Origin of the sequence: Alteromonas marina (assembly GCF_000808575.1) — a bacterium.
Taxonomy (GTDB): Bacteria; Pseudomonadota; Gammaproteobacteria; order Enterobacterales; family Alteromonadaceae; genus Alteromonas; species Alteromonas marina_A.
The window spans coordinates 173,015-230,685 of the sequence record NZ_JWLW01000023.1; the positions used below are offsets into that span (position 1 = coordinate 173,015).

The 57,671-nt window shown below is 45.7% G+C and carries 48 protein-coding genes (2 of these 48 running past the window's edge); 21 read left to right on the plus strand and 27 right to left on the minus strand.

Translation table 11 applies throughout. The annotated features are described in order from the left end of the window. Positions 1 to 8, minus strand: the start of a protein-coding gene (gene dusB / locus RJ41_RS13040) for a tRNA dihydrouridine synthase DusB (protein ID WP_015000007.1). The gene continues 991 nt to the left of window position 1, outside the view; 8 of the gene's 999 nt are visible here — the first part of the coding sequence; it begins with the start codon at positions 6 to 8; the stop codon falls past the left edge of the window. Between the two features lie 370 nt (positions 9 to 378). Next, positions 379 to 1,257, minus strand: coding sequence for a 50S ribosomal protein L11 methyltransferase (gene prmA / locus RJ41_RS13045; RefSeq protein ID WP_039221520.1), 879 nt, complete (start codon positions 1,255 to 1,257; stop codon positions 379 to 381). A 291-nt stretch (positions 1,258 to 1,548) separates the two neighbouring features. On the opposite strand from prmA, the gene RJ41_RS13050 reads away from it, so the two are divergent. Together RJ41_RS13050 and RJ41_RS13055 are read left to right on the plus strand one after the other, a co-directional pair. Continuing rightward, positions 1,549 to 2,310, plus strand: a complete 762-nt coding sequence (locus RJ41_RS13050) for a substrate-binding periplasmic protein (protein ID WP_039221521.1) — start codon at positions 1,549 to 1,551, stop codon at positions 2,308 to 2,310. 141 nt (positions 2,311 to 2,451) lie between these two features. Next, the gene (locus RJ41_RS13055; protein WP_039221523.1) at positions 2,452 to 4,071 is read left to right on the plus strand and encodes an amidase; all 1,620 of its coding nucleotides are present in this window, start codon (positions 2,452 to 2,454) and stop codon (positions 4,069 to 4,071) included. Positions 4,072 to 4,228: 157 nt separating this feature from the next. On the opposite strand, the gene RJ41_RS13060 is transcribed toward RJ41_RS13055, so the two are convergent. From RJ41_RS13060 to RJ41_RS13070, 3 genes are all read right to left on the minus strand, one after another. Beyond that, positions 4,229 to 4,522, minus strand: a complete 294-nt coding sequence (locus RJ41_RS13060) for a high-potential iron-sulfur protein (protein WP_014951285.1) — start codon at positions 4,520 to 4,522, stop codon at positions 4,229 to 4,231. A gap of 222 nt (positions 4,523 to 4,744) precedes the next feature. After that, positions 4,745 to 5,374 (minus strand): flavin reductase family protein, encoded by a 630-nt coding sequence (locus RJ41_RS13065; protein ID WP_039221525.1) that lies wholly within the window; start codon positions 5,372 to 5,374, stop codon positions 4,745 to 4,747. Further along, complete coding sequence (locus RJ41_RS13070) at positions 5,367 to 5,558, minus strand: zinc ribbon domain-containing protein (RefSeq protein WP_039221527.1); 192 nt, start codon at positions 5,556 to 5,558, stop codon at positions 5,367 to 5,369. Before RJ41_RS13070 ends, RJ41_RS13065 begins: the two co-directional genes overlap by 8 nt. Before the next feature lie 193 nt (positions 5,559 to 5,751). On the opposite strand from RJ41_RS13070, the gene RJ41_RS13075 reads away from it, so the two are divergent. From RJ41_RS13075 to RJ41_RS13085, 3 genes are all read left to right on the plus strand, one after another. After that, positions 5,752 to 6,039, plus strand: coding sequence for a hypothetical protein (locus RJ41_RS13075; protein WP_039221528.1), 288 nt, complete (start codon positions 5,752 to 5,754; stop codon positions 6,037 to 6,039). A 117-nt stretch (positions 6,040 to 6,156) separates the two neighbouring features. Then, on the plus strand, positions 6,157 to 8,301 hold the full coding sequence (locus tag RJ41_RS13080; protein WP_039221529.1) for an exonuclease domain-containing protein: 2,145 nt from the start codon (positions 6,157 to 6,159) through the stop codon (positions 8,299 to 8,301). 99 nt (positions 8,302 to 8,400) lie between these two features. Beyond that, the gene (locus RJ41_RS13085; protein WP_015000000.1) at positions 8,401 to 8,664 is read left to right on the plus strand and encodes a TIGR03643 family protein; all 264 of its coding nucleotides are present in this window, start codon (positions 8,401 to 8,403) and stop codon (positions 8,662 to 8,664) included. 55 nt (positions 8,665 to 8,719) lie between these two features. Here the strand turns inward: RJ41_RS13085 and RJ41_RS13090 are convergent, their stop codons facing one another. The 8 genes from RJ41_RS13090 to cutA form a co-directional block, all read right to left on the minus strand. Next, the gene (locus RJ41_RS13090; RefSeq protein ID WP_216600789.1) at positions 8,720 to 9,184 is read right to left on the minus strand and encodes a hypothetical protein; all 465 of its coding nucleotides are present in this window, start codon (positions 9,182 to 9,184) and stop codon (positions 8,720 to 8,722) included. 282 nt (positions 9,185 to 9,466) lie between these two features. After that, entirely contained in the window at positions 9,467 to 10,411 is a 945-nt protein-coding gene (locus RJ41_RS13095) for a hypothetical protein (protein ID WP_039221916.1), read from the minus strand. A gap of 667 nt (positions 10,412 to 11,078) precedes the next feature. Then, the gene (accC, locus tag RJ41_RS13100; RefSeq protein ID WP_039221532.1) at positions 11,079 to 12,422 is read right to left on the minus strand and encodes an acetyl-CoA carboxylase biotin carboxylase subunit; all 1,344 of its coding nucleotides are present in this window, start codon (positions 12,420 to 12,422) and stop codon (positions 11,079 to 11,081) included. Positions 12,423 to 12,436: 14 nt separating this feature from the next. Next, on the minus strand, positions 12,437 to 12,901 hold the full coding sequence (gene accB / locus RJ41_RS13105; protein ID WP_039221534.1) for an acetyl-CoA carboxylase biotin carboxyl carrier protein: 465 nt from the start codon (positions 12,899 to 12,901) through the stop codon (positions 12,437 to 12,439). Positions 12,902 to 12,915: 14 nt separating this feature from the next. After that, positions 12,916 to 13,356, minus strand: coding sequence for a type II 3-dehydroquinate dehydratase (aroQ, locus tag RJ41_RS13110; protein WP_039221539.1), 441 nt, complete (start codon positions 13,354 to 13,356; stop codon positions 12,916 to 12,918). Positions 13,357 to 13,588: 232 nt separating this feature from the next. Then, on the minus strand, positions 13,589 to 14,398 hold the full coding sequence (locus tag RJ41_RS13115; RefSeq protein ID WP_039221540.1) for a M23 family metallopeptidase: 810 nt from the start codon (positions 14,396 to 14,398) through the stop codon (positions 13,589 to 13,591). Between the two features lie 115 nt (positions 14,399 to 14,513). Further along, complete coding sequence (locus tag RJ41_RS13120; protein ID WP_052235478.1) at positions 14,514 to 16,406, minus strand: protein-disulfide reductase DsbD; 1,893 nt, start codon at positions 16,404 to 16,406, stop codon at positions 14,514 to 14,516. A 67-nt stretch (positions 16,407 to 16,473) separates the two neighbouring features. After that, positions 16,474 to 16,788 carry a divalent-cation tolerance protein CutA gene (gene cutA / locus RJ41_RS13125; protein ID WP_039221542.1) on the minus strand — a complete coding sequence of 105 codons (315 nt, stop codon included), beginning with the start codon at positions 16,786 to 16,788 and terminating at the stop codon, positions 16,474 to 16,476. A gap of 213 nt (positions 16,789 to 17,001) precedes the next feature. Between cutA and RJ41_RS13130 the strand changes: the two genes are divergently transcribed. The 3 genes from RJ41_RS13130 (at position 17,002) to groL (ending at position 19,773) form a co-directional block, all read left to right on the plus strand. Beyond that, positions 17,002 to 17,526: an FxsA family protein gene (locus tag RJ41_RS13130; protein ID WP_039221545.1), complete on the plus strand. Its 525-nt coding sequence runs from the start codon at positions 17,002 to 17,004 to the stop codon at positions 17,524 to 17,526. A 277-nt stretch (positions 17,527 to 17,803) separates the two neighbouring features. Further along, positions 17,804 to 18,094, plus strand: coding sequence for a co-chaperone GroES (locus tag RJ41_RS13135; RefSeq protein ID WP_012520088.1), 291 nt, complete (start codon positions 17,804 to 17,806; stop codon positions 18,092 to 18,094). A 41-nt stretch (positions 18,095 to 18,135) separates the two neighbouring features. Then, complete coding sequence (gene groL / locus RJ41_RS13140) at positions 18,136 to 19,773, plus strand: chaperonin GroEL (protein WP_039221547.1); 1,638 nt, start codon at positions 18,136 to 18,138, stop codon at positions 19,771 to 19,773. Positions 19,774 to 19,855: 82 nt separating this feature from the next. Here groL and RJ41_RS13145 read toward each other — a convergent pair whose 3' ends face one another. The 4 genes from RJ41_RS13145 to RJ41_RS13160 form a co-directional block, all read right to left on the minus strand. Then, entirely contained in the window at positions 19,856 to 25,993 is a 6,138-nt protein-coding gene (locus tag RJ41_RS13145) for a pectinesterase family protein (protein ID WP_039221550.1), read from the minus strand. Between the two features lie 98 nt (positions 25,994 to 26,091). Continuing rightward, on the minus strand, positions 26,092 to 29,028 hold the full coding sequence (locus RJ41_RS13150; RefSeq protein WP_039221553.1) for a TonB-dependent receptor: 2,937 nt from the start codon (positions 29,026 to 29,028) through the stop codon (positions 26,092 to 26,094). Between the two features lie 147 nt (positions 29,029 to 29,175). After that, on the minus strand, positions 29,176 to 30,498 hold the full coding sequence (locus RJ41_RS13155) for a pectate lyase family protein (protein ID WP_039221556.1): 1,323 nt from the start codon (positions 30,496 to 30,498) through the stop codon (positions 29,176 to 29,178). Further along, a complete protein-coding gene (locus RJ41_RS13160) occupies positions 30,498 to 31,241 on the minus strand; it encodes an IclR family transcriptional regulator (RefSeq protein WP_240485794.1) in 744 nt (247 codons plus the stop codon). Before RJ41_RS13160 ends, RJ41_RS13155 begins: the two co-directional genes overlap by 1 nt. A 509-nt stretch (positions 31,242 to 31,750) precedes the next feature. On the opposite strand from RJ41_RS13160, the gene RJ41_RS13165 reads away from it, so the two are divergent. The 6 genes from RJ41_RS13165 (at position 31,751) to cyoE (ending at position 37,320) form a co-directional block, all read left to right on the plus strand. Further along, positions 31,751 to 32,158 (plus strand): hypothetical protein, encoded by a 408-nt coding sequence (locus tag RJ41_RS13165; protein ID WP_039221563.1) that lies wholly within the window; start codon positions 31,751 to 31,753, stop codon positions 32,156 to 32,158. Positions 32,159 to 32,308: 150 nt separating this feature from the next. Next, positions 32,309 to 33,250, plus strand: coding sequence for a ubiquinol oxidase subunit II (cyoA, locus tag RJ41_RS13170; protein ID WP_014951264.1), 942 nt, complete (start codon positions 32,309 to 32,311; stop codon positions 33,248 to 33,250). Positions 33,251 to 33,252: 2 nt separating this feature from the next. Then, a complete protein-coding gene (gene cyoB / locus RJ41_RS13175) occupies positions 33,253 to 35,241 on the plus strand; it encodes a cytochrome o ubiquinol oxidase subunit I (RefSeq protein ID WP_014999972.1) in 1,989 nt (662 codons plus the stop codon). Beyond that, a complete protein-coding gene (cyoC, locus tag RJ41_RS13180; RefSeq protein ID WP_014977735.1) occupies positions 35,238 to 35,855 on the plus strand; it encodes a cytochrome o ubiquinol oxidase subunit III in 618 nt (205 codons plus the stop codon). Before cyoB ends, cyoC begins: the two co-directional genes overlap by 4 nt. Next, positions 35,855 to 36,226 (plus strand): cytochrome o ubiquinol oxidase subunit IV, encoded by a 372-nt coding sequence (gene cyoD, locus RJ41_RS13185; protein WP_039221569.1) that lies wholly within the window; start codon positions 35,855 to 35,857, stop codon positions 36,224 to 36,226. The genes cyoC and cyoD overlap by 1 nt, the downstream gene beginning before the upstream one ends. A 197-nt stretch (positions 36,227 to 36,423) precedes the next feature. Further along, positions 36,424 to 37,320 carry a heme o synthase gene (gene cyoE / locus RJ41_RS13190; RefSeq protein WP_039221571.1) on the plus strand — a complete coding sequence of 299 codons (897 nt, stop codon included), beginning with the start codon at positions 36,424 to 36,426 and terminating at the stop codon, positions 37,318 to 37,320. Between the two features lie 84 nt (positions 37,321 to 37,404). Here the strand turns inward: cyoE and RJ41_RS13195 are convergent, their stop codons facing one another. After that, complete coding sequence (locus RJ41_RS13195; protein WP_071960224.1) at positions 37,405 to 37,917, minus strand: YgjV family protein; 513 nt, start codon at positions 37,915 to 37,917, stop codon at positions 37,405 to 37,407. A gap of 186 nt (positions 37,918 to 38,103) precedes the next feature. Here RJ41_RS13195 and ppiC point away from each other — a divergent pair, with 186 nt between their 5' ends. Beyond that, entirely contained in the window at positions 38,104 to 38,385 is a 282-nt protein-coding gene (ppiC, locus tag RJ41_RS13200) for a peptidylprolyl isomerase PpiC (RefSeq protein ID WP_012520075.1), read from the plus strand. A gap of 82 nt (positions 38,386 to 38,467) precedes the next feature. On the opposite strand, the gene RJ41_RS13205 is transcribed toward ppiC, so the two are convergent. The 3 genes from RJ41_RS13205 to RJ41_RS13215 form a co-directional block, all read right to left on the minus strand. Then, the gene (locus RJ41_RS13205) at positions 38,468 to 39,214 is read right to left on the minus strand and encodes a hypothetical protein (RefSeq protein WP_039221577.1); all 747 of its coding nucleotides are present in this window, start codon (positions 39,212 to 39,214) and stop codon (positions 38,468 to 38,470) included. 176 nt (positions 39,215 to 39,390) lie between these two features. After that, a complete protein-coding gene (locus RJ41_RS13210) occupies positions 39,391 to 40,497 on the minus strand; it encodes a FecR family protein (protein WP_039221579.1) in 1,107 nt (368 codons plus the stop codon). Beyond that, a complete protein-coding gene (locus tag RJ41_RS13215; protein ID WP_014999965.1) occupies positions 40,490 to 41,080 on the minus strand; it encodes a sigma-70 family RNA polymerase sigma factor in 591 nt (196 codons plus the stop codon). Before RJ41_RS13215 ends, RJ41_RS13210 begins: the two co-directional genes overlap by 8 nt. Positions 41,081 to 41,289: 209 nt before the next feature. Here RJ41_RS13215 and RJ41_RS13220 point away from each other — a divergent pair, with 209 nt between their 5' ends. Continuing rightward, entirely contained in the window at positions 41,290 to 44,454 is a 3,165-nt protein-coding gene (locus RJ41_RS13220) for a TonB-dependent receptor (RefSeq protein ID WP_240485795.1), read from the plus strand. 29 nt (positions 44,455 to 44,483) lie between these two features. On the opposite strand, the gene RJ41_RS13225 is transcribed toward RJ41_RS13220, so the two are convergent. The 5 genes from RJ41_RS13225 to RJ41_RS13245 form a co-directional block, all read right to left on the minus strand. After that, complete coding sequence (locus tag RJ41_RS13225; protein ID WP_039221919.1) at positions 44,484 to 44,666, minus strand: DUF6435 family protein; 183 nt, start codon at positions 44,664 to 44,666, stop codon at positions 44,484 to 44,486. Between the two features lie 169 nt (positions 44,667 to 44,835). Further along, entirely contained in the window at positions 44,836 to 45,537 is a 702-nt protein-coding gene (locus tag RJ41_RS13230) for a DUF6445 family protein (RefSeq protein ID WP_039221582.1), read from the minus strand. Continuing rightward, positions 45,516 to 46,259, minus strand: coding sequence for a SapC family protein (locus RJ41_RS13235; protein WP_039221584.1), 744 nt, complete (start codon positions 46,257 to 46,259; stop codon positions 45,516 to 45,518). Before RJ41_RS13235 ends, RJ41_RS13230 begins: the two co-directional genes overlap by 22 nt. Positions 46,260 to 46,286: 27 nt before the next feature. Further along, positions 46,287 to 47,855 (minus strand): tryptophan halogenase family protein, encoded by a 1,569-nt coding sequence (locus RJ41_RS13240; protein WP_039221586.1) that lies wholly within the window; start codon positions 47,853 to 47,855, stop codon positions 46,287 to 46,289. 84 nt (positions 47,856 to 47,939) lie between these two features. Continuing rightward, on the minus strand, positions 47,940 to 50,846 hold the full coding sequence (locus tag RJ41_RS13245; protein ID WP_039221588.1) for a TonB-dependent receptor: 2,907 nt from the start codon (positions 50,844 to 50,846) through the stop codon (positions 47,940 to 47,942). A gap of 541 nt (positions 50,847 to 51,387) precedes the next feature. Here RJ41_RS13245 and RJ41_RS13250 point away from each other — a divergent pair. From RJ41_RS13250 to speA, 5 genes are all read left to right on the plus strand, one after another. Next, a complete protein-coding gene (locus RJ41_RS13250; RefSeq protein WP_039221594.1) occupies positions 51,388 to 52,545 on the plus strand; it encodes an NAD(P) transhydrogenase subunit alpha in 1,158 nt (385 codons plus the stop codon). A 2-nt stretch (positions 52,546 to 52,547) separates the two neighbouring features. After that, entirely contained in the window at positions 52,548 to 52,829 is a 282-nt protein-coding gene (locus tag RJ41_RS13255) for an NAD(P) transhydrogenase subunit alpha part 2 (protein ID WP_014951245.1), read from the plus strand. 11 nt (positions 52,830 to 52,840) lie between these two features. Then, on the plus strand, positions 52,841 to 54,229 hold the full coding sequence (locus RJ41_RS13260) for an NAD(P)(+) transhydrogenase (Re/Si-specific) subunit beta (protein ID WP_014951244.1): 1,389 nt from the start codon (positions 52,841 to 52,843) through the stop codon (positions 54,227 to 54,229). Between the two features lie 185 nt (positions 54,230 to 54,414). Continuing rightward, positions 54,415 to 54,837, plus strand: coding sequence for an arginine decarboxylase (locus RJ41_RS13265; protein ID WP_014980649.1), 423 nt, complete (start codon positions 54,415 to 54,417; stop codon positions 54,835 to 54,837). A gap of 158 nt (positions 54,838 to 54,995) precedes the next feature. Beyond that, positions 54,996 to 56,906 (plus strand): biosynthetic arginine decarboxylase, encoded by a 1,911-nt coding sequence (gene speA, locus RJ41_RS13270; protein WP_084081875.1) that lies wholly within the window; start codon positions 54,996 to 54,998, stop codon positions 56,904 to 56,906. Between the two features lie 63 nt (positions 56,907 to 56,969). Here the strand turns inward: speA and RJ41_RS13275 are convergent, their stop codons facing one another. Next, positions 56,970 to 57,671: the 3' portion of a serine hydrolase domain-containing protein gene (locus tag RJ41_RS13275; protein WP_039221605.1), read on the minus strand. Its footprint extends 447 nt past the window's final position; the window shows 702 of its 1,149 coding nt (coding positions 448-1,149); the start codon falls outside the window, past its right edge — the gene reads right to left on this strand; it ends in the stop codon at positions 56,970 to 56,972.

Below are 57,671 nucleotides of genomic sequence, written 5' to 3' on the forward strand. Positions count from 1 at the left end.
ATTCGCATTGTAAAATGTATAGCTCGCCATCTAAAACTGCACAGAAAATATACACCCGGCTAAAACGGGGCGCTAAGTGTACGTGTTTTCGCAAGGCTTGAAAAGGCTAAAAATCGCACAAAATTTCACTTCGTGGTCTTGACAGTGAAAAAAATCTGTCACATTAGTAAGCTAACGTCGTTTTTTAGTTTAAATATTGTACGAAAGTCTTACAGCCCCCGATTTGAAAGGGCTGTAATGTGAAAAAAATTAACAATTAATTAGATATTGACGATTTATATCGTACGAATTTTCGTCGCAATATTGAGGTGGTTTGCCGTAAAGACGCTGATTTGACTAGACGTAAAATTAACCGTCTAGTCAGTTTTTCGATAACGCTCAGTGTTTTTTGCCCGACACGCGCGCCCATTCACCATCTATAGCACTGGGTTCAAGAGTAATATCGTTTGCATAAGCTTCTTCAATTCGCGTGACTTGTTCAGCCAATATGCCGGAAAGGACTAACAAACCGCCTGATTTGCAGTAGTTTGTAATAACGCTTTGAAGTTCTAGTAATGGACCTGACAAGATATTCGCCATCACCACATCGGCTTCAAGCTCAGGTTGGTCTTCAGGAAGGTATACATCCAAACGGTCTTCAACACCGTTGCGGCGCGCATTTTCTTTCGTCGCTTGAAGGGCTTGTGGGTCGATATCAATACCGATAACGCGCTTCGCACCCAATTTCAACGCAGCAAGCGCTAATATACCTGAGCCACAGCCAAAATCGACAACGGTTTTATCTGTCATATCTATGCCGTCTAGCCAGCGTAAGCAAAGCGCAGTGGTAGGATGCGTACCTGTGCCAAAAGCAAGGCCTGGGTCCAACATAACATTAACGGCATCAGGGTCTGGAACGTCACGCCAGCTTGGGCAAATCCACAAGCGCTCGCCAAACTGCATAGGATGGAAGTTATCCATCCACTCTCGTTCCCAGTCTTTGTCTTCAAGTGGTTCTAGCTTGTACTTAAAGTCTGGACCTAAGACTTTGGCTTTACCCAAACGCTGAAGGATGCCTTTCATATCGGCATCTGCTTCGAACAGCCCGACTACTTGAGTGTCTGGCCACAATAACACTTCACCCGGCTTGGGCTCGTACATTGGGGTGTCTTTCGCGTCTACATAGGTAACCGCCTGCGAGCCATTTGCAGTTAGCATGTCTCCTATTGATTCTGCATATTCAGAAGAGGTATTAATTCGAAGTTGTAGCCAAGCCATAGTTGTCGTTCGTTGGGACCTTTGTTGGTCATTGTACCTTTGCTTGGCGTTAAACAAAATGCAGGCAGGCGAAAAGCTTTAAGTAAATCAGAACGCGATGCTTACAGAGGCATGATCAAATCTAACCACTTTGGTTCTCAACAGGCTCTCAAGTACCCAATAAAACTTGGCTGCTCAATTGATTACGTAAGCCTCGAGAAAAACTAACCTTTTGTCGACTGGTGAAATTCTAATATAAGTTTATATTATGAGAAGGGTATCGCTTAATTTATAGTTTGGTTCATCTGTTGTATGCGCGCACTTTTATCTGCTGTTTGTTTACTGTGTTTTATCATACCGCTTAGCGCGAAAGAGCTAGATGTGGTTGTGGGCTGGAACAAGCCTCCATACGTTATTTCACAAGAACACACCGGCTTTGAAGTTGACTTGGTGCGGGCGATCCTTGCTGAAATGGGATATGGATTGTCGCCTATTTATGTTCCTTTCGGGCGTACGGCAAGGCTATTAAAAGATGACGCCGTTGACATTGGACTTACCCTTAATCCTGCACACACAGTCGATCAAAGCATTTTATCTGAGCCATATATTATCTATCAGAACGTCGTGGTAACACGGGCAGACAGAGAACTGACGATAGACAGTATCGACGATTTGAAAGGTAAAAGCGTCATTGCTTTTCAAACCGCTCAATCGGTATTAGGTGAGGGCTTTGGGCGAACTCTCGCATCGCAAACTACCTATATAGAAATGGCACGACAAGATCGTCAAGTGGACATGCTGATGCGTGGTAGCATTGATGTAGCTATCCTAGATAGAAACATTTTTAATTATTTCAAATCTAAAAATGGCACTTACTCTCAAGATAAGACCGTCTTTCATGAGTTGTTTCCCATCTCAGCGTACAGTGCGGCGATCCCTGACCCAGAGCTACGAGCTAAATTTAACGCTACGCTTCGTCTTTTTATTGAAGACGGGCGGTATCAATTACTACTTGATGAGTACAAGCTCGACAATCTCCTTCACAAGCTTCCCAATGCAAATGTTGCTAACTAGATATTAACTTTATTGTCTAGACAGTGAACTATTTCTGATTCAACGTATAAGAAACTAACACTACATTGGTGCGAGTTTGTTCTGTAGCAAAGTTAATCTTCGCTAAAACAAGCACTAGAACTATGCGTTAAGGAAGAACCTATGCTCAAACGGTGGTATTTACTGGCTATTGTTGTGTTATGCACTGCATGCGCGTCACAAGCAAATCTTAATAATGACATCGAACAATGGCTGGATAAGCCTGCCCACATTCAAGCGCAAGCTATTGCAAGTGGTGATACTACCTCTGCTGAAATCGTCAGCGGTTATATTGCCCGCATTAAACAGCTAGATACAAAGGTTAATAGTATCTTAGCGCTTAACCCAAACGCGCTGACCGAAGCGAAAGTCATCGACAAAAAAATAGCGAGCGGTGAAACACTTGGCCCTCTGGCTGGCATCCCAGTTCTGTTAAAAGATAATATCGAAAGTACAGAAATGCCCACCACTGCAGGCTCAATGGCGCTGCTCAATAACGATACCGGTCGCAATGCGTTTATTGTGGAAAAACTGAAAGCAGCTGGGGCAATTATATTGGGTAAAACCAACTTGTCTGAGTGGGCTAACTTTCGTTCAGAGTCTTCGGTGAGTGGCTGGAGCGCTGTGGGTGGGCTTACTCGAAACCCACATATACTATCAAGAAGTGCGTGTGGCTCGTCATCAGGCTCAGGGGCGGCAATGTCGCTTCGTTTGGCGTCTCTTGCTGTGGGCACTGAAACCAATGGTTCTATTATATGTCCCGCGTCTATAAACGGTGTAGTAGGCTTTAAACCAACAGTGGGTTTACTTTCAAGAACTCACATAGTGCCTATATCTTTCAGTCAAGACACCGCGGGACCAATGACATCTAACGTTCAAGATGCCTGGCTGATGACGTCAATTATGGCAGGCACAGATGCAAGCGATAACGCTACGCTAGATGCAGACTCTCATCGTCCAGCTATGCCCGCATCGTCCATGCTTGCTACCGATTTAAAAGGTAAGCGAATTGGTGTGGTTAGGTACCGCCAAGGCGATAATCCTCATGTACTCGCCGTATATGAAAAGGCGTTGAATCAGCTAAAAGCATCGGGCGCTGCGTTGGTGGACATCAGTGACTTCTCTCAGCCAGATTCTTTTTGGGCCGACTCTTATAATGTTTTGCTTAGCGAGTTTCATCATAGCATCAACGAATACTTGTCGACGTCGCCAGCAGAGCTTCCTGTTAGGAACTTATCAGAGCTCATCGCGTTTAATAATAAAACAGAACGCGAGTTAGCGTTATTCGACCAAGATATATTCGAGAAGTCGCTCGCGTCGACAGCCATTAACAGTGAAAAGTATCAAAATGCGCTGCGCCTTATTCAAGACACTGCAGGCAAGAACGGTATCGATACATTATTAGCAAAACACAACGTTGATATATTGGTTGCGCCCTCGAACAGTCCATCATTTCTTATCGACGGAGTATACGGCGACCATTCGCCAGCCGGCTTTATTGGTATAGGGTATTTGGCTGCCATCGCTGGTTATCCGCACCTTACAGTACCTGCCGGACAAGTAAAAGATCTTCCTGTGGGAATTAGTTTTATTGGTGGTAAGTGGCAAGACGAAAGTGTTTTGAAAATAGGTCGAGTCTTTGAAGCAAAACACGGCTTCTTCATTAAGCCTGGCCTTCTGCCTACACGTTTTGACAACCCAGCGTTGAAAGGTATTGAAGATGGTCTTGGTGATGACCGCTAGTGGCAATTTTAAGCCCCAACTGAAACAAAAAAGCCCTTGATTGAACTCAAGGGCTTTAAATGTTGTTCACTTCTTTTCATGCGTAGACTGCAACTTAGATTACTTACATTGCTTACATCACTTTGCACTATGCAAAAGAAGATATACCTCTGCAGGGTTAGCCGGGCTTTTTCACCCAAGCGCTACACCAGCCATCAGCGTTAACAAGCTTATTAGGGAAAATGTTACAAGGGCGGTGTTGTTCGCCATCGGCGCCCTGCACGTACATGCAGTTTGCGCATTTTGCACCTTCAACAGTTGACGACGGTGTGTAGTTCAGTGCTTTTGCAGTAGGGTCATCAGCACTCAATTGTTCTTGAGCCTGAGCACGTAACGCTACACCACCTAATGTAAGACCGATAACTGTAGAGCCCGACAGTTTTAAAAAGTCACGGCGATTTACAGATTTCATAACATTCTCCTTAAGAGATAGAAACGATAATGATTCTTTTTTATTCAGTACCTTAAACGCAAAAACCTGCCCAAAGAGGCAGGTTTTATGTATTGTTTAAATACTATCTCTTTTTGAAAAAAGATCGAATGAAATTTCGTATTTTCACTTGATCCAGATTAAATAAAATTCAGAGTGATGCCTCCAGATTACAATCATCAGACCGTTTTTTCTGCTTCAAGTTCACTTTTTAGCTAGGGGAACTCCAGGTTTGGCGTAGGCAAATTGTGCAATACGCGCTGTGCTGTGATAGCTATCTAATCCAGAAATACAGGCGGTGTTTGCTTTTTCTATATCTGCATACCCGTCTTTGTCAATAATGTTCTCTGGCATATGAAGCTCTCGGATTTCTCCAATGACCATTTCGGTCTCGTTGAGCAATGTGAAGTGTTGCGCCACCTTTAAGCCCATCTTGATTTGGCTTTCTTTAACAAACGGAGCACTAAATGACTCGCTAAACTGTGGTGTTAAGCCCACTGCTTCAAATTCACTTTCATCAGGGGCGTAGCGAGCAGATGTTTGGTGTGCCTTGTCTACCCAATCAGTTGACACGTGATTGAGCGTGTAAAAGCCCTGCTGCTTTATATTGCTAAGGGTGTCTCTTACTACAGTGTGTGGGCGCATTATCATGCCTAAAAGTGGTGGATTAGCGCCCACATGAACAACCGAACTTACAATAGCTAAATTGTTGGTGTTACCGTTTGTAGTACCCACCAATGTGGCCGATTTGAACCCAGACAAACTGTTAATTAGGTTGGCACGGTAACGCTGAGTTAGTTCATCAATATCGCTGCGAGTAAATTGTTTAGTCATTCTCTCGTTCAGCCTCTATTTGAATGTCTTCACCGTGCTGGTAAGCGGTAAGCTCTATAGGCTGGCAACACACCTGGCAGTCGAGTACCTGTACTTGGCCAACATCGTTAATTTCATCTATCTCTACATCATTGGGGGCCATACAATAGGGACATGAAAAGTCCATGGAACGGGTTAAGCTCATATTTAATCGCCTTATTAATCACTAAACAGTTTTATTACGTAATGTTAAGACGAGTGGATTTTCTTTGAAAAGAGCATAGTTGTTTGCGTGGTTGTAGCGCGCAGGCAGCGGCGGTGTCGTTCAATCACCGTTGAATATTAAATTTAAACCGTTGACTTCAATAGCGACCAGCTAGGCAAATAAAGGTGAAAATGTGGCAAATAAGGTGGGAAAATGCTCGTGTTGTAACAGAGAGACGCGCCTTACTTATCACCACCTTATTCCCAAAAAAATGCACCGACGCACCTATTTCAAAAAGCACTTTAGCAAAGCCGAACTGCAGGGCGGTATTTATATTTGCAGGCAATGCCATAGCGGAATACATCGCTTTTATGATGAGATGACATTGGCTAAGCACTACTCCAATTTGCAACTTTTATTAGATGACGAGCAGCTTTCAGCGTTCTTTCAGTGGGTGTCTAAACAGCGAGTACGTGTTTAAAAAGACACATTTTGTACTTTTAGTAGCGGATGTGTAATTCAATCGCGATGGATTTAATTTGATTAATATGTCTGTATAAATATACACTATTGGTGTTTTCATAGCCAAAGATACTTCATGCGAAAAGATTTACCGCCACGTTATTACCTCACACACTTTCACGAGTTCCTTAAATTCTTTGAAGGTGCGAACAGCACGCTTTTAAGTGATGAGGCAGCTGATTTTATTGAGCGCTTTAACGCATTGGACGATGACAAAAAATGTATTGTGGTGCGCGCTGCAAATCGCAAGTATGCGGTTATTGACAGAACCCAGTTTAACTACGACGAGATAGTCGAACCACAAGCTCAAATAGATTGGCTTATTGATAGCGGGTGGTTTGGCGACCTTTCGAACGCATCGCTTAATGATATCGCCGGCGTTCTAACCAAAGACGCGTTATTGGCGCTTCTCGCTGAATACGGCAGTACGCAGGGGCTAGCGTCTCTTACTAAGCCTAAACTCGTGACGTTGCTTAATGAACATATCGGTGCTAGAGGCTGGCCAGAGCGCTTCTCGCTTAATAACTACTTGGTGTGCCTATTCGACGATGCGCTTCGCTATTTGCTGTTCATCTATTTTGGTAACACCAAAAGCCGTTTAAATCAGTTTTCTATGCGCGATTTAGGCGTAATGAGAACCCGTTCTGATTCGGTAACAGATACCGCGCGTTTCGACACCAAAAGCGACGCAGAAGCCTCTTGGTTTTACGCAAATCATTACAGTCAGTTAGCTTTTTATAACAATGATATGTTACTTGCCTTAGCGGAAGATGATTTCCCAGCTACAGAAGGTGTGTCAGCCAGTTTCTATCGCGACCAGCTGCTTTACGCGCTTGGGCTTAAAGTGTTGGCGTGCGATAGGGCCAAAGGGTTAGACATTTTAAAACTAGCGCAAAGCGATAAAGCAAAAGAAAAGTGGCTAAGAGAGAGCTATAAAGATGGGAAGGAAGGTGACGTCAAACAAGCACTAGAAGATATTATCGATAACCCTCAATCGGACACGCTTTTAGCATTTGCAGAAGATTTTTATGCCCGTAAATACCATAAAAAACGCACCAGCACAGTTACCGACATGCTTCGCAATGCCAGCCGAACTTTGGATATTGATGTAAGCCAAAATCAGCAAGTGGAGCGTGGAGTGTTAGCGCACTATGCTCGACATGGAATAGAGGGCTGGCGTACAGAAAATCGATTATGGCGCAGCCTATTCGGCCTTACTTTTTGGAAGCAACTTTACGAAGAAGATACGTTGGTTACAGAGTTTGATCGCAGGCCACTATCGCTTAAGCAGAATAACTTTTACGCCAAGTTTGAGCACAGCATTGAAGCACTGTTACAGGCGCTCGATAGCAAAGAAAAGCTCCGTTTTCACATCCACAAGATGGCCACAATGCACTATGGCAAAGTGAACAGCCTATTTATGTGGTCAAGCCATTTGCTTACGCCTATAGAAGCGCTAATTGAGCATGGTTCGCTAGGCTCTATTTATGCTTTACTTCGCATGATGTGCAAAGACTTTGAGAGCCTTCGAGATGGCTTCCCAGATATTATGGTGTTTGACGGTGCGCTTCGCTTTGAAGAGATAAAAGCGCCTGGCGATCAGCTTCGCCGAAATCAGTTGGTTTCAATTCAGCGTTTGCAACAAGCCGGTTTTGATGTTGCTGTGACGACAGTGAACTGGGTGCGCGACCCAGCCCAACCCTATGTGGTAGTGGATATTGAGACTACCGGTGGAAACAATAGTTATAACCGCATTACCGAAATAGGCATGGTTAAACTAGTTGGCGGTGAAGAGGTAGACAGATTTCAAACCTTATTGAACCCGCAGCGTAGAATCCCTAGTAATATAACCCGCCTTACCGGTATCTCAGACGAGATGGTAGCAGACGCGCCGCTGTTTGCCGAAGTCGCTGAGCAGGTGGCACGATTTACCGAAGATACCGTATTTGTTGCGCATAACGTGAACTTTGACTATGGCTTCATTAAACAAGAGTTTGCGCGACTAGAGCAGAACTTCAGACGCCCTAAAATGTGCACCGTTCGCGAAATGCGACGCACCTATCCAGGGTTGCCTTCGTACTCTTTGGCTAATTTAACTAAACACTTCCGTATAGAAATGGAGCAGCATCACCGAGCGCTCAGCGATGCCAAGGCTGCCGCCGAACTGTTAAAGCTGGCGTTTGAGAAAGATGATGAACTTGCGGCGTTGTCGTCGAATTAATAAGGTTGTTATTGAAATTTTTAGCATGCGGACACTGAACAAAATGCGCGTAAATGCTGTATTGAGTTGAGTTATAACGTGCATATTGAGATGTAAGAAATGGCATTAACTGAAGAACAAGAATCACGAATTATTGAAATGGCGTGGGAAGATCGCACGCCGTTTGAAGCCATTGAGCGTTTGTACGGGCTTCCAGAGAAAGACGTAATAAAGCTCATGCGTAAAAATCTTAAACAAAAAACTTTTAAAAATTGGCGAGAACGGGTGTCAGGCAGAAAGACCAAACACGCCAGCTTGCGCCCTGAAGGTGTGGATAGAGGCTATTGTCCCTCGCAATACAAATACAAAAGTGCCAACAAGTAATGCTCAATAAGTATTTGTTTGACGTTACCGGATTGACAACGTGAACTAGCCTACATTACTTCTTTGGCGGAGTAATGGTGGTTATGGGTAAAAGAAACGCGGTTAACTGCTGACGTAACGGCGTTGGAAAGATAACCGTATTTTCTGATTGCAAAATACTTTTAGCGTGATGAACTTGGCGTAACAGATTGTGGTAGGTGTCATTGTTCTGCTGTATTGCCTCTACCTTACTCATCATTAATTCAATAAATTCGGCGGGGGATAGGTTGTCGTGTTGCCTTATCTCAAAAGCTAGCGCCTTAAGTACATAGGCTTCCCACTCTTTTCTGTAACTCTCCTGTAATCGCTCAGGATAAAGTGCAAGGTCTGCTATATCTTGCGCTAGGTCTACAATATCAAGGGGATCATCAAAAAGAACGCGAAATGCGAGAAGCACATCGTCAGAGAGGCGAGAAATGGGAAGTTTTTCTTTGAACTGAGCATAGCGGCTTGGCACAAGAACACCTTTTCTATCGGACAACACACATCGCCTTGCGCAGCGCGATTGAATTTAGCTGGCTAACAAGACGCGTTAAATTGTAATAAAAGCGCGAGTACGAAGAAAGTTGTTCAGGTTAAAAATACGTAATCTAGAATAATTGAACGTATTTATAGACCAACCCGTAACCTATTATGCACTGTTAAAGTGTGTACGCGTTCTTGCTGTTTGGCCCATCATCTGATGGGCCTTTTTTATGTTGCTCAATGGCGCTCATTTTCTCGGTAGTAATAAAGAACGCACACTTTAACGAGTATCAGTCATTCAACTTTCAAAAGAAAGTTTTACACCGGCCAATAATCGACTGACGCTATCTACCACATCAGCTCTTATAAACCATTCAACATCATGCTTCTCAGATAGCACGCCACTAAATTCCAGAGAGCCGCCGTGACCTGTTCCTAGAAAGTCTTCAATTAATTCAGCGCGCTCACCAAAACTACTGTCTATATAGGAATAGTAAGCAAAATATTCGATAGGATATGATGTGTTAAAAGCGCTTGCAGCGAATTCACCGCTGGTGCCCACTACAACTTTCGCAGCACTTTCATCAGTACGCTGCACTAATTCAATGAACGCGGTATCTTGTTCATTAATACGTAATCGATATTCTGCCCGGGCAAACGTACCGTTCAACATTCTTTCAAAACTGGCTTCGTAGCTATGTCGTTGTCCCATCTTGGCCGAATATTCAATTTCGAAATACTCATCCTCTTCGCCAATATTAAAGGCTTCAGATGCTTCAGCATTTACAAGTTGACCAAAGACTATTTCAATGGCGGTGTCGTTTTGCAATTGCTTCACGTGACGTACCCCCGTTATCCAACCATCTTTCGACAAGCCGGTGGAGGAAACACGCCCTTTGTAAGTTGGAATAATGCCTAACTCTGTTTTCCCTGACTCAGATTCATGCCTTAAGTATAGTCGCCTTGCGTAGAGATAATCAGTGTTGTCGCTACCGAATGTATTGTGGCTTGATGAAAAGTCATCACCAGTTACCACAAAGCTGCTTACTGACCACGCTGAAGTGATGGCAAGAGAGGGATAGTAACGCAGTCGATATTGTTCGCGGCTTGGGCGGTTGGAACGATTATCGTAACGAACTTGAATATCTAGCTTCTGTGAGAAGGTGGGCGCTATTTGTTCTGCATGCGCGTTAGTTCCCGCAATGGCTATCAGCGGTAAAATAAACAAAAAAGGATTTCGCACCTGTTTAACCCTAAACAACATGATTAAGTAGTTTATACATTAAATCTTTTTATACCAATCCGCATAGATAATTGCCCACTCAGAAGGCGCTGGCAAGTTTCCTAGCGAAGCGTGGGAATGCAGGAATGGCTGTTCCCTTTTAAATTCCCAGAATGAAGCTAGGAAGCTTGCCAGACCTTCCCGAAGGGCGAGTTTAAAATGTCCGTACTCTTTGTTGTGTCACCTTGATGTAGAACCACTATATCTGCAGTAACACGCCGCGATTACGAACATTTTAAATCTCGCTGAGTGGGTAATGATCTATGCAGACTGGTATTACTTAGCGCAACGAATAACGTAATTAGCGCTACGAATAACGGCTTAAGAAAAAAATCAAAAAAAAGCCGGCAGGGATGCCGGCAATAAGTGGAGTGGGACTCCAATGAGGGTAAAACACACAAAAGCATTAAAACTCAGGGAGAAGTCTTAAAACTTGTATGCAGTATAGAACCCGTTTTTAAATAGGAAAATCGTTAAAAATTGATTGTAGTAATCGGAAAATTAGAATGTGCTGAATAGCGAATAGCGAATAGCGAATAGCGAATAGCGAATAGCGAATAGCGAATAGTGAATAGCGAAGAAAGAAAATTGGGCTACACAAAAAACAGCGTGTAGCCCAAAGGGGGGATTAGGCTAAGCCTAGCTTCTTCTCTAGGTAGTGGATGTTGGTTCCACCCGCAAAGAAGTTTTCATCGGCCATAATGGCGCGCTGAAGAGGTATATTCGTTTTAATACCTTCAACTACAATCTCTTCAAGGGCGTGGCGCATACGAGCAATCGCTTCGTCGCGGCTTTCACCATAGGTGATAAGCTTACCAATCATTGAGTCGTAGTAAGGAGGCACGTGGTAGCCCGCGTAAATATGCGACTCCCAGCGAATACCTAAACCACCTGGCGCATGGAACATATTGATAGGACCAGGGCTAGGAATAAAGGTTTTAGGGTCTTCTGCGTTAATTCGACATTCAATAGCGTGGCCACGAATTTGAATTTGCGACTGATCAATTGATAGTGGCTGTCCGGCTGCAATGCGCAGCTGCTCTTTAATAAGGTCAACGCCTGTGATCATTTCAGATACAGGGTGCTCTACCTGAATACGGGTATTCATTTCAATGAAATAGAATTCACCGTTTTCATATAGGAACTCGAAAGTACCTGCTCCGCGGTAGCCAATTTCAATACAGGCTTTGCGGCAGCGATCGCCAATCTTGGTGCGCATTTGCTCAGAAATACCCGGTGCAGGTGCTTCTTCAACCACTTTTTGGTGGCGACGCTGCATTGAACAGTCACGTTCACCTAAGTGAATAGCGTTGCCTTGGCCATCGGCTAATACCTGAATTTCGACGTGACGTGGGTTTTCAAGGAATTTTTCCATGTAAACCGTTGAGTTGCCAAATGCAGCGCCAGCTTCCGCTTGCGTGGTTTCAATGGCTTTAATCAACTCAGCTTCGCTGCGTACTACGCGCATACCACGACCACCGCCGCCGCCCGCAGCTTTAACGATGATTGGGTAACCAATGCGCTTAGCAATGGCTTTGTTGCGCTCTACGTCGTCAGTTAGCGGGCCGTCAGAACCGGGTACACACGGTACGCCTGCTTTTTTCATGGCGTTGATAGCAGACACTTTGTCACCCATAAGGTTGATAGTTTCAGCTTTAGGGCCAATGAAAATAAAGCCACTTTTTTCTACCGCTTCAGCAAAGTCAGCGTTTTCCGCTAGGAAACCGTAACCTGGGTGAATAGCAATAGAGTTAGTGACTTCTGCAGCAGCAATAATGCGAGGAATGTTCAGGTAGCTTTCGGTTGCCGATGCTTTACCAATACAAATTGATTCGTCAGCCAGCAACACGTGCTTCAAGTTTTTATCCGCAGTAGAGTGCACTGCTACGGTTTTGATGCCTAGTTCTTTACAGGCTCTCAAAATACGCAGGGCAATCTCACCACGGTTAGCAATAAGTACTTTATCTAGCATAGTTAAGCACTCGCTTATTCAATGATAAACATTGGCTGGTCGAACTCTACAGGGTCTTGGTTTTCAACCAGGATTGCCTTAACCACGCCTGCTTTATCTGCTTCAATTTGGTTCATCATCTTCATCGCTTCAACGATACAAAGCGTGTCGCCAACTTTTACTTGCTGACCCACTTCTGCAAACGGTTTTGCAGTTGGTGAAGAAGCACGGTAGAAAGTACCGACCATTGGAGACTTAACAACGTGACCCTCTGGCTGTGCTGGCTCAGCTGGCGCTTCAGACGCAGTGGTAGCTGCCGCTGCAGGAGCTGGTGCCATTTGCGGTGCTGCTGGTGCTGCAAAGCTGTAGTTCATTGGCGCTTGAACACCCGTTGGACCACGGTGGATGCGTACAGACTCTTCGCCTTCAGTGATCTCTAGCTCGGCAATGCCAGATTCTTCCACTAGTTCGATGAGTTTTTTAATCTTTCTAATATCCATGTTCTGTCTCTGCTTTATTTTTGCGATTTCGGTAAATTGATTGCTGCAGTAAGCGCGAGCGAGTAGCCCATGGCACCAAGGCCAACAATGACGCCAGCTGCAACATCAGAAAAATAAGAATGATGACGAAAAGGTTCACGAGCGTGAACGTTCGACAAATGCACTTCAATAAACGGGATATTGACACTTAATAACGCATCGCGAAGGGCGACACTGGTGTGCGTGAAGGCAGCAGGATTAATAATAATGGCATCAACAGTTCCCATAGCAGCGTGTACGCGGTCGATCAGTTCATACTCAGCGTTTGACTGAAAATGCGTTAAGGTCACGTTGCTTGACGCGGCCTGCGCCTGCAAATCATCAACGATGTCTTGCAAGGTTTGCGTGCCGTATTTGTCGGGTTCTCTTTGGCCTAACATATTTAAGTTAGGGCCATTCAATAACAAAATATTCATCTAGTTTGCTGCTATCTTCGGGAAAAAGTCACTGTTATTGCCATTTCAACAAAATTTTGTGACAGTTGCACGAAAAAAAGCCAATTAATTTTCTCGTTTACTGTGTTAACTGCTGATTATAGTGATAGATAAAGATTTCGCAGCAAAATACTGGTCTAATCAGGTGTTTTCGACGCAAAGTTTGAGGTGTGTTTTTACGTAAAACCGCCATATGCTGCGTTCTTTAGAGGTATCAGTGTGTGTTGCCAGCAGACGTCTTGGCGAGAGAAAAAGGTACACTTACATATTTACCATGGAACTTAGCCACATAAATACCAAAGTGAAGGTGGGGCAAAGAAGAAAACCCCGTATTGCCGGTATAACCGATAAGCTGCCCGCGCTTTACAGTTTGCCCTCTTGTTACTACAACACCTTTATATTTCAGGTGGTAGTATTCGCCGGTGGTTCCGTCGCTATGAAGAATAACAACGTAGTTAGCGTATTTTGCAAACTTCGGCGTCGGCCCGCCTTTCGTGCCGTCATCTTTCGTGTCGATCACTACGCCTTCCCGGGCGGCTAAAATAGGTGTACCTACAGGCGCGGCAAAATCGAGAGAATACCTTGACGCCCCCGAATGACTATAATTGCCGTTAAAGCCTTGCACAATGCGGTATTTGCTAGCTGGTTGTAGCGGTGGCAGATACGTATAGGCGTTGTCGTGTATCGCGTCTACGCGCCCCACCGTCCATTTAACGCGCATAGACGCCCAGAATGCGTCGGCATTTTTTACTACGCCAAGGGGCACTTGGTCATTGGTATCTAAAAATGCGTTAATGTGGGCTTTCGATTTAAGCTCCCCATTGCCTGTGGGAATGTCTTGCATCACATTGGAATACAGAGTTAGCGCTACGGGCAATTCTACTTTTCTCTGTACTGAGACTAAATAAAGAGAAGAAGACGAAGGCGTAAGCTCAAAACAGAAGCGTTTGTTATCAAAGCACCCCGTGGTTTTCGCCGTTATTGATAGGGAAAAAGTGAGCGAAATAAAAAAGAAGGCCAGCATTGAAGCCACCCTTCTTTTCTGAAACCCGCCCCTACCCAAGATTAAGAGAGCAGCGCTTCGCACCGCTCGCCATACTCGCCATATGAGAAGAGGAAAGGCCTCGAATCGAAGCGCCTTAGTCCAAGCGACCACTTTGACCGTCATTAGTGTTAGACCCATTGTTAAGCCACTCGTTTACGTGACCGGCAAAGGCGTCTGCTTTCATAAACCCGGTAACACGAGCTTTGGTTAGCTCGTCGCCGTTTTCGTCAAAGAACAAAATGGTAGGCAGGCCTAGCACTGTAAAGGTGTCAAAAATCTCCTGACGCTCTGGTGTGTTATCGGTAAGGTCCATTTGCATCCATACCGTATTGCTAAGCGCAGATACCACTTTCTCGTCAGGGAACGTGTACTTCTCGAACTCCTTACAGGCTACGCACCAGTCGGCGTACAAATCGACCATCACGGTTTTACCTTTTGTGTTAGCCGCCGCTATTTTATTACGTAAGTCTGCCAAGTCTCGCGCAACAACAAAGTCTGGATGCCCTGCGTGGACACCATCAGAGTCCTCGCCCCAAAGCCCTGTGTTTAGCCCTGCTTGATAAGTAAGGCCAGCACTTCCCATAATGCCTATCGCAACTAAAACAGCACGCACAAGCTTCATGAGCGAGTTTTTGCTGGCGCGATTGAGTACCCAGTAATAACCGAATAAACCAAAGCCAAGCAATGCCCATAAGAAGCCAGTAGCAGGGCTGTTGTATAGACGCTCAATAAACACAATGGCCACGGCAAGCATCATAAATCCGAAGGTGACTTTAACCACATTCATCCAGTTACCTGCTTTAGGTAGCAGTTTTCCGCCTGTCATGCCGAACAGGATAAGTGGAACGCCCATACCAATACTTAACAGGTAAAGAGAGATAAAGCCCAGAGTCATGTCGCCAGTTTGGGCAATAAATAGCAATATGCCGGTGAGCGGGGCAGTAGTACAGGGCGAAGCGATAAGGCCAGACAGTACACCCATAACAAACACACCTGCGAAACTGCCGGGCGTTTGGTTGTTACTCATGTGAGTGAGCTTTTCTTGATACTTTGCTGGCAGCTGAATTTCAAAGCCACCAAACAGGGCAACGGCAAGTGCTACAAATAGCACAATGAATACGCCCAGCACCACAGGGTGTTGCAGCGCAGCCTGAAACTGCGCTCCGGCTACCGCAACCACTAGTCCAAGCAGCGAGTAAGTAATCGCCATGCCTTGTACATAAACAAAGGTTAGCCAGAATGAATGCGATGCGGTTTTAGATTTGCCCTGACCAATCACAATGCCCGACACAATGGGGTACATAGGAAACACGCAAGGCGTAAAGGCGAGGCCTACGCCTAGGGCAAAAAATAGAGCTAGAGTAAGAGCAAGGTTATCTTTATCGATCAGCCTTTGCGCTAAATCGAACTGCTCGCTTTGTGAAGACGACGAGGTAGACGCGCCATTTGATTCTGCTGTCGCATCTGCGTTTACTGCACTATTGCTTCCGACTTCATTTAAATACACCACTTTTACTGTGGGCGGGTAGCAAAGGCCGGCATCAGCGCACCCTTGATAGCGAATTTTAACTACGCCGTCACTGAGTGCTGACTCAATGGGTAGGGTAATAGATACGCCGTTGTAAAATACTTCAGACTCACCAAAGAACTCATCTTCAATCATTACCCCGCTTGGGTAAACAGGCTCGCCAATTTCGGCTTGTTTAGCCACAAACTTAAACTGTTTAAGGTATAAGTAGTAGCCGTCAGCAATGTCGAAATTTAAAGTAAGAACGTTATCTTTTTGACTAAAGTCAAAAGCAAACGCTTGGTCAACATCGAGAAATTGGGGCTCATTTGTAAATGGGTCGCCAAAAGCACTTGGCACTTGTGCGAACGCAAACGTAACTAACAGCGACATCAAACAAAGCACTGACAATACGGACGCAATAAAGCGACGAAACAGCGAAGCCAACGATAGGCAAGGCGAAGGCAAAAGGGTAGTCATAAGGTTGTCATTCATTTTAATCTATTTTTACGTCTTAGTTATTCTTGTTAAGAAAATACGGGTTCAGTTAGCGCTGCAGTGTGTTTTGTAACCACTGACCGTAAGCGCTGCTAGCCTCAGCATTAAGTTCTAACCATTCAGGGACATCATACGGATGTAGTTCGCTTACTCTATCGAAGGCCTGTAAAACGTGTTGTGTGTTCGTTTTAATAAGCAGTTGGCATTCTACGTCGGTTTCCACCTTCCCCTGCCACTCATAAACGGACTCTATACCCTTGATTATGTTAACGCAGGCAGCAAGCTTATCTTTAACAAGCGTACTGGCAATTAATTGCGCTGTCTTTTCATCTGGCGTGGTACATAATACAAGCTTTATTGTCATAAACTTTCCCTACTTATCTCGCGCCTGTTACTTTGCTAATGGGTCGATGTGTAATAGACCTGAAAGCCCGCACTATTCTTTCACAGCGAAAGTATATCACGGTCGTTATCGGTCGCTTTACGTGGCTATTTAAGCGAAAGGGTGGGCACCTTTTCTTGTTATTACGTACAAAGACCCTATAACAGGTTAGGAATACATGAAAGAGGAAGCATTTTGCGGGTTTTATTTATACTGTTTGCCCTATTACCTATTTTAGAGATTGCGTTGCTGATTAATGTGGGCAGCGTGATAGGTGGTTGGAATACCGTTGGCTTGGTGATTCTCTCTGCCTTTATTGGTGCTTACTTTGTTAAGCGCGAAGGCGTAAGTACGCTGCAGACGGCGCAAGAAAAAATGCAGCGAAATGAAGTGCCAGGAAAAGAACTAGTTGAAGGCTTGATGCTGGTGGTTGCGGGTATTTTACTTGTGACGCCAGGCTTTATTACCGATATTTTCGGCTTCTTATTGGCAATGCCAGGCTCTCGTCACTTCTTTGCTGCTCAGGTCAGTAAGCACATGAAAATGCGTGTTGTCGCTCCGGGTATGGGGCCGGGAACTGCAGGCTTCGGACAGGGTCAGACACCGTTTGGGCAAAGTCCTTTCGGTGATCGCTCTAACTCGTCCAATAGTGATGGTGATGTGTTTGAAGGTGAGTACACCGATCACACCACTAACGACCCAGATAAGCGCTTAAAATAGCGAGCCCCAACGCCCTCTCCGTCGGGTTATGAGCGCCGTTTACCGCGATAAGCGGCGTTTACTTGCCCAATAAAAAGAAGTATTTAGCGAAAAAACCAATTTTTTTACATTTTTTTGCCTAAAAACCCTTGAAGTTATCTGGGTACTACCCCATCTATCCGTGCAGAAACGATTTTAACAGCTCAGTAATGAGCAACCTTAAACACGCGACGTTTAGATAGTCTGAATGTCGATAATTACATTCATTTGAATAGTGGAATTTTCAGGAGACTTGAAAATGGCAATTCGTCCTTTACACGACCGCGTAATCCTTAAGCGCGCAGAGCAAGAAAGCAAATCTGCAGGCGGTATCGTTCTGACTGGTTCTGCAGCAGAAAAATCTACACGCGGCGAAGTAATCGCAGTAGGTAACGGTCGCATTCTTGAGAACGGCGAAGTTAAAGCGCTAGACGTTAAAGTAGGCGACACCGTTATTTTCAACGACGGTTACGGCGTTAAAACAGAAAAGCTGGATGGTGAAGAAGTACTTATCCTAAGCGAAAGCGACATTCTAGCGATTGTTGAGTAATTACAACTAACGTTAAAACGAATTTTTAGAGGAATTTAATCATGGCAGCTAAAGAAGTACGTTTTGGTGATGACGCTCGCAGCAAAATGCTAAAAGGCGTAAACACACTAGCTAACGCAGTTAAAGTAACACTAGGTCCAAAAGGCCGTAACGTTGTTCTAGACAAGTCTTTCGGTGCACCGACTATCACTAAAGATGGTGTGTCTGTAGCGAAAGAAATCGAACTTGAAGACAAGTTCGAGAACATGGGCGCGCAGATGGTAAAAGAAGTAGCGTCTAAAGCGAACGATGAAGCGGGTGACGGTACAACTACTGCTACTGTACTTGCTCAAGCAATCGTTACTGAAGGTCTTAAGAGCGTTGCAGCGGGTATGAACCCAATGGATCTTAAGCGCGGTATCGACAAAGCGGTTGCGGCAGCGGTTGAAGAGCTTAAAGCTCTGTCTACTGACTGTGCAGACAGCAAGTCTATCGCTCAAGTAGGTACTATCTCTGCAAACTCTGATTCAGAAGTTGGCGATATCATTGCTCAGGCAATGGAAAAAGTAGGTAAAGAAGGTGTTATCACTGTAGAAGAAGGTCAGGCACTTCAAAACGAACTAGACGTTGTTGAAGGTATGCAGTTCGACCGCGGTTACCTATCTCCATACTTCATCAACAACCAAGAAAACGGTACTGTTGAACTAGACAACCCGTTCATCCTATTGGTTGACAAGAAGATTTCTAACATCCGCGAACTACTTCCTACCCTTGAAGGCGTAGCGAAAGCGGGTAAGCCGCTAATGATCATCGCTGAAGATGTTGAAGGCGAAGCGCTTGCTACACTAGTAGTTAACAACATGCGCGGTATTGTTAAAGTTGCAGCGGTTAAAGCACCAGGTTTCGGTGACCGTCGTAAAGCAATGCTACAAGACATCGCTATCCTAACTGGCGGTACAGTAATTTCTGAAGAAATTGGTCTAGACCTTGAAAAAGTTCAGCTTGAAGACCTAGGTACTGCTAAGCGCGTAGTTATTAACAAAGACAACACAACTGTTGTTGACGGTAACGGCGACCAAGAAGCGATTGAAGGCCGTTGTGCTCAAATCAAAGGTCAAATTGAAGAGTCTACGTCTGACTACGACAAAGAGAAACTTCAAGAGCGTCTAGCTAAGCTTTCAGGCGGTGTTGCCGTAATTAAAGTTGGTGCAGCAACTGAAGTTGAAATGAAAGAGAAGAAAGACCGCGTAGAAGATGCACTACATGCAACTCGCGCAGCGGTTGAAGAAGGTGTAGTACCTGGTGGTGGTGTAGCACTAGTTCGCGCAGCAGCCAAACTTGCTGACCTTACTGGCGACAACGACGACCAAACCGTAGGTATTAAGCTTGCACTACGTGCAATGGAAGCGCCTCTACGTCAAATCTCTATCAACTCAGGTGCAGAAGCATCTGTAGTAGTTAACGCAGTGAAGAACGGCGAAGGTAACTACGGTTACAACGCAGGTAACGACACTTACGGCGACATGCTAGAGATGGGTATCCTTGACCCAACTAAAGTAACGCGCTCTGCACTACAGTTCGCATCTTCAATTGCTTCACTAATGATCACAACTGAAGCAATGGTAGCTGAACTACCTAAAGACGACGCGCCTGCAATGCCTGATATGGGCGGCATGGGCGGAATGGGCGGCATGATGTAATCATCCCCCAAGCTTAACGCTTAAAAGAAAGGCGCTGCTCATAGAGCAGCGCCTTTTTTGTTTGTGCTAACTCTTTTGGGAGTTAGTTTAACGGAGGAATGTCATCGGCATTCTGGTTAATTTTACCTACGCCTGAGTAGTTGATAACTCGCTGTTTAACGACTTCGGCATCATCTAGTACGTAGTCGTAAGGCACTTCGTAGCTGGATGTTGGCGTGGCATCCGGTCCTGCTACAACGTCACCATCAGCTGGCGTTGTCCACGTTACGCCTTCGCCAAACAGGTTGCCTGACGTGTTCCAGTATCCAATAACGTCTGAGTAGAAAGAAACAATTGGGTTTTGCGTGTTTTCAAACACATTGTTTTCTACCTGTAGCTCTGCACCAATTCTTGAATTGATTGCCGTAGAGGATATCTGATTGTAATAGTTGTTATACAAGTGACCGTGACCGTAGCGGAATAACGGCAAACGTGACTCGATATTCTCAAACCGGTTGTGGTGGAAGGTAATTAAACGCTCGGTATTATCACTGTCTACATCATTCTCAGTGTGGCCGTGTAACGAGGCTTTCCAATGATCATGAAGGTAGTTGTAAGAGATAGTGATGTTTTTCGCGCCGCGTTTACTATCTACTAATCCGTCGTAGAAATCCTTGTCCACAGACAATGTGCTGTAAAGCTCATTGTGGTCAATCCAAATGTTGCTGGTGGTAGAGCCGTCGTTATCACCTTCAATAGAGATAGCGTCTTTACCATCAGTAAGCACGTGGTGGATTTTCAGGTTTTGAATAATCACGTTATTTGCACGTCGAATTAAGATGCCAATACCGTCAAATTCGCCCCTGTCTGCAACCCCGATAATTGACACATCGTTCATGTCTTTTATTTCAATCGGTGAGCCCGTACCGCCATTGTTTGCGTCGGTAATGGTGCCATCTACATAAACCGTCACTGGGGTGTTGCTGTTCGCCGCGCTGTCTAGTGCCGCTTGCAAGTCAGCGCCGTTATCTACGGTTACTACCGTACCGCCAGCACCGCCAGTTAATGCATAGTTGTATTGCGCAAAACCGTAAGCATCAAGCGTTGGAGCAGGTGCTACATTCGGTAAGTTAGGCTCACTTGGCACCCAGCCTTCACCGTTATTAAAGTGAGAGAATATCGCCGTTCTGCTGGTAAGTTCAGTCACTTCGCTGTCGGTAAGAATGTGGGCAAACTGACGGCTTGAAAGATCAAGCGGGTTACCCTGCATATCCATGCTGCCGTATTCACGCCATCCAGCTGCTGCGGTTGCAGGGCTAGGGTTTGGTGCAGGTTGGTCGCGTACTCCTTCGCCCGCCCAGCCGATAGTGGCAATGTGGGTGTCGAAACGGTTATTAATAAGCGTAATATTGTCGAAGTAGCTCGCGCTGCCGCCACTTCTTGCAATATACGTAGAGTCGTCGAGTACACCGTTACCAATAGGGCCTGGGCCATTGGTGAAGCTGCTGTTTAAGAAGATAAACCCTTTATAAGAAATATCAGGTACGCGAGCTTGTAGAATGTAGCCGCCCGCTGTGTCTTCGTCAGGGTTACCATTTTTAGAGTCGCCAATGGTGCGAATTTCGCTGTTTTCAAACAGTGCGGTATTTACGTAACCCCAAATGAAATCAACGTTGCCGGCAATCAATGAGTTGTAGAACCAACTAAAGCCTTTTAACAGCAGCGTATCTTGTTCACTCACAAAGTTCATATCAACGGCAGTTAGACGACCTGAATCACTGTTAAAGTAAATCGTCTCAGCTTGGTTAGAGTAGTCGTTGCTTCTGATGTGTGAGTTTTTCAAAGTGAAGTTCGTTAGCGTCAGGTTATCTACGCCTTCCACTAAAAATACACTTCTTCCACCTGATGGCGTGCCCGCCGCAGGTGCTTCGCTCTTGCCGCTACCGCTGTTAAAGCTTTCAAAGTTATCGTAGTACACCACGGTATTGTCTCGGCTCTCGCCTTGAAGCGTGACATTGTTGTTACCGCGAAGGAACAGCATTTCCTGATACTCGCCGTCACGAATCGTAATGCGAGATGGCGTATCGCTGCTTACGTTTTGCATCACGTAATTAAGCGCACCTTGCACAGTGCGGAAATCCGCTTCGCCGTCATCATCTACGGTAACATTCGCGCCAGAAGGTGCGGCAGCTCTTGTTGCAAAGCGCCAGTTCGCACTCTTGCCAATACCACTAAAGCTTTCACCATTTAGCGTTGCGCCGGTTACCGCACCATCGCTAATGGCCACGTAATACGACTGACCATATTGAAGGGCATTTGTATGAGGCTTAATCACTAATTTGTTGCCTACAACTGATGCTGGGCGGTAAGCCACTTTGCGCTGTCTGTCTTGGCCTTCAAAGCCAATAAAGTCTTCATCAGCTGCAATATTGATAACGTCTACCAGGGTGTCGTCTGTCGCATTGTAAATGCGCACTTCACCGCTACTTCCTAAGGTGGGCTCGCTGTCGAAGGTTAACGAGAGTAGGGTATCGGGATACGCATTGTTATTGCCCGAATACGGTGTGGTATCCGGGAATAAGTCGCCATAGGTGGCGGTAGGCATGGTGAAGCCTTCGCCAACATTAACGGCAATGTGTTTGCTTAACGTAGGGTCAGAGCCAGAAGTAAAAGTTACTATTGCGCTGCCGGCAGCGCGAGGGGTAATAGTAACTTGTGGGCCTTGCTGCTCTACGCTGACCACACTCGCATCACTGCTGGTTACGGTAAATGTGTCTTCAGTTATACCGTCGTTTTGTACTGCGGTAACGTAAACGAATAACGGATCGCTACTGGTGGTGGTCTCCCACTCTGTTTCTTTGAAATCCAGAGTAAGTTGAACTGGTTTAACTGCGGGGTCACCCACTTTTAAATCGTCCAGCTCGAACGAACGGTTATTAGTGAAAAGGCCAATCAGTCCCGCTGCGCTATAGGTTGTATCTTCTGCTGTACCCATGTTCTCGCCGTCTAAATAAACGGTGAGTTTCTCGTTTTCCATTTCAAAACGTACGCGATACCACGTGCCGTCTGTACCGTCTTTTTCACCCAGTACAATAGGTGACTTGGCTTGTACAGGGCGAGAAATACTGCCTTCGGTACTTACCGCTACTTCCACTTGTGTACTGCTTGATGAGTTTTGTACATTCAAACCTCCGCCGTACCAGTTTCCAGCGCTATCATAACGACCTAGAAGAAAGATCTGTTTGTTTCGCGTGGTGCTGTTTTGTCTTGGACGAATGCGCGCTTCAACAAAGTAATTTCCATTTTCTGGCAGGTTGCTAAGTGCCGACTCTTTAACCAAGAAAATTTCGCCACCTTCACCGCCAGCGGTGTAGCGCATCACTTTGTTGCCGTCATCTTCTACAACATCAAACGTGCCTTGTGGACCGTTTGAGCCTGCGTCGTCTGAAATAAGCGTGAAGTTATCTAAAGAGCCCGATGCAAAGTCGTCACAGAAGTAAAGCTGTGGTTCATTTTCACAGCTAAACTTGCTGTCATCTGGCGCTTCACCCACATACGATATAACAAAGTTATCGATAACCACTTTGCCGCCACTTTCAGTACGAAGCTGTAGGAACGAGGTGGGTGTACCAATAAATCCATCGATAGTTAGGCGTTGCCCTGGCACAAGGTTATTAACCAGTTCGCTGTAGAATTTAGAGTCGCCGCCATGTATCGATTTGCTGCTACTGCTGGTGTTGTTATCTACATATATCTGGAAGTTGTTGTCGCCTTCACTGTCTTCAACGGCAATGATGTCCATACTAATGGTATATTCACGGCTTAAATCTAATATACCCGTGGTTACAGTGTCATCAGCGGTTGTGTCTGTATCTGGGGTAGTGTTGCCCATGGTAAAGCGTGCACTGTCGATAGCTAGTTGGCCTTCGGAGATCACTAAACCTGAGCCGCCGCCCGTTACGCTATAAAACGGTGTCGCACCACCATCGGTCGACTTGTATTCAGGGCTGAAGAAGGTGTCAGCGTCTGTTTCAAACGTCTCCTCTAACAGGGTGTTTTCATCAATATATTCAATGCGAATATTGTCGATGACCACAATAGAGCCACTTTCCGTTCTAAATTGAAGGTACGAGTTAGGCGTTGCTATCTGTCCTTCTACTGTCATGGTGGTTCCCGGTACTAAATCGAGCACAGGCTCATTAAAGAAGCGGGAATCTGAACCTAGGTGTGAGTTGGCGCTGCCAGATGTATTGTTATCCACGTAAATCTGGAATTTGTTGTCGCCTTCGGAATCTTCAGCAGAAATGACATCAAAGATAACATTGTAAGGACGGCTCAAATCCAGTGCACCGGTTGATGATGTATCGTCAGACGAGCTTTGGGTATCTGGTTCAGTATTACCAAGGGTAAAGCGTCCGCCGTCAAGCTGAATACCAGTGTCAATTTGCGTTACCGAGCCACCGGTAATGGTAAACATAGCGACTTGCTCACCCGCTGCATTTTCAATCGCGGCAAAGTTTGTCGAGAAAATATCCTCGCTTTCACCTGCAAAGGTATAGGAAAGCGGCAGCGGTACACTTGGAATAACTTCTGGCTCTTCAGGCTCGGTAGGCTCAGGCTCAACCGGAGGCACTGGGTCAACTGCGTCAGCTACCGTCTCAATTTTTAAGTTATCGATAGTGATAGTGGCACTAGAGTCTGTGCGCAATTGGAAGAAGCTATTAGTTACCGAGCTATCGAGAATTTTAGCGTCAGGTGCACTAGGATCGCCGCCACCAATATCGTCGCCTGGCTCATAGGTATAGGTAAATCGCGTGCCGGGTACCATCGTGCCGTCTGCTAACCCTATGCTTACGAACTTAGAAGCAGCACCGTGTACAGAGTTATCTTGCCCTGTTGTGTTGTTATCTACATAAAGGCTGAACGTACCGCCGCCATTATGAGAAATAACGTCGAAGCTAATGGTAAAACCTTCGCTAAGATTATAAATACCCATGCCTACCGTGTCTGATGCCGATGTGTTGGCACCTGGGTTGGCCGCAGCGTTACCAATACTGAATCGATCGCCTTCAAGGGTAAGCTGACCTGTGGTGGCGTCGACTAGCGGGCTGCCACCTGTTACATAATAAAGCGCACCGGCGTCTGGCTCGTCACTTAAACGTTTGTACGACGATGAGAAAAACGTATCGGTGTCGGTATCGAAGTTTTCTTCAAGCGCCGCCTGGATAGAATGAGCGGCTTCCTCTAGCTTTGCCAGTTCTACATCTGCTTGTTCTTGGGTAAAAGCAAACAGGTAGTTTTGCGGGTCTTCGTTGGCAAGACAGCTTTCAACATGAAGCACTAACGGCATAGACTGAGCGTTATCTGGAGATACCACGCACAGGCTGTATACCTCGTTAACCGTGTTGAAAGCACGGGAAATAAGATACTCAGTTTGCTCATCGTAGCTAAGGGCAATAACTTTGCGTCCAAAAGAGAATTCATAGTTACCCGTTGTGCTTTCCTCACCGTGCACTCTTACGAAAGTACCTGACAAATTCGTTTCGTCGTCAGGTGTAAAGGTGTAAGTGGCTTGCGATACACTTCTGCCTTCTAATGTCGGTGCGTAAATGTCGCCTGTGAAGCGGGTTACATCAAAGGTGTTAGGGAAGAGCGTACCTAATTCGGCTTCAAGATAATTCACGAAATGGCTGATAGCCTGTGCTTTATCCACAAGCGTAGCACTGGCTCCGCCAGCAGAACCAAGCCACACCTCTACATCCGCTGCAAAATCAGCATCAGATTGATTAAAGAAATCTTCAATGGTTTGCCCTTCGTCGAGGGTAGCTACCGCCACATCGCCAGCACTGGCGCTTAGCGATATACCGTTACTTGGGTCGCCATCGGTATCAAGAGATTGTAAAAGTCGAAGTGTGTTTACGACCGACTGGTTAAAAGGGTTGTCGGTTGCGAACAGGTCAAGAGGAGAGATAACGCTCGATGCCGGGGTTTCTGGAAACGCCAGCTGACCTATGCTGAAAGCGAGCTGTTCGCCTCTGAAGTAAGAGTATTCACCCTGCGCATTGGTGGTGCCGTTTTCCACAGAAGCAGAAGAATAATTAATTCCTTCAACGGGGCTATCAACAAATACGCCAGTCAGTGCTGGATCGGGGGGGAGGGTTACGTTGGTAGAGCTTTTCTCGCCGCAGGCAGTAACGAGAATAACACCGCCCATCAGGGCAGCAATTTTCGTGAGTTTCATGGTACTCAATCTCCATATTTTACTGGGCGTACTACCGCACTACATGTCCGCTCCAGCTTTATTATGTGGAAAAGGCCGGGTTTCCCCGGCGCAGACAATTAGTAGAACTTAATGTTTACACCCAGCTGATAGCTGCGGCCGTACTCTTCTTTCTGGTACAGAATATTACCGCCGCTTAACGCGTTACCTTGGAAGTAGCGAAGGTCTGACTCCTCGGTAAGGTTGATGGCGTCAAAGTACAATTGTGCGTACTCGGTAATGTCGTACTGAAGTTTAAAGTCTAAGCTTTTAACCGAATCTTGATATTGGTCACCCCAAATCTTGCAGGACTTAGGGTCGTTAAGATCGGCAGTAATTGGGCAAGAGCCAATTTGTTCAAGAACTTCAGAACGCACGTTACCAATTAAGCGAGCTGAGAACGTTTCACTTTCCCAACCAAATACAAGGTTGAAGGTGGTATCAGCTTGATCAGGCAGTGCCACTTTGCCTTGACGAATACTGCCATCAAGCGTGGCTTCACTATCTAGGATGGTGGCATTACTTTGAATGAATAAACCATTCTCGAAGTACTGGTTGTAGCTCAGCTCTAACCCGATAACCGAGGCCTTATTACCGTTCACGGTAATATTAATCTCGTTTAGGTATAAGTCCTGCGGAATAACAAACTCAGTAACCTGGTTTACCGGAAGCGTAAGCGGCAGGTCGTTAAGCGCCATGCCAATTCCGTTTACATCCACAATAAAGTTGTCGATGTCTTTATAGAAAATGGCCGCTTCCATAAAGAGGTTTTCGCTTGGATACCAGCCAATTGACGCATCGTAGTTAATAGATGTCATTGCAACGAGATTAGGGTTACCCACATCTAGTGCATTATCAGAACCGAGCACATATTGGCTTAACTGTTGAAGCGATGCGCCACCTTGACTGTCATCACAATCGTCCGAACCTGGAGGGCAAAGCTCGATATCGCTGTCAAACACGGCAAATGCACGGGCTTGTTTAAACGATGGGCGAGTAAAGCTGGTCCACGCCGCTGCACGCACTAGGAAGTTTTCACTGGGCTCCCATTTAATGTGCGCACTAGGGAAAAACTCGCTGTATTTAATAGATGCTTCAGGCAGTGGAATGGCGATATCCAGTGCGCCCGCACCTGCGCCATTAAATTCAAAGTCATCGTTTTCTAGCGAAAGAAAACCGGTGGAAGAGAACTCGGTTTGAGCCCAACGAACACCTGTTATTAACGTGGCATCAGGCCCCAGAGGTAACTCTGCCATAGCATACACTGCCTGCGTATCTTCGGTAATGCTGTAGTCGCCCTTAGTGCTTTCTATCGACACTTCCCCATTTGTGGCAGGCTCAACCGTTTGACGAGTGGCATCAACAATTTGGTCGACAACTGCGCGGCTTTCAAATGGCAGCTGGAATGCGCTATTTGAAGGTATTTGGGTGTCATAGTCGGCAAGGGTAGAATTCACTGCGGCAATACATGCATCGTCGCTACAGTCGCCGGCAGAAGGGTCGAAACTCCACCGGTCCTTGTCACGCACGTGATCGCGCTCGCTCACCTGCACACCAAATTTAATGGTGTTTAACCAGTCATTAAAAATGTCGGTTCGCAAGTTAAGGTTCACTGTCTTAATTTCATCAATTCGGGTTCCGCCTTCTAAAAACAGGTTATCGAATTGATAATTTGAAAGGTCAGAACCATCGCCGCTTCCCGACGTTCCAAAAATACTGTTTTCTGGGTCGTAGGTTAGACCTGCGATTTGAGCAGCTTCCTGTGGGCTTAAAATGCGGGCGTTAATGTTGTCGCGACCGCCTTGACCATAAACAATCAGGTCTCGTTCACGGAATTGAACGCGGCGGTCACCAGTGGAGTCTTCTTCAGAGCGAGATTGAGCGTATTCGTAGTCAAACACGAAGCGTTCAGCAATACGGTTTTCGCCCCCTAAGCTGAACGTTATGGTTTTGTTCTTACTTTCTTGTAGGAAATGCTGGTGGAATACGTCTATATCGCTAAGAATAAACTCTTTCGTAGCGCCGTTTACGTATACAATTTCATCGTTTCCGACAGAGCCTGCATCTTGAAAATCGTAAAATTCTCGCTGTGCGCGATCATCATCTTCAAATTGTGTGAACGTGCCTTTGGCATAATAGTAAGCGTCTGCAGAGGGCTTATACTCTAAGTTAAGCGCAGCAGCTTGGCGGGTTCTGCCAGCAATCTCACGACGAATTTCTAACTGAGAAGGAGCGAGAATTTCGTCACCTTGAGCAATTTCTTCTTCCGTTTTACCCAAGTCAGCGGTGTAAAACTTCATTTCGTTGGTGCTGTGGTGGCGCGTTTCGTCTATCTGGGTTTTTCGGTCTTCGTGAGATATCGCAAAGCCAATACCAAACGTGTTGTCGAGGAAAAACTGGGTGCCGTCTAAGCTAAATTTCGGAGAGTGCTTTTCGCGCGCTTCTGAATATGCGTCTTGAACACGCATTTTTAATGTATTTTTGCCGCGATCGAAAGCTGAAATCGCTTTTACGTTTACTGTACCGCCGATGGAATTCAGGTTTTGGTCTGGTGTGAGGGTTTTAAGCACCTCAATGGTTCCTAGCAGGTCAGCAGGAAGTGCGTCTAAGCCCACTTTCCGCTCTTCGCCTGCACCAGACATTTGTGCGCCGTTCATATTTATTGATACGAAGCCGGGCCCTAAGCCTCGAACGGTAACAAACTTACCTTCGCCTTCTGAGCGCTGTAGCGTTACACCTGGCAATCTTCGAAGAGACTCCGCTACGTTTTGATCGACAAAGTTGCCTAAGTCATCGGTAGAGATAACAGAGCTAAAGCCATTCTTCATGCGTTCTAAGTCACGCGCTTTTAGGTCTGCCTGTTTAACACCCTTTACTTCAACTACTTCAATTTCGCTAGGGGTTTCATTTGTTTCAGTTTGCTCGGTATTTTCCTGAGCCGGTGCAGTACTTTGCGCCATGGTGGAAAACGCCGTGGACACGGCTAGAGCGAGGGCTGTCCATTGAAACACTTTCATGTTTTGAACTCCTAAATTCCAAAATCGACATAGCTGTAGTATTTGCATTTTGCCATGCCACCGGTGGCAGTATTGATCTTGTAGTTTAGGAATGCATTATTATTTAACGTTTATTTCACAAATTATTAATATATGAATATTTAGTCGTCACAATGTGGGAATTCCAGCAAGTACGCGCCATGAATTCTCTTCGTGGAAAGTAAGTGGAGGAGCAGTGTCGGCGGTAAAATAGTTGCGGTAATTCGTCCAGTCAATTACATCTAATTCACTGTCTATAATCCCATTTTTGCTGTTGTATTGATTGTGTTGTATTTGCGTAATTATGCGTTCATCCACGGGGTCTAGCCCTTTTCCAGCGCGAGTAAGGTTAGCACCGACCTGTTTGCTTTCAATCAGGCTTGCCCACGTCTGCTGTGTTGTTAGCTGTGCATCGCCAAGCTCATCTATTTTGTCTTGATGAAAAGGCGCGTTTGAAAGGGAGCGAGCAAGCACAGCTTTTTCTTTTTCCGAGCCAGCTTTGGCACTTTTAACATCTATACCTTTGCTATTGTCTGAAGACATATCACTATGGCCCTTCATCAGGTTTTCAGCAACGTACAGTCGAGTGAGTGATTCCTTATCGTCCCATAGTTGAAAAAACCATATTTTCTTTGTTGCGGGCCCAGGCGCGTAGACATTCCCCACCAGATTCGCAATGCCGTTTTCGCCGCCATAGGCTGAGTTCTTTTGCCAGTTAGCAATGACATTGTTTCGAATATCAACGAACTCTTGCTGTTGGGGGTAAGGCGGGTTCAGTCGCCATCCATTAATGCGAGGGTTTCTGCTGGTATGATTGACTAAAATATTACGTAAAAAGCTAGCGTTGCTGCCGCCCCAAATACCGCCATAACCGTGGCTGCCTTTATGGTGTCCGGCGTTGTTTAAACTCTCTGAAAGAATGCTGTTTTGTAGTGTAAAGCGCTGATTATTGTAGAACGAACCTACCTCGTCTTTTGACCAACTTAGCGAGCAGTGATCGATGATGACGTCAGTAGTGTTTCTTACAGTGACCGCGTCGCCTTCTTTACTGTCTTTCCCTGGCCTAAAACGCATGTGACGAATAATAACCTGGTTAGCTTCAACGCTTGTGGAAGCACCGGAAACCACAATTCCGTGAGGAGAAGTTTGGCCTGCAATCGTGACATTGTCGTGCTTTATCTCTAAGTCTTTTTCAAGGACGATAACACCAGATACATTAAAAACAATTAGTCTCGGATAGTCTTGCGCCACCGCCCAACGCAACGTCCCTTCTTGTGGGCTTCTCGCATTGTCAGACAACGAGTTAACAACTAACACTTTACCTTGGTTTCCACCTTGCGTGTATTTACCAAAGCCCAGTGCGCCTTCAAACGCTAAGGGTTGAGCGTGACAATTAGTCAGTACAAAAAGCAAGACGATTGCGACAAGAAATTGGATGGATTTATGTTTCATTACTGCATGTCCTGCTCAAAAGGTTGGGCACTGATGGTTGGAAGACGAGCGATATCTTTAAGTTTTGTGCTCCATGCCTGCAAAATCTTAAAGTCGTGGATCACGCCGTCTAGTTCTATCGCTAAAATTGATACAAGCTCACCGTCTCGCATAAAGACCGGCACGGCAACCAGCGTTACATTTCGCGGTAAATAGTGGCTAACAGCAAAGCCTCTGGTGCAGGTTGTTGCTCGTAGTTTCGCGGCTTGATGTTCATCAAAATAAGCAGGGTGATTACTGTCGTCCATGTTTTGATACTTTGGGTGGTATGCCAACATGACGTGGCCCGCAGCAGATTCAAATAGGGGCAGCTTTGTTCCTGGCCTAATCGTTGTTATTTGTTTGTCTCTGGCGTCTAAAACATCGATAACAAACGCACAATAGTCACCAAGCGTACAGATAATGGCGCTAGCGTTAGTTGGCGCAATAATTTTTGAAAGCTCGGGCGCAACTATTCTCTGAACGTATCGGCTGCGTGAGTTTGCTGCGCTAATTTCGTAAATACGCGTCCCATAGAAATATTTTGTGCCACGCTTTTCTACTACACGTTCACTGGTTAATGTTCTCAGTAACCTAAAAACCGACGTGCGGGGAAGATTGAGCGCAGACTCGATTTCAGAGGCACTTAAACCTGAGCGAGACTCGGCGATGGCTTGACATAGCTGCAGCGCCTGCATAACACTGGGAATTACATACCTTTCCATCTTTTTGCGGCCCCAAAATCAAGATAACACTGCCTGATATTAACACGAATTAAACAAAATGCTACCGGTGGCATTTTAAAATAATGATGATTTTTAGAACAGTTGCGTTGTGAAATGAGGACACGTTAATGTGCGATTCATCGCATTAATAAGACGCCTGGCGATTTAAGAATTGCTTAGAAAGCATCACAAAAATTCGGATTGTTAAAACAAATAATTAACAACTACAGATGGCGACAGGAATTATTAAAAGCGTAGTTTAGCCTAGAGAAACCAAAAGCCGCGCTGTTTGTGTGTCAGTGACAGGAAGCGTCTTAGTACAGTGTGAGACTTTCATTAAATGTTAATGAATTGGTTATCAATGCGTTGTACTTCAAATCACAGGCCCTGAAAGCCCTAAGGTGGGTGGCTTGTGCTTGCTTTCAATTATGATTACCCTGCCACGCCTGCACCCAATCAGGTGGAGTTGCATAAATACTTGTGTATTTTCATAAGGCATAACGTTCTATATGGCACCACGTCCTTTCAGTTTCCTAAACGAACTGAATTCACTAATTAGACCCGCAGTAAACTACACCAATGGTGTGGGCGCTATGCTGTGGTTGGCTAATATGGTGCTATTGCTGAACATTACGCTAGTTATCAGTGGTACTTTGGCTGACTCAGCAGAGTTCGTCAGTGCATTTAATGAAAGTTTGGTTGTAGAGCCTCTTTTCATTGCCCTTGCTAATCACACACTTTCACAATTTATCGTTCCTACCATAGCGCTGGTATTAGTGGGCCTTTTGGTAAAAGCCACGGCGATAGCAAAGGCGCAAATAACAGAACAGCGCAGACCTCTTCCTTATCTTTGCCCTACATTTCCCCAACCTTTTGTTCAAACGGTTGGCAGTAGAGCGCCCCCACTTTTTAGTTAAACGTCTCCGATTTAATTATTTAACGCCGAAAGCGTTGCGCAGTAAGTGCGACAAAGCTTTATCGGTGTGTTTTTCGATGCTGTAACGCCGCCATTCTCTATTAAGCGGCCCAGTCATCGCCGTTTAACTTGTGGGTTATAGGAACTTGTTTTGTCTATTCGTAACCTTTTTACTTTAATTGTTGCTGGTGCAGGGCTGACGTTGGCCGGTTGCAGCGGCGGCGTGCTTGACCCTAAAGGGCAAGTGGGTATGGATGAAAAGAATCTGATTATTCTTTGTACCATCCTAATGCTGATTGTTGTTGTTCCCGTTATTTTTCTTACGCTTTACTTTGCGTGGAAGTATCGCGCTAGTCGCGATTTCGAAATTTATACCCCTAAATGGGCACACTCGACCAAAATAGAAGCGGTGGTGTGGTCCATTCCAATTCTCATTGTCGTGTCGTTGAGTGTGATCACCTGGCGCTCTACTCACGCACTCGACCCTTATGCACCGCTAGAAGGTCAAGGAGAGCATCTTACTGTTGAAGTAGTCTCGCTTAACTGGAAGTGGCTGTTTATTTACCCTGAACAAGGTATCGCAACGGTCAATGAATTGGTGTTTCCAGCCAATAAACCCGTTGCGTTTAAGATTACTTCTGAAAGCACCATGAATTCGTTTTTTATTCCTCAGCTAGGAAGCCAGATTTATTCCATGGCGGGAATGGAAACCAAGCTTCATCTTATCGCCGACGAGCCAGGTACGTACAAAGGCATTTCTTCAAATTACAGCGGTGCGGGATTCACTGGCATGAAGTTTAACGCTATTGCCACACCTACCGAGGATGACTTCGAGGCGTGGGTTGCCAGCGTTAAGCAGTCGCAAACATCGTTAACGTCAGGTGCCTACGAGCAGCTTGCTGAGCCAAGCGAAAACAATCCGGTGACCTATTTCAGCAAAGTCGATGACGGTTTATTTCATAACATTGTTATGAAATACATGAAAGATCACGGCTCTATGGATTTCTACAACAAGCCGGAAAATGCCGCCATGGGCGAACATCACGCCATGCCTGAAATGCAACACAGCCATCACCAAGAGGATGCACAATAACCATGTCTTTATTAGGTAAATTATCTATTGAGGCCGTACCCTATCACGAGCCGATTATTATGGTGACACTTGCTGTTGTGGCAGTGGTGGGTGTGGTCATTGCCATGCTTATCACCAAGCACAAACAGTGGGGAACCCTGTGGTTTGATTGGATAACGTCTGTCGACCACAAACGTCTTGGAATTATGTACATTGTGTTGGCTATGATCATGCTGCTGCGTGGCTTCGCCGACGCCATTATGATGCGTACCCAGCTTGCAATGGCAACCAATGGTGCGCCCGGGTATCTGCCGCCAGAGCACTACGACCAAATCTTCACAGCCCATGGCGTTATCATGATTATCTTCATGGCGATGCCGTTTATGATTGGGTTGATGAACATCATTTTGCCACTACAAATTGGTGCTCGCGATGTGGCGTTTCCATTTTTAAATAACTTAAGTTTTTGGCTGACCGCAGGTGGCGCAATTCTAGTAAATGTGTCTTTGGGGTTAGGTGAGTTCGCAAAAACAGGGTGGGTTGCTTATCCGCCGCTAGCCGGGTTGGAGTTTAGTCCCGGGGTTGGCGTCGACTATTATATATGGGCACTGCAGATATCCGGGCTCGGTACGCTGCTAACCGCCGTAAACTTCTTAGTTACCGTGTTTAAAATGCGTGCGCCCGGCATGAAGTTAATGCAAATGCCTATTTTCACATGGACCTGTACGTGGGCGAATATTCTGATTGCTGCCTCGTTCCCTATTCTTACTGCTGTGTTAGCTATGTTAACACTAGACCGCTACATGGACTTCCACTTCTTCACGAATGAAGCCGGTGGTAACTCTATGATGTATATCAACCTGTTCTGGGCGTGGGGACACCCTGAGGTTTATATTCTTGTACTGCCTGCATTTGGTATTTTTTCAGAAGTTATATCTACGTTTACCGCTAAGCGCCTGTTTGGCTACAAGTCGATGGTTTATGCGTCCGGTGCCATTGCTATTCTCGGTTTTATTGTCTGGCTGCACCACTTCTTTACCATGGGGTCGAGCGCCAATGTGAACGCCTTCTTCGGCATTATGACCATGGTTATTGCCGTACCCACGGGTGTGAAACTGTTTAACTGGCTATTCACCATGTACCGCGGTCGCTTAATATTGAGTGTGCCTGTACTGTGGACGTTAGGCTTTATGGTGACCTTCACCATTGGCGGCATGACAGGGGTGTTACTTGCTATTCCAGGTGCTGACTACGTACTTCATAATAGCTTGTTCCTAATTGCACATTTTCACAACACCATTATTGGTGGTGCGGTATTTGGCTACCTGGCGGGCTTTGCTTTTTGGTTCCCGAAAGCCATGGGCTTTAAGCTTGACGAAAAAACCGGAAAAGCAGCCTTTTGGTGCTGGCAAATTGGTTTCCTTTTGGCGTTCATGCCCCTATATGTGCTTGGCTTTTTGGGTATGACACGCCGCTTAAATCACACCGACAATCCTGACTGGAATATCTGGTTATACATTGCTGCATTTGGTGCGTTTGTTATAGCAATTGGTATTTTCTTCCAGCTACTTCAGCTGTTTGTAAGCTTCAAAAACAAAGAAAAGCTTAACGATACAACGGGCGACCCGTGGAATGGCCACACACTAGAGTGGTCAACGGCGTCACCGCCTCAGTTTTACAATTTTGCCAAGATACCTCACATCAAAGACATTGATGCGTGGACGGATATGAAGGAACGCGGCGAGTCGTATCAACGCCCTGAAAATTACGCGCCTATTCATATGCCAAAAAATACTTCAGCCGGTGTGTTTATGAGTATGAGCTTTACTCTAATGGGCTTTGCCCTTATCTGGCATATCTGGTGGCTTGCTGTTGTCGGTTTAGTGGCAGGAATAGGAGTATTTATTAAGCGTTGCTATACCTCGGATGTTGATTACTACGTGCAGGTAGATGAGGTTGAACGAGTTGAAGCTACGCACTTAAGTGCCAATACAGTGGGAGGTCGCTCATGAGTACTATTGCAACATCAAGCGCCGCATCAATGCCGCATGAACACGCACACGAAGAACATCATGAAAACAACACCGTGTTTGGTTTCTGGTTGTATTTAATGACCGACTGTTTGTTGTTTGCTTCTTTCTTTGCCACCTATGCCGTGCTGTTTATGAATACGGCAGGCGGTGTGTCTGGCAAAGATATTTTCGAGCTCAACTTTGTCGCAGTTGAAACAGCCGCTCTGCTTTTAAGCAGCATTACCTTTGGCTTTGCCATGATATGCGCTCACCGACAAAACAAGTCAGGCGCCCTTGCTTGGCTGGCGGTGACATGGGCACTGGGTGCGTGTTTTATTGGTATGGAAGTGTACGAATTCCACCACCTTATTGAGCATGGTAACGGGCCGCAGCAAAGTGCGTTTTTAACGGCGTTTTTCTCGCTAGTGGGGCTGCACGGACTGCACGTTACAGCGGGTCTTATTTGGATGACGATCATGTTTATCGAAGTAACCCGCCGAGGTCTAGGTGAGCAAACCGTTACCCGACTTAGCTGCTTAAGCTTGTTTTGGCACTTCCTCGATATCGTATGGATATGTGTATTTACCGTAGTGTACTTAATGGGGGCAATGTAATGGCGTTACACGATGCAAAATTAGCTTCAAATACGGACGGCCACGCTTCATCGACCCACAATAGTGATGACGTACATGGCGATGTAAAGTCTTATGTTATTGGTTTCATTCTATCTGTGGTGCTCACCGCTATTCCGTTCACTCTAGTGATGAATGGCGACCTATCTAAAGTTACCACGATTTGGAGCTTGGTAACCTTGGGCTTGGTTCAAATTTGGGTGCACCTTAAATACTTTTTGCACCTTAACTTTGTCACCGAAGAAGGCAGAGCCAATACGTTTTCGTTCTTATTCAGTGCGCTTATTATTTTCATGGTGGTTGGGTTATCCGTTTGGATCATCTACGAATCAAACGCCATGATGATGTATTAGCAAGTCTCTGTATATGCGTGGTCTAGCCTGACGATCAAGTCAGGCTTTTCAATGTGTTTACTTCATCGCGGTCAGTACGATAAGCACTCATGTTTCGCCCTTCTATTGGGGCTACCTATTTGGGGGGCAACATTGGGGCTTCTCAGTACACCTTGATACGCGTCTAAATGGGCGCGTTTTAAATTTGGATTTTACCCATGACCTCTACTTATAAACGTTACCTGTCAGTAACCAAGCCCGGCATTATTATGGGCAATGCTATTTCGGTAACAGGCGGTTTCTTGCTCGCGTCCCGTGGCGATATAGATTACTGGCTATTGCTCGCAACGCTCATCGGTTTATCGCTGGTGGTGGCTTCAGGTTGTGTCATTAATAACTGCATTGACCGAGATATCGACAGCAAAATGCAGCGCACGGCTAATCGGGTGACAGTAACAGGCGAGTTGCCATTACTTACTGCAATGTTGCATGGTGCTGTGCTAGGCATTGCAGGGTTTGGCTTGTTAGCGCTTTACACCAACCTTACCGCGGTATTTTTTGCTGTTTTTGGCTACGTTATTTATGTGGGTGTGTACAGCCTGTATATGAAGCGAAACTCGGTGTATGGCACCTTCGTTGGCAGTTTGTCGGGGGCCGTTCCGCCCGTAGTCGGTTATTGCGCCGCGAGCGGTCATTTTGATATGGCTGCAGCTATTTTGCTGGGTATGTTCAGCATTTGGCAAATGCCCCATTCCTATGCCATCGCTATCTTTAGATATAACGACTATAAGGCGGCTGGCATTCCCGTATTGCCTGTTTCGCAAGGTATCGCGAAAGCAAAACGCCATATTGTTCTTCATATTGCGTTATTTGCTTTAGTTGTAATGCTGCTTCCACTTAGCGGTTATACGGGTATTGGCTTTTTAACAGTAGCTTTTGCAACAAGCCTTTGGTGGTTGTTGATGGCACTGCGTGGATACAGACCCGACATCAACTTAGAAGGCTGGGCAAAACGTGTTTTTGGTTTCTCCATTGTGAATATAACGCTGTTATCTATCGCTATGTCACTGGACTATCATACGTCAGTAACGAGTCTGTTTGCGCTCTCGTTCTAATTGACGTGTTTCGACTCACTCGGCGAGGTTGGCTTGGGAGCTTCCAATGCAGTGTGCGTATAGCAACGCATTCACTTTGGGCAATCAGGCCTGACCGAGTGCTTTTTGCCCTCTGTACAAGCGAATAATGGTAAAGCTATTAACTGCCAGTAACGTAGCTTCAAGCAGGGTGCCGCCAATAGAGCCGACAATAATATTGTTGGTTAGCCAACATATAGCGCCGCATAAAAACGCTAAACGCATACGTATTCCCGACAAACAAAATAAGGCATAAGTGCCTATGCACGTGCCCAAAATAGGGAATAAATCGTACCAAACTTCGGCCAAATACAGCCCTGCTGCTAGCGATATTAATATAAATAGATAGGCGACACTGCGGGAGCGGGTTTTAATTGAAATGCCTGTTCTTACCACTGAAAGCAAGGCACTTAAGCATGCGGTTACGGCACCAAGTAGCGCAAAATGCAGGGCGTGATTTAAATTCATCACCACCATCATTATTCGCAGGTGCTGATCATCACGCTGATAAAAGCACAAAATGCCAAGCGCAAAACTCAGCATTCCTATTGCCTGGGCCAAGTCAAATTCTGGTAACAAAAGGGAAGGCTCGTCAATGATTGATAAAGGTTAACGATACGCAGTTTTTAAACAGCAGAGTAGCCTTTACATCGCTTTTTTAGCCCAACACATCACATTGACTAATGGCAGGCGGGTTGTTCACTAGGGTATACTCAGCGTGCACGATATTATTCTTAAACCTCCGATACAAATTAGGTCCTTTCCATGGCAACGGCATCTGCACTTCACATTTTGGTTAAAACAGAGAAAGAAGCGCTTTCTATTTTAGAGCAGCTTAAAAAGGGTAAGGATTTTGCGACGTTAGCAAAGCGTCATTCTAAATGTCCGTCGGGCAAGCGTGGCGGCGACCTTGGTGAATTCCGTAGAGGCCAAATGGTAAAAGCCTTCGACGATGTTGTATTTAAAAAAGACGTGCTAAAAGTACACGGGCCGGTGAAGACCCGTTTCGGCTACCACCTTATTAAAACGCTTTATCGTAGTAATTAAAACCAAAGCCTTTTAAACCAAAGCCGAAGCAAGCCCGATCCATTCAACAAGCGTTTAAAGTATGTCCTAGCTAATTACCTTGTTAATTGCCGGGCTCCCACTTTTCACCGCATACTGAATTTTTGGTAAATATGGCGTACGGGCTGTTGGTGTCGTGCAGTGAATTGCGTAGCGCTGCGCCGTGATCTACCGTAATAAAAGGTGTGTCAGAGGCCTTACCTTGTTCATCCAGCATAAAGTAGTCGCTGGAGTAGCTTGTTAGCACCATGCGATTGTCGTAACCCATATCGCTTAAGCGAACCCGGGTTATGGCTTTAAATTTAGCGCCGGGGTTAGAAAGGCCTACGATTTTCTTAAAAAAGTAGCCTTTATCAGACTGCAGCTGGGAAAAACCATTTAACGCGTTTATTAAGGTTTTTAAATCTATTGCTTCGCGCTGCAGCATGAAGTCGTGCTGGATGGCATTGCCATCTTTTCTAAGGCTGTCTTTCGAAGGAGCTTTGCCAGCAGTATAGGCCTGCTCTGCTTCCATTGAAGAAAGGTGCGCTTGCCCTTCCTCTGTATAGTGAACCAGTGCGCTTGTATTCATGTTTACGTAGTAGTCGCTGATCCCCGCAGGTACCACTTCAAATAGCATAACATCTGGGGTTACGGCACCTCGCTCTTCGGGCGTTTGAGGGCCTTTAGCAACGCACTTGTCAGAGATGAAATAATAATATTGGCCAGCTTCAATGGCGAAAGCTGAATTAGATAGCACCGCGCAGGTGGTCAGAAGTAGTAGCCTGGAAGTGAGCTGCTTAATTGCCGTTAAAGCACTGCTTATTTGCATATCAAAGAAGCCTTATTGTTTGATGTATTTATATACAATACCAACGCATGCGAACTGGTATAAGGCGTCATTGTAAGGGGTAGTGGGTAAAAGCGCGAGTTAAGCTTTAGAACGCGCTTTCGATTTAGTATGTAGCCCAATAAAGCTAAATAAGAACCTATGAGCCAAGCACACCGTTAACGAGGGCGAAGGACAATAGTGTCGCTAGAGTAGTCTGTAGATATCTGTAAATTGTCGGCAAGGGCGGCAATAAGCGCATCTACGTCGTTGGTATTGAATAGCCCTGCTACTTGCATATTGGCAAGCGCTGCATCACCTAAAACAACCGTTTTATCCGTATATCGGCTTACTTCTTCAATCACGTCAATTAATGGCTCGCCGCGAAATACAATCTTGCCTTCCCGCCAGCTTAAATCATTCGCGATATCTTCCTCTGACACTGCCTCAACGGTACTGTTAGGCAAAGATAAAAGCGATTTTTCACCTTGGACTAACGTCAGTGGCTGAGCCTGCGGTTTAATAATTGGATCAATAATGCTTTCGCCATTCGCTTTGTTAAGTGTATAGCTGGCGACTTCTACCACGCCTTCGGTGACTACCAGTTCAAGGTCGCCGCGATGATATTGCACATTAAATGCAGTACCCACCGCCTGTATAGCTTTACCGGCTGCAAGTACATTGAGCGGGCGGGATTTGTCTTTTGCCACTTCGATATGAAGCTCACCTTTGACAAGCTGAATAACCCGTGAGGTTTCAGTAAAGGCAATGTTCACTTGAGAGTTGGTATTAAGCCATAGTGTACTGCCGTCTTCTAAGCTAATACTTTTGTGCTCGCCCGCTTTGGTCGTGGCTTGTAGCGAGTAGTTTGCTACCTGTAAAGCAGGTTCAGTTTGATTAGAAGACGAGAATAAATTTAGACCCTGATAACTTAACAATCCAACCATTAGGAACGAAGCTGCAATGGCCAGCGGGCGCTTCCAAGCCACAGTACTGTTTGTTTTGTGTTTAGCGTTAGGCTCAGGAGTATGAGGTACGATATCAGCCAATTCGCTAAGCACAGACATTTTGTCCCATAGCGCTACCATCTCTAGGAAAGTGTCTCGATGCAATGGCGTTGCAAGCCATTTTTTTAGCGCTTGCATTTCCTCGTCATCAAGCCCCTCGTCTAGCTTCACAAGCCATTCGCTGGCGGTATCAAGCACACGATCATCGCTATTAAATTGAACAACGTTGCTTTGGGTGTCTGATTTGTCGGTTTTAGTTTTGTTTTTCGAACTATTCATGGGCGTCTCTCTTTACATCCGCCGAGCTGTGTTGCCCACCATTTTGATAAGCGTTCGGCCGTGTATACGACGTTGTTTGTCGTCGCATAAATAAGGTGCATCTTTTTATCCCTTCAGCAATATGCTTTTCCACGGTTTTTTCGCTTATCTCTAATTCCTGGGCAATCTCTTTAAGAGAGTAGCCATACACTTTCTTCAACACAAATGCGCGCCTGCATTGTTTGGGTAGGGCGCGCACTGCATCACAAAACAACTTAAACTCTTGCTGGGTAGCGTTGTTGTGAAATGTTTCATCTTCAACACCGCTAATTGCACTTTCCAGCGCTGCCGCAACCTCTACGCTGTCGTCTACCATGCGCGTATCAGCACGCTTTAAATGATCGTAAGCCAAGTTTTTTGCGGTCTTAAACAAAAACGACTTAGGCTCTTTAATATGCTCAGTAGATTTAGCCTGACACAAGCGGACGTACGTATCCTGTAGTATGTCGTCGACTTCTTTAGGCGGCACAAGGCGCGATAGCATTTTGGCCATCGAGCCGCGCGCCGACATATAGGCATTATGTATGGCTGTTTCTATGGGCATATTGTTATTTTTTATCGTTGTTACTTACTAAGACGACAGCCACGCTATTTTCCCCCAGTATTTTCAACATTATCGCTCAAAAATTAAATTTGTTAATGGGTTGTATATAATGCGGCGCTAGTTTAAAACAACACCAACAATAAAGAGGAGGGTGACGCGTAGGCATTTCCCCTTCATAAATTAATAATAACAATAGCGTAAATACAAATATGCCTGTGGCAAATAACCCATTCGACACACAACCCAAGCTGCCTTTTAAGCCTAAAGCTTTAACGGTTGCGCTGTGTATGGTGTCGTTCGGTGCAAGTCACACTGCTATTGCTCAATCGGTGCTTCCTCACCAACAAGCCGAAGTAATTGCGCAAAATAAGTCACCGCTCCCAGCGATAAATTTCGCTATTCCCGCGCAAAGCGCAGATGAAGCGCTCATCGCGTTTGCTAATCAGGCCGCGCTGACCGTAGTCTTTCCCTTCAATAAAGTCAGACATGTCTTTGCCAACGAAGTAAGTGGTAACTATACGCCACAGGAGGCAATTGAAAAGCTTTTAGCTGGTACGGGCCTATGTGCTCACATTGTTGATAACACACGCATAAAAATAGTGCCTGCTAGCGATGGCGATGAAAACAATCACTTGCTTGGTCGCCTGTTTAACGCCATTACGGCACAAGACGATAGCTTGGTGACCGTACCGGATGAGCAAGGTAGTTACGACATTGAATACATTGAAGTAAGGGGCTTGCGAGCGCGTGTTGCTCAATCGGTGGGGATTAAACGCAACGCGAACGTCATCATTGATACTATCCAGTCGGTGGATATGGGTAAGTTCCCCGATCAAAACCTCGCAGAAGCGCTGCAGCGTGTGTCTGGCGTATCTATCGACCGCGCAGAAGGGGAAGGGCAACTTGTTACGGTGAGGGGCTTTGGGCCGGAATTTAATCGGGTTTTATTAAACGGCAGGCCCATGGCAACCGATAAGCTCGGGCGCGAATTCAGTTTTGATACACTGGCTTCTGAGATTGTCAGCAGTGTAACCGTACACAAACAAAGTCAGGCGACTATGCAGTCGGGTGGCATTGGCGCTACGATTGATGTTCAAACTGCTAAACCTTTATCCTTCAAGGGAATGCGGGCGACTGGCAGCGTCAAAATGCAGTACGACACCAACTCGCAACAATACGCGCCTTCTACGTCTGCTATGTTCAGCAACACCTATTTAAATAACTCGTTTGGTATTCTAGCCTCTTTTACTCAGCACAAGCGCCAAGCGCGGTTAGAAGAAGCGCAAATTGATGGCTGGTTGGTAAATACTAACGTACCTGAAAGTGAGCTTTCTGATGAAGTTTCTACGCTATATGTGCCCAGGAATTACGATCAAAGAGTACGCTTTGACGATAGAACCCGTACGGGGTCTGCGCTCGTTTTACAATATCGACCTAACAACAAGCTCGAGCTTACGGCCGATTATCTGGGGTCAACATTTGATGTTGAAACCTCGGCAACCTCAATGGGGCATTGGTTTACATCGAGTAACCTTGAAGATGTTGCGGTTGATAAAAACGGCACAGCGGTGTCTTTTTCACAAAACAGTGGGCACGCCACAGACTTTCACGCTCGCACTTTTAACCGTTCGTCGACCTTAAAAAGCTTCGGTTTTGCAGCAAACTATATCGCGAGCGATAGCGTAATTGTTGATGCTGATCTGTCTTACTCAATGGCTAATGTCGATGACAATAACGGAGAGGGCAATTCACTCTCTCTTATCGGCTATTTAAATCGCTCTTCATTCGACCATACTCAATCAAACATATTGCCTGCAATATCGGGCTTTGAACAAGCCAACCCTCGTCAAGTTAACGCTTTGGGTGAGCCTGTGGGGGTATCCCATTACTTAGACCCAGCTAACGGCCGTTCCCACGTTATGCTGCGCAGAGGATGGAGTGTTGACGACGATATAGGGCAAGCAAAAATCAATGTAAGTGTGCTTGGGGATGAAAACTGGTTTAGCAAAATTGACGTTGGCGGAGCATTAACTCAGCGCGAAAAAGCCAACGAAAGAAGAGACAACGAAGCTGACGCTAGACACTGCAGTTTTTGCGGCTATTTTGATGCACCAGATATTCCCGATAGCTTTCAAACCATATTTGACGCTGGCGACGATTTTCTCGGGTCGATTAGCGGGCACGAAAATATTCCTCATCAGTGGCTGCGTCACGACGGCGATACAAACTTCCGTTACTTGGAGAACGCCGGTGATGTCAGTTTGGCCGCTGAAACCCGGGGAAGCTCTTTCGCGGTTAAAGAAACGGTGTATGCGGGGTATGTTCAAGCTGCCATTGAAAAAGATTTTGCGCCTTGGTTTATCGATCTGCATGCAGGGCTACGGGCTGAGTATACTGACGTAAAAGTAAGTGGTGTCGACGAACAGTTATCGGCGTTGGTTATTTTAGACCAAACCGAACTGGGACAAGAGTTTGGTGCTTCGGTAAGTATTGATGAATCGTCAAATTACACCAACGTTCTACCTAGCGTAAGTTTTAAAGCCAGCTGGTTAGATAGCTGGGTATTTCGCGCGGCTTACAATCACAGTATTACCCGTCCAACCTTAGAACAGATGGCGCCGGGTGTAACCTATACTACAACGCGACAAGGTGGCGATTTGCGGGCGCGTATAGGAAACGCACAGCTATTGCCCTTCGAGGCAAAAAACATTGATGTGGCCATTGAGCATTACTACCAAGAAAATAGCTACTTATCTGCAGGTTACTTTAGAAAAACGGTAGATAATTTCATTGTTAACGAGAGCAGTACGCAAACCTTTAATAACGTAAGCGATCCTAGCACCGGCACGGATCCAAACGCGGTTGATGATGCTGATGCGTTAGCGCAGTTTTCCGTAATATCTCCTAGCAACGGTGAGTCTGCAACGGTTGAAGGGGTAGAGGTAGCGGTGCAGCATTTGTTTGGCGAGTCAGGCTGGGGAATTCAGGCCAATGCGAGCTTTGTAGACAGCAACGCTGAATTAGACACCGCAAATATCCGTTCAACCTTTGCGCTTACGGGGTTGTCGGGTGCCAAAAACATGGTGCTGTTTTATGAAAAAAATGCGCTGCAATGGCGAGTGGCTTGGAACCAGCGAGAAGGCTTTTTGCAGTCACTAAACCAAACCCAAAGCACCGAGCCTACCTTTGTTAGCCCTTACCAGCAGTGGGATATGAGCCTTTCATATCAGTTCAGTCCTAGGGTTTCTGTATTTTTTGAAGGTATCAACATTACCAACGAAACCGTGCATAAGCGCGGCCGATTTAGCAATCATCTCTTGCTCGTGCAAGATGCAGGAGCTCGCTATGCAGTGGGCGTTAATATCACCTACTAACCGCCTTATTTATCCTGGTTCATAGCGCTCTATGATTTTGGCGTACCTTGTTCCAATGCCTCTATTTCTTTCCATAGCTGTTCAGATTGTGCTGTGAGCAAGGAGTACGTTTTTATATCGCCGTTTCTTTGCGCATGCATGGCTTTCTCAAGGAGGGCGTCATACTGCTTTCGCATCTTTTTGGTTGGGTTGCTTTTGAAAAGTCCAAACATCATAAATATCCTATACGGTGATTTAGCGAGGAAACGTTTGAAAATAAAGTTTCGATCACCTTTTTGTATGAATAAACCTTCATGAATACGTTGCACAAGGCACACTAATTGTGATGCTACACGCGCAGACTACTCTATAGATGTTACGTCATGCCCAGTTAAAAGTGGGTCAAAAAACGATACTGGCGTTTGCGGTTAGCCTGCCTTCTTTCACATCAACAGAATCTGAAATATCGTTAGGTAAACAGCCGCTGTGCAGCAAGTTGGCTGGATACAACACGGCACGATTAAACATAGGCTCAATGCGGGCGATTTGGGTGTACATGGCGGTATCACCGTTTATGTACGCTTTAGGTGGTAACCCTACGCTGGTGGCCTGACGTTTTAAGGTTTTAAAATAGCCTTCGTACTGCGCTGCGTTAACCCGTTCTAACCCCGTTTCAATATGTCGATAGAAAGCAGTACCACCCAAAGGAGCGCTAAACAGATAGTGCACCAATGCCCATTCATTATCCTTTTGCGTATCGATGTGCGGAATACATTGAATGGGCGATAAGCTTTTCGGCGCTTGATTGGCTATGGAAAGTTGCACTAGGGGTAGATGAAGCGGTTTTTCCACGCCAAAATTTTGTAGCCCATTATGCGTAGCAAGTTGGCTAAAAAGTTGGGAAAGCGAGGTATGTAGGTGTTCCACATACTCCTGGGGCGGGTGACTCCTCACCCCCGGATAAAAGTCGCCATCTCGTTTCGTAAACGGGTGGTGTTGCGCAATTGTTTCTACCAAACTCAGCGGGTTTGGTATGAAATTATCGATTATGATAATCGGTGTGGATTGCTCACCAACCTTAATTAATTCGTAGTTTGAAACCATGCGTCTGCGTTTTTATTCGCCTTGTTCTTTTTGTCGATAAGGGCATAGATTTGTGCGTTTGACGCTATGAGCGTGTAAATGCTTTGCAGCATGTGTTGTGCATGCAAATCAGCAATTGCGTCAGCGCTAAGCGCCGCTAGCTTATCTTCGTCAATGGTATATAACCCTGTTATAGACGTTTTGCTTTCGTTTTCAAAGGTAATATCTAGAGTGAATGGTGTAATAAGGTTGTACTGTTGTAGGGCGGCAATAAAACGCTGATTTTGCGTTTCACCGTCAAGAAGCTGAGCAAGGATCTGCTGCTTCTCTAACAGGTAGCTGCTAGGCTCTCCTGTGTTATCAAAGAGCGGCGTTCCTTTTTCTTCGCTTACTGAGGCATTATCCATATCAATGCACAGCACCCGGTTACTGCTGTCAGCGCTTTGCGCTTCCGTTCCTACATAAAAAGGCAAGCGTTCAAACTGTGCCGGAATATAAACCGCATCCCATTCACCTTGCTGCCAAAATAGGTTTTCTTTTTCTTCAAAACCTAACAAGGCAGATAAGCCAAATTGTCCTGAGTCGTCAAACTTGGTAATCACCACGGGATAATGAACCACTAGCTTATTTAGCTCAGAGACCACCACAGGAACAAGGTGCTGATAGGCGCTTAGTGACAATGCATCGTCGGTTACTTTCAAATCTGCATGCTGTTTATTATTAATGGCAACCATATGAGTCATACGTAGGTCCTGCTTATTGATTTGCTGTTAAACGGCCTGCAGGCCGAATTGGTGAATTTTATTAATAAGTTCGCGATGTTTAGGCAGTTTCTCCACCGCCATGGCGCGTGCTTTCCTGTTCTGCATCAATTGCTGCTTGGCAAAGTCGGCGTTCACCCATTGCTGATGTGTAGCTAAATCTGAGGTAAACCCCATTCCGTACAGCACATATTGATAGCTTGCCGCGGGAAATACTTCATTATTGCTGGTGAAGTCTTTGTCACTAGGCGGGTGGTATTGCCACAGTGCGAGTAATTCTTTTAATGAATCTGGAATACTATGACTATCGCGATTGTCCCGCCAAAATGCGCTGTCTTCTCGCTTACTTAGCATGTAATGAAGCTTTAAGAAGTCGATAATTCGCTGCCAACGGTAGGAAAAGGTGTCATTGAAGCGCTTCGCCACAATATCCATCACGGCTCGGTTTGCGGGTAACTGTTCGGCAATCATTGAGGCAGACAGCTCAACCAGTACAAGCGCTGAGGCTTCTAAAGGCTCTAGAAAGCCCGCCGCTAGCCCAACAGCCACGCAGTTATTTTGCCAAAAGTGCTGCCTGTGTCCGCTTTGAATAGTAATGTCTTTTACGTTTATCCCATCTATGCCGTTTAACGTGCTGGTTTGGCGTACGTATGAGTCTAAGCGAGCATAGGCTTCATCTTTACTTTGGTGCCTACTGGAGTAGACGTGGCCTACACCTCGGCGTGACTGCAAACCGATATCCCAAATCCAACCGGCGTCTTGTGCGGTGGAGATAGTGTGGGATGCAATAGGACTTTGCGGGGTGTCATAAGGCACGTGTACGGCTAATGCTCGGTCTATAAAAAGTACATCGTCACAGGGAATAAACGGCACCTTATAGTGTTCGCCGAGCAGCATAGATTTGAAGCCGGTACAGTCAACAAAAAGGTCGCCCTCTACTATTACCCCTTGCTCGGTGTGAAGGGCTTTAATATCGCCGTTATCGCTGCTTTCGACGCGGTTAACGTCGGCTAACACATGGTGTACACCTAGTTTTTCAGTACAGTGTTTGGTTAAAAAGGCGGTAAATTTCCCTGCATCTAGGTGATAAGCATAATTTGCGGTGCCTGCAAACTCTGCGTGACGTATGCTTTTAGGTGCACAGCCTGCTTCGCATATAGCTTCCTGAACACATACTGCATGGGAAAAAGATTCGTTTAATTCGGGTGCAACAGACTGCCAATAAGGGCCTAAATTTGTTTGCGAAAACCCTTGGGGCAGCATGAGAGGGTGGTAGTAAAAATCGTGCTCTTCACCTGTAGTCCATTTAGCGAACTTTGCCCCTTGCTTGAATGTGGCGTCACATTCCTTAATGAAGGTGGTTTCACTAATACCCAACGCAATCAACGTAGATCGCATGGTAGGCCAGGTGCCTTCCCCCACGCCAATAATAGGCACATTGGGGCTTTCTACTAAGGTTACTTTAATGTCTTTGCGGATAGCGCATTGATGTTGCGCTGCAATACGACCAGCCGTAAGCCACCCTGCGCTGCCGCCACCGACTACTACAATGTGCGTTATGGGAGTTGCTGTTGTCATACTGTGTTCCTGAATAAAAACTGTGGCTACCAAAGGGTAGCCACGAATGTGGGGCCAACAAACGCCGGCCCCAATTACGCGAAACTAAAAGTTTCCGCGCACACCGAAGGCCCAACGTCTGCCGCTGTCTTCAACCAACAGCAAGTGATTAGAGAAGCGACCGCGCTTATGTACGAACTCTTCTGTAAGGTTAATACCTTCAAAGAAGATTTCTACATTGTCTGTCACGCTGTAGCTACCGCTAATGTCAAGCTGTTGATAAGACTCAACAATGGTTGGGCCGTCACCCTGCCCTTGTGTTAACGACTGAACAAATGCGTCACGCCAGTTATAGGCAAGACGAATTTGATAGTCGTCAGTTTCATAAAATGCCACTAGGTTGTAAGAATCGCTTAACCCAGTTAGCGCAAATACTTGGTTAATATCGAATGGATCGAGTTCGGCATCACTATCAACAATGGTTCCATTGGCAAGTACACCAAAGCCGTTGTCAAAAGTGTGCTGAAGCGCAATCTCGAAGCCGTCTACCGTCGCGTCTTCACCGTTATTTGGCAGTGTATTGGTAAACACCGCTACGTCGTCACCCGCATCTGGCGCGCTAGCGTTAGCGCCAGTAGAGGGATCTGTTAGCAGGCTGCCGTCAGCAAGCTCGAAGGTTTTGTCTTCTTGGCTATTAACAATAAAGTTCGATACCAGCTTTCTGAAGTAACCAATTGATGCATAACTTGCTTCGTCATAGTAGTACTCAAGCGACAAGTCCAAGTTATCCGATTTGAATGGCTCTAGTGCAGGGTTACCACTGGTAGACGTTAAATCACCACCTTGGCGGGTGGTCGTAACTACGGTTACCGGTGACATGCTGTTGAGCGTAGGGCGAGTAATGGTAGAGCTCGCCGCAAAGCGCGCAATTAAATCGTCGGTAATTTCTAAACGTACGCTGAAGTTAGGTAATAGCACGTCGTAATCAGACTCAGTGGCAATACTTTGCGCATCACCAAAGCCAGCCAGCATTTCGGTTTGATCCAGAATCGTTAAGCCCGTTATTGGCGCTTGCGTTCCGTTAACCGTCACATCCGTCATTTCATAACGCACACCTGCGGTTGCGCTTAAGAACATGTCTGCAACTTCGCCTTCAAAGTCGAATTCCATATAGGTAGAGATAATATCTTCTTCAACTTCAAAGCTGTTGTTACGGCGCACCGCATCAAAACTAATCGAATCACCATTTACGCTTTGATAGTAAGATTCTAAAAACGCAAAGTTGGCTTCGCCATCATGGGCAAGCCAAGAGGTGGGCATGCGACCGCTACCACTCACATCAGAGAGGAAGTCGCTGCCCGCGTCAAAAACGTATTGGCTGCCCGCTGGGATCTCAGGTAAGTCGGGGTAACCACAGTAAGTACAGTGAATCCCTACACCTTCATTGTCCCAACGGGTAAGTGATTTGGTTTCGGTGCTGTACTGTGCGCCAAAGCGAATTTCAGTTAGGCCGCTTCCATCTGTTACATATTCGCCGTCAAAGCGCAGTTGGCTCACTTCGTCTTCTACCGCCCAGCCTCGACGCAGCATTACGTGAGCTCGGCTATTAGCCTCATCTAAGTGATTGCTTACTCCATCAGGTGTCAGTGCAGGGTTGTATATAGGGAAACCGTCAGGACCTGTAACAATCGCGCCATCCAGTTCTTGTTGGCCACTGTAAATATTGGCATTAGGCGAGGCGAACATGCTGGCAACAGGTAAAATGTTGTCGTCTACTTGGAACCGTACGCGGTTGGCATAACCGATAAGTGAAAGCTGATCGCCGCCACCGTTATTGGCTTCGCGTTCGGCTTCTGAATGACTTAAATCAAACGATAAATTCAGATTATCAGAGTACTGGTAATCAAAGTTAAGGCCTATGGCATAGGTATCAGTTAAACGGTCGAACGTTTTGGCGTGCATATCTGTCGCCAAACCTACCTCTTGGTATAAATCGACAATAGTACCGTTTGCATCAACCGTTGGGCTGCGGCGATTGCCGTTTTCATCAAACAGGCTGCCGTCATCACCTACACCCTGAATGTTAGGTGCGGTAAACCAGTGGCCGTACGACGTTGCTTCAGACTCTACGTCAAAATCTGAATACAGTGCGTCAGCAGTTACAACCAGTTTGTCGTTAGGTGCATATTGGAATACAAGATTAGCGTTTGTTCGGGTACGCTCTTCAAAGGTCACTTTGTGATCGTAGTTTCGCGGTGAAAATACATTGCCTGTCCAAGCGTCGCCTGACTGCGTAACAGGGTTTGGCACGCCAACGTTCTCTAGCCAACCGTCCATTTGAGCCTGGTTAAGGCGAGTCTCACGCTCTTGGTGTGAAACGGCAAGTAATACACCGAAGGTGTCGTCGTTGAAGGTGTTGCTAATAAGGCCTGAAAATTGCGGCGTAGTTTCTTCACTATTTTCGTCGTACACGCCTTTTACTGAGCCCGCCATTTTAAAACCGTTTAATGCAAACGGGCGCGCGGTATTAATATTAATGGTAGAGCCTACACCACCAGACTGCATTGTGGCCGTTGACGTTTTATGCACGTCAAGGCTGCTTACTAACTCAGAAGCAATCGTGTCGAAACTGAACGCACGCGAATCGTTTTCAGACGCCATCTGACGGCCATTTACCAACACGGTGTTAAACTGTGGTCCAAAACCACGTACGGTAATTAGCTGGCCTTCACCGCCTGAACGGTCAATAGATACGCCGGTAATACGCTGTAGTGATTCAGCTAAGTTGGTATCGGGAAAATCACCGATGTCTTCTGCGCTAATGGCGTCGACTACGCCAGCAGAGCTGCGTTTAACATCCATCGATTTTGCAACCGATGAGCGGATACCACTTACCTCAATCACTTCGACGTCTTTATTGGGTTGCGCGTCTTGGGCAAATGCACTATTAGCAGAAATAGCCGACGCTAAAACTGCTGCCACTGAGCATGCAAGCTTGGTTTTCCTATACATGATGGTGTGTGTCCTAATCGTTAATTTTAATGCGCCTTGTGGTGTGCACCCCACTTGGCTTTCTCTCACAGCATTTCGCTGTTAATTCATCAAGACGACACGGTTTGTAAAATCCCCCAAATTTATTTAACAATTTTTTAAATTAATTGAATCGCCTTGTTTAAAAGGCGTGATTTCCTCGTCATCGATTAGCGTATTTCACCTTTACGTGTGTTTAAAAAATAAACAATTATTGATATATTCACAAAATAAATGCTTCTTTATCCACTTCATTTATCGCCTGTATGCCATTTCTATATAAATATTAGTTATGACTCGTAAGCAAATGATACTAGTGATGTATGCCCATATAGCGTAGCTTTGCCCCAGTTTCGCTTGAAAAATAAGCGGAATGAGGGGTGCTATTCGAAGCAAAATAAATACAGAAATTGCCTGTTCTGTTTTTGATTTCGCTAGAGAATACTAGGCATAAGTGAATAAAATGGCTTAGTAATGTTTAAAGGGTGTCATTCTCGGATAGCCGGAATGTGAGGAGAAGCGTGTGAAAATCATAATATTAAATGAATCAAAAGCGCCAGATCCGCTAAATAATGTGGAGAAGCGATGTGCGGCTACACCTAGTAGTGCACAGCGTCTGGTGAAAAAAGGGGCGACCTTACTGCTAGAAGCGGGGGCGGGCGTACACTCAGGGTATTCAGATAAAGAATACAAAGAGGTAGGCGTAACTGTCATCGATGATGTGAATGATGCATTATCAACAGCAGATATGTTGGTGGCGGTGAACAAACCCACCGATGCACAGCTAGCGTTGATGAAAAAAGGGGCCATTGTGGTAGGCCATCTCGACCCTTTCTTTCAGCAATCGCTTGTTGAGTCTATTGCAGAAAAGGGGCTAACCGCTATTTCTGTAGAGATGATCCCTCGTTCTTCTCGTGCACAAAAAATGGACGCATTGAGCTCGCAAGCGAGCCTTGCTGGTTACGTAATGGTGATGCAGGCGGCGAATCAGTTGCCATCAATATTACCTATGATGATGACACCGTCAGGAACAATAAAACCAGCAAAGGTATTTATTATTGGCGCTGGCGTAGCGGGTCTTCAAGCTATAGCAACCGCGAAACGCTTAGGCGCAAACGTACTTGCTTATGACACCCGCCCTGTGGTGGCTGAGCAAGTAGAATCGCTAGGTGGCAAATTCCTTAAGATCGACATTGGGGAAACAGGCCAAACGAAAGACGGTTATGCAAAAGAACTGACCGATGAACAAAAAGCGAAGCAGCAAGAAGCGCAACGCGACGCGATTGCCGACTCTGACATTGTTATTACGACAGCGCAGTTATTTGGTCGCAAACCACCAGTGCTTATCTCAAAAGATACATTAGCACTCATGAAGCCGGGTAGTGTGGTTGTAGATATGGCTGCAACATCAGGTGGTAATGTTGAAGGCTCGGTTGCTGGCGAAACCGTTGAAGTTAACGGTGTAAAGGTAATTGGTAATGGTAACTGGAGCCAGTATGTGGCTAAAGCCGCCACCGACATGTACGCCAATAACATCTACAACCTTGTGGATGAGTTCTTTGACGATGAAACCAAAACCTTTGGGCTTAATTTAGAAGACGACATTCTGGCCGGCTGTGTTATTACCCACGACGGTAACATCACCAACGACATGCTTAACAACGCATACAAAGGAGCCTAATCATGGAAATCATTTACCTACTTTTCATCGTGCTACTGGCTGCTTTTTTGGGTTTTGAGTTAATTCGAAAAGTCCCAGCAACCTTGCATACACCTCTAATGTCCGGCTCTAACGCGATATCGGGTATTACGTTAGTGGGAGCATTGGTAGCCTCGGGTAGCGACAACAATTTGCTAACGACCATTCTTGGTACCGCAGCGGTGGCGCTGGCCAGCATCAACGTGGTGGGTGGTTATCTCGTTACTGATCGCATGCTTGGCATGTTCAAGAAAAAAGATAAATAAGGAGTACGCAAGTGAGTGATATCGTAACCGTAATAAACCTTGCGTACGTAGTAGCTGCGGCACTATTTATACTAGGACTTAAGTTACTTAGCCATCCAGATACCGCGAAAAAAGGTAACTTTATTTCTGCCATTGGTATGCTGGTTGCTGTCGTCGTCACCCTGCTTGACCAGCAGATTATTAGCTATCATTACATCCTGCTAGGTTTTGTTATTGGTGGCGCCTTTGGTGCGTGGAAAGCCAAGACCGTTGAAATGACGGCAATGCCGGAAATGGTGTCGTTATTTAATGGCTTTGGTGGCGCAGCGTCATTGCTTCTGGGTTGGGCAACATTAGCCGGAATGAGCCTAATTACCCTTAAAACTGAAAGTGCGTTTACTTTTATTACCCTGTTTTTCACAATTTTAGTTGGGGGAATTACGTTCTCTGGCTCGGTGGTAGCCTGGGGTAAGTTGTCAGGAAAAATGAGCTCTAAAGCCGTTATTTTCACAGGGCTTCGCGAGCTAAGCATCTTGCATCTAATTGGCATGGTGGTGATTGGTTATTTCTTTACTACCGACCCAAGCAACCCACTTTGGATTTACTGTGCTATTGCGTTGTCACTAAGCTTCGGCTTGTGGGCTACCATTTCAATTGGTGGTGCAGATATGCCGGTGGTTATTGCGCTTTTAAATAGCTACTCAGGTGTAGCAGCGTCGGCGGCAGGTCTTGCTACAGGCAACACAATATTGATTGTTACCGGTTTACTAGTAGGCGCGTCAGGCTTAATTCTTACCAATATTATGTGTAAGGCCATGAACCGTTCATTGATGAATGTGTTGTTGTCTGGCTTTGCCAAGCCAGTAGAAGCCGGCGAAAAAATAGAAGGCGAGATTAAAGTACTGTCGGCGCAAGATGCATTTTATGTATTAGAAGCAGCGCAAGCAGTACTGGTGGTGCCTGGTTATGGTATGGCGGTTGCGCAAGCGCAGCACGCGGTACGTGAACTTCAGTCGTTGCTAGAGGAAAATGGCTGTACGGTTGATTACGCCATTCACGCTGTAGCGGGGCGTATGCCGGGCCACATGAATGTGTTATTGGCAGAAGCTGACGTGCCTTATGACCAACTATACGAGATGGATGACGTTAACCCTCGTATGGAAAACTATGACGTGGTTATTGTTATCGGTGCAAACGATGTAGTTAACCCAGCAGCCAAAGAGATGAAAGGCAGCCCTATTTACGGAATGCCAGTTATCGAAGCACATCGTGCGAAAACGGTCTTTGTACTTAAGCGTTCTGCGAATGCCGGTTTTGCCGGTGTAGACAACCCGCTGTTTTTCAAAGACAACACGCGCATGGTTCTGGGTGACGCTAAAGACACCATTAACAGCATTATTCGCGAGTTCGGAGACGACTAATACAGCGTATCTCTTTGATACATCTTCTATAAAGGCCTGTTTAAACACAGGCCTTTTTATTGGGTATTAAACTTAATTACAAAGTACTCAACTATAGTTGTAGTTGATGCTTATCAGCTCTAGTATGTGAATGCTATAGATGTTGAGTTAGCTATTCATATAGTCGCATAGAGATGTACGAGTAAATGTCTACGACCCCTTTTCATATTGAGCCGTTTAGAAATTGTATTTTGGTCACGCTTCGCGGTAAGTGGGATATGTCCACGAACATTCAGTACCTTGCTAAGCTTTCTGATTGCTTGAAAACCCGTAAAGGCCGACCCTTTCACTTATTTGTAGACATGCGTAGTTGGCAAATCCCCAATTCTGATACCTTCAATCAAATAAAAGCGCCCATTAAGTTAGATAGGCGAAGTCAGCTCAGCGAGACATGGCTAGAAGATGAAGCAACCGATGCTGATCACATTGCAGAGAAGTTTTTTAGCGCGCCATCAATTAAACTGGGATTTGAACTTGAACGTACTCAAAACATCTCAGAGTTTATAACCCTTTGTGAAGAAAAAGCAGATAACGTTGTTATAGATTATGTTCGAACTTGGATAGGCTAAAAAAGCCCGCGTTCGATAAACAAAATTCGTCGAGACAATAGATATTTTATATCGCAACAACTATCGCGTTCAGTCTTACGTTGACTATAATACGCTGCTTATTTTCGCACTTTCTATGCTAGGTATTGGCCTAGCCCACTTACAAATAGGTGAATAAATTGTCAGATTGGAGCATCGAAGAAGCGGAGCGCGTCTATGGCGTGTCTCAATGGGGTGGCGGCTATTTTCAAATTGGTGAAAACGGCAACGTCCATATTACCCCTGTTCCTGAAGATCCTAGCATTCGAATCGACTTTAATTCGGTAATTGAAGATATCCGCAAAGAAGGCGTACAGTTTCCTGTTGTTGTGCGCTTCCACGATATTCTGCGCTCGCAAGTTGCAGGCTTGAACAAAGCATTTAGAAGCTCCATCGAAGAAGCCGAATACCAAGGTCAATACCAAGGTGTGTATCCGGTAAAAGTAAACCAAATGCGCGAAGTCGTTGAGGAAATTGTCGATGCGGGCAAGTCATTTAACTATGGCTTAGAAGCGGGGTCAAAAGCCGAGCTTCTGACTGTGCTTGCCATGAATACTAACGAAGAGTCTCTGACTATCCTAAATGGTTATAAAGACGACGAAGTTATGCGTCTTGCGCTGTTAGGAAGAAAGCTGGGTCGCCGCGTTGTGGTAGTAGTTGAAAAATACACCGAGCTTCTTCTTCTGGTAAAAATAGCCAAAGAGCTGGATATCGATCCTATCATTGGTGTGCGCTCAAAAATGACGGTGAAAGGTCGTGGTAAGTGGGAAAGCTCTGGTGGTGAACGTGCGAAATTCGGTTTAACCATTACTGAGATCATTAACGCAGCCCGCTACCTTGAAGAGCAAGGCATGGCGCACTGCTTAAAGCTGCTGCATTTCCATATTGGTAGCCAATTAACAGACATTCGTGCGGTTAAAGAAGCGGTAACCGAAGGCGCGCGTATTTACGCAGACCTTCACAAAATGGGCTTCGAGCTAGATTATGTTGATGTAGGTGGTGGCCTTGGTATCGATTACGACGGCAGTAATTCAACTAATGAATCGTCGCGTAACTACAGCATGCAAGAGTATGTTGCTGACGTTGTCTATGGCATGAAGGAAATGTGCGACCTTGAAGGCGTACCGCATCCGCATCTGGTTAGTGAAAGTGGACGTGCAATCACTGCGCATCACAGCTGTGTTATCACGGAAATTGTGGGCGAAATTAAGTCGAATGCGTCGCAAATGGATACATCAGCAAAAGCGGGTGAACACTTCTTCCTTAAGAATATGCGCGAACTTGCAGACACGTTTGATGAACAAACGAACATGCATGAAATTTACAACGACGCGTCTCAGTATAAAGAACAGGCGCTAGATGCATTTAAATTACGCGTGTTGTCACTTGAAGAGCTGGGCAAAATCGAAACGCTGTACTGGCAAATTATGGGTCGCTTACAGCAGTGGTATCGCAACGAAGAATATGTTCCAGAAGAACTTCAAGAGCTAGATTACAGTTTGTCGTCTCAGTATCTTTGTAACTTCTCTGTATTCCAGTCGGCTGCTGATACATGGGCCATCGACCAGCTGCTGCCGGTAGTGCCTCTTATTCGTATGAATGAAGAGCCAACGGTTAATTGCTCGCTGGTAGATATCACCTGTGATAGCGACGGTAAAATTGATCAGTTCACTATTGGCCGTGAAATTACTGACGTACTGCCAATGCACCCACTTAAGAAAGATGAGCCGTACTACATTGGTTTGTTCTTAACGGGCGCTTATCAAGACGTTATGGGCGACATGCATAACTTGTTTGGTCGCTTAAATGAAGTGCATATTTACAGCTATGACGACGATCCTGAAGACTTTTACATTGAAGAAGTGGTGAAGGGCTCATCGGTAGAAGATGTACTTAACGTTATGCAGTATAACCCGCGCGCAATGGCATCAGATGTAAAACGCTTGATAGACAAGCAAGTGTGGGACGGAAAATTGAACCCTCGTGAAGGGGTTCGCTGGACTGACTTTTATGAAAACTGTTTAGCGGGTTACACTTACCTTAAACAGTAAGCCGCAATATAAAGCAACGGGCTTGTGGTTTATTGGTACAGGCCCAAAGAGCCGATTTAGCTATTACTTAGCTGCGTCGGCTTTTTTCAAAAAGCGCTTCCAAAGTTCGGCTGTTGTCGAATTAATCATATTCGACTCAGCGTTCATCAGCATCACATAGCCTACTTTTTTCTCAGGCATAAACGCTACGTCAGCACGGTAGCCTTTTACCCAACCCCCATGATAGTTAAGCTGTAATCCATTTAAGTCGTAAATACGCCAACCCAAACCATAGTGAGCATCGTCAATCATGCCGCGCCAACCTCTGCGGTAGGTTTCACGCTTCGTCTTCACGCGCTCTGTAGTAACATAGTCCACCATTTCATCGGATATGACCGTGGGGAACTCGCCTAGCAGCGCTTGCAGATAAATCGTCATATCTGAAATGCTAGCGTTAACGCCAGCAGCTGGAGAGAACCGGTAGTAGTTGCTTTCTACCTTTCCTTCGCGCCATTTATTTCTGGCGATAGCAATATGAGGTTGAGCCCATGATTCTGATGCAAGCAATCCGCCTTTTCCAACACTGGCTGTTTTCATACCTAGTGGTGCAAACAGGTTGGCCTGAAGCTGTCGTGAGTAAGAGGTATTATTGTTGCTGAAGTAGTATTCCAACGCGCCAAAAAGTGCATTTTGATAGGTATAGCATTCACCCGGCGCACACAGTGGTTCAAGCTCGCCCAGGGATTTAAGCACGCGCTCCAGCGAGTAGTCAGCTTCAATAAGGTT

Excerpts from the sequence above, each read along its gene's own strand:
- RJ41_RS13115 (WP_039221540.1), bottom strand. The coding sequence starts at position 14,398 with ATGCTGGCCTTCTTTTTTATTTCGCTCACTTTTTCCCTATCAATAACG.
- RJ41_RS13255 (WP_014951245.1), top strand. The coding sequence starts at position 52,548 with ATGGAAATCATTTACCTACTTTTCATCGTGCTACTGGCTGCTTTTTTG.
- cyoD (WP_039221569.1), top strand. The coding sequence starts at position 35,855 with ATGGCGTTACACGATGCAAAATTAGCTTCAAATACGGACGGCCACGCT.
- RJ41_RS13120 (WP_052235478.1), bottom strand. The coding sequence starts at position 16,406 with ATGACTACCCTTTTGCCTTCGCCTTGCCTATCGTTGGCTTCGCTGTTT.
- RJ41_RS13265 (WP_014980649.1), top strand. The coding sequence starts at position 54,415 with ATGTCTACGACCCCTTTTCATATTGAGCCGTTTAGAAATTGTATTTTG.
- RJ41_RS13210 (WP_039221579.1), bottom strand. The coding sequence starts at position 40,497 with ATGAATAGTTCGAAAAACAAAACTAAAACCGACAAATCAGACACCCAA.
- cyoB (WP_014999972.1), top strand. The coding sequence starts at position 33,253 with ATGTCTTTATTAGGTAAATTATCTATTGAGGCCGTACCCTATCACGAG.
- RJ41_RS13085 (WP_015000000.1), top strand. The coding sequence starts at position 8,401 with ATGGCATTAACTGAAGAACAAGAATCACGAATTATTGAAATGGCGTGG.
- ppiC (WP_012520075.1), top strand. The coding sequence starts at position 38,104 with ATGGCAACGGCATCTGCACTTCACATTTTGGTTAAAACAGAGAAAGAA.
- aroQ (WP_039221539.1), bottom strand. The coding sequence starts at position 13,356 with ATGAATATTTTGTTATTGAATGGCCCTAACTTAAATATGTTAGGCCAA.
- RJ41_RS13240 (WP_039221586.1), bottom strand. The coding sequence starts at position 47,855 with ATGACAACAGCAACTCCCATAACGCACATTGTAGTAGTCGGTGGCGGC.
- RJ41_RS13150 (WP_039221553.1), bottom strand. The coding sequence starts at position 29,028 with ATGAAAGTGTTTCAATGGACAGCCCTCGCTCTAGCCGTGTCCACGGCG.
- cutA (WP_039221542.1), bottom strand. The coding sequence starts at position 16,788 with ATGACAATAAAGCTTGTATTATGTACCACGCCAGATGAAAAGACAGCG.
- RJ41_RS13135 (WP_012520088.1), top strand. The coding sequence starts at position 17,804 with ATGGCAATTCGTCCTTTACACGACCGCGTAATCCTTAAGCGCGCAGAG.
- RJ41_RS13050 (WP_039221521.1), top strand. The coding sequence starts at position 1,549 with ATGCGCGCACTTTTATCTGCTGTTTGTTTACTGTGTTTTATCATACCG.
- RJ41_RS13235 (WP_039221584.1), bottom strand. The coding sequence starts at position 46,259 with ATGACTCATATGGTTGCCATTAATAATAAACAGCATGCAGATTTGAAA.
- RJ41_RS13070 (WP_039221527.1), bottom strand. The coding sequence starts at position 5,558 with ATGAGCTTAACCCGTTCCATGGACTTTTCATGTCCCTATTGTATGGCC.
- groL (WP_039221547.1), top strand. The coding sequence starts at position 18,136 with ATGGCAGCTAAAGAAGTACGTTTTGGTGATGACGCTCGCAGCAAAATG.
- cyoE (WP_039221571.1), top strand. The coding sequence starts at position 36,424 with ATGACCTCTACTTATAAACGTTACCTGTCAGTAACCAAGCCCGGCATT.
- RJ41_RS13215 (WP_014999965.1), bottom strand. The coding sequence starts at position 41,080 with ATGCCCATAGAAACAGCCATACATAATGCCTATATGTCGGCGCGCGGC.
- cyoC (WP_014977735.1), top strand. The coding sequence starts at position 35,238 with ATGAGTACTATTGCAACATCAAGCGCCGCATCAATGCCGCATGAACAC.
- RJ41_RS13205 (WP_039221577.1), bottom strand. The coding sequence starts at position 39,214 with ATGCAAATAAGCAGTGCTTTAACGGCAATTAAGCAGCTCACTTCCAGG.
- RJ41_RS13145 (WP_039221550.1), bottom strand. The coding sequence starts at position 25,993 with ATGAAACTCACGAAAATTGCTGCCCTGATGGGCGGTGTTATTCTCGTT.
- RJ41_RS13060 (WP_014951285.1), bottom strand. The coding sequence starts at position 4,522 with ATGAAATCTGTAAATCGCCGTGACTTTTTAAAACTGTCGGGCTCTACA.
- RJ41_RS13220 (WP_240485795.1), top strand. The coding sequence starts at position 41,290 with ATGCCTGTGGCAAATAACCCATTCGACACACAACCCAAGCTGCCTTTT.
- prmA (WP_039221520.1), bottom strand. The coding sequence starts at position 1,257 with ATGGCTTGGCTACAACTTCGAATTAATACCTCTTCTGAATATGCAGAA.
- RJ41_RS13230 (WP_039221582.1), bottom strand. The coding sequence starts at position 45,537 with ATGGTTTCAAACTACGAATTAATTAAGGTTGGTGAGCAATCCACACCG.
- RJ41_RS13245 (WP_039221588.1), bottom strand. The coding sequence starts at position 50,846 with ATGTATAGGAAAACCAAGCTTGCATGCTCAGTGGCAGCAGTTTTAGCG.
- RJ41_RS13160 (WP_240485794.1), bottom strand. The coding sequence starts at position 31,241 with ATGGAAAGGTATGTAATTCCCAGTGTTATGCAGGCGCTGCAGCTATGT.
- RJ41_RS13065 (WP_039221525.1), bottom strand. The coding sequence starts at position 5,374 with ATGACTAAACAATTTACTCGCAGCGATATTGATGAACTAACTCAGCGT.
- RJ41_RS13225 (WP_039221919.1), bottom strand. The coding sequence starts at position 44,666 with ATGTTTGGACTTTTCAAAAGCAACCCAACCAAAAAGATGCGAAAGCAG.
- RJ41_RS13155 (WP_039221556.1), bottom strand. The coding sequence starts at position 30,498 with ATGAAACATAAATCCATCCAATTTCTTGTCGCAATCGTCTTGCTTTTT.
- RJ41_RS13055 (WP_039221523.1), top strand. The coding sequence starts at position 2,452 with ATGCTCAAACGGTGGTATTTACTGGCTATTGTTGTGTTATGCACTGCA.
- accB (WP_039221534.1), bottom strand. The coding sequence starts at position 12,901 with ATGGATATTAGAAAGATTAAAAAACTCATCGAACTAGTGGAAGAATCT.
- accC (WP_039221532.1), bottom strand. The coding sequence starts at position 12,422 with ATGCTAGATAAAGTACTTATTGCTAACCGTGGTGAGATTGCCCTGCGT.
- RJ41_RS13165 (WP_039221563.1), top strand. The coding sequence starts at position 31,751 with ATGGCACCACGTCCTTTCAGTTTCCTAAACGAACTGAATTCACTAATT.
- RJ41_RS13080 (WP_039221529.1), top strand. The coding sequence starts at position 6,157 with ATGCGAAAAGATTTACCGCCACGTTATTACCTCACACACTTTCACGAG.